The organism is Sphingobacterium sp. UBA7631, from assembly GCF_002483935.1.
GTDB lineage: Bacteria > Bacteroidota > Bacteroidia > Sphingobacteriales > Sphingobacteriaceae > Sphingobacterium > Sphingobacterium multivorum.
Genome location: NZ_DLIX01000005.1, coordinates 344114 through 394486 on the forward strand (window position 1 = coordinate 344114; position 50373 = coordinate 394486).

The 50373-nt window shown below is 38.8% G+C and carries 49 protein-coding genes and 1 riboswitch (1 of these 50 running past the window's edge); of the genes, 28 read left to right on the plus strand and 21 right to left on the minus strand.

The window, feature by feature from the left end; translation table 11 throughout:
• A protein-coding gene (locus B3P16_RS10010; protein ID WP_201639001.1) for a glycosyltransferase family 4 protein crosses the window boundary here: on the minus strand, positions 1-29 show its beginning. Its footprint begins 2185 nt before the window's first position; only the first 29 of its 2214 coding nucleotides appear in the window; it begins with the start codon at positions 27-29; the stop codon falls past the left edge of the window.
• A gap of 342 nt (positions 30-371) precedes the next feature.
• On the opposite strand from B3P16_RS10010, the gene B3P16_RS10015 reads away from it, so the two are divergent.
• On the plus strand, positions 372-962 hold the full coding sequence (locus B3P16_RS10015; RefSeq protein ID WP_201639000.1) for a sugar O-acetyltransferase: 591 nt from the start codon (positions 372-374) through the stop codon (positions 960-962).
• A 41-nt stretch (positions 963-1003) separates the two neighbouring features.
• Here the strand turns inward: B3P16_RS10015 and B3P16_RS10020 are convergent, their stop codons facing one another.
• The 3 genes from B3P16_RS10020 to B3P16_RS10030 all read right to left on the minus strand — a co-directional run bounded on the left by B3P16_RS10020 (position 1004) and on the right by B3P16_RS10030 (position 6500).
• Complete coding sequence (locus B3P16_RS10020; RefSeq protein ID WP_286842814.1) at positions 1004-1435, minus strand: GNAT family N-acetyltransferase; 432 nt, start codon at positions 1433-1435, stop codon at positions 1004-1006.
• Positions 1432-2940 (minus strand): NAD(P)H-hydrate dehydratase, encoded by a 1509-nt coding sequence (locus B3P16_RS10025; protein WP_201638998.1) that lies wholly within the window; start codon positions 2938-2940, stop codon positions 1432-1434. Before B3P16_RS10025 ends, B3P16_RS10020 begins: the two co-directional genes overlap by 4 nt.
• 137 nt (positions 2941-3077) lie before the next feature.
• On the minus strand, positions 3078-6500 hold the full coding sequence (locus B3P16_RS10030; RefSeq protein WP_201638997.1) for a glycosyltransferase: 3423 nt from the start codon (positions 6498-6500) through the stop codon (positions 3078-3080).
• 164 nt (positions 6501-6664) lie between these two features.
• Here B3P16_RS10030 and B3P16_RS10035 point away from each other — a divergent pair, with 164 nt between their 5' ends.
• The 4 genes from B3P16_RS10035 to B3P16_RS10050 all read left to right on the plus strand — a co-directional run bounded on the left by B3P16_RS10035 (position 6665) and on the right by B3P16_RS10050 (position 11545).
• A complete protein-coding gene (locus tag B3P16_RS10035) occupies positions 6665-7504 on the plus strand; it encodes a DUF4846 domain-containing protein (RefSeq protein ID WP_201638996.1) in 840 nt (279 codons plus the stop codon).
• 227 nt (positions 7505-7731) lie between these two features.
• On the plus strand, positions 7732-8934 hold the full coding sequence (gene hmpA, locus B3P16_RS10040; protein WP_236560227.1) for an NO-inducible flavohemoprotein: 1203 nt from the start codon (positions 7732-7734) through the stop codon (positions 8932-8934).
• A 99-nt stretch (positions 8935-9033) separates the two neighbouring features.
• Positions 9034-9513 (plus strand): RrF2 family transcriptional regulator, encoded by a 480-nt coding sequence (locus B3P16_RS10045; RefSeq protein ID WP_070565571.1) that lies wholly within the window; start codon positions 9034-9036, stop codon positions 9511-9513.
• A 1414-nt stretch (positions 9514-10927) separates the two neighbouring features.
• Positions 10928-11545 carry a hypothetical protein gene (locus tag B3P16_RS10050; RefSeq protein ID WP_115050734.1) on the plus strand — a complete coding sequence of 206 codons (618 nt, stop codon included), beginning with the start codon at positions 10928-10930 and terminating at the stop codon, positions 11543-11545.
• 188 nt (positions 11546-11733) lie between these two features.
• Here B3P16_RS10050 and B3P16_RS10055 read toward each other — a convergent pair whose 3' ends face one another.
• Complete coding sequence (locus B3P16_RS10055) at positions 11734-12243, minus strand: SRPBCC family protein (protein ID WP_201638995.1); 510 nt, start codon at positions 12241-12243, stop codon at positions 11734-11736.
• A gap of 119 nt (positions 12244-12362) precedes the next feature.
• On the opposite strand from B3P16_RS10055, the gene B3P16_RS10060 reads away from it, so the two are divergent.
• Positions 12363-12875: a GNAT family N-acetyltransferase gene (locus B3P16_RS10060; protein WP_201638994.1), complete on the plus strand. Its 513-nt coding sequence runs from the start codon at positions 12363-12365 to the stop codon at positions 12873-12875.
• Positions 12872-13735 carry a metallophosphoesterase gene (locus B3P16_RS10065; protein ID WP_201638993.1) on the plus strand — a complete coding sequence of 288 codons (864 nt, stop codon included), beginning with the start codon at positions 12872-12874 and terminating at the stop codon, positions 13733-13735. The genes B3P16_RS10060 and B3P16_RS10065 overlap by 4 nt, the downstream gene beginning before the upstream one ends.
• 305 nt (positions 13736-14040) lie before the next feature.
• Here B3P16_RS10065 and B3P16_RS10070 read toward each other — a convergent pair whose 3' ends face one another.
• A complete protein-coding gene (locus B3P16_RS10070; protein WP_070565580.1) occupies positions 14041-14466 on the minus strand; it encodes a cold-shock protein in 426 nt (141 codons plus the stop codon).
• 404 nt (positions 14467-14870) lie between these two features.
• Between B3P16_RS10070 and B3P16_RS10075 the strand changes: the two genes are divergently transcribed.
• Positions 14871-15152 (plus strand): GNAT family N-acetyltransferase, encoded by a 282-nt coding sequence (locus tag B3P16_RS10075; RefSeq protein WP_070565582.1) that lies wholly within the window; start codon positions 14871-14873, stop codon positions 15150-15152.
• A gap of 53 nt (positions 15153-15205) precedes the next feature.
• On the opposite strand, the gene leuS is transcribed toward B3P16_RS10075, so the two are convergent.
• Positions 15206-17989, minus strand: a complete 2784-nt coding sequence (gene leuS / locus B3P16_RS10080; RefSeq protein WP_201638992.1) for a leucine--tRNA ligase — start codon at positions 17987-17989, stop codon at positions 15206-15208.
• 217 nt (positions 17990-18206) lie between these two features.
• Between leuS and B3P16_RS10085 the strand changes: the two genes are divergently transcribed.
• The 5 genes from B3P16_RS10085 to B3P16_RS10105 are packed head-to-tail and all read left to right on the plus strand — an operon-like array spanning position 18207 to position 21906.
• Positions 18207-19085, plus strand: coding sequence for a cell division protein FtsX (locus B3P16_RS10085; RefSeq protein ID WP_046674489.1), 879 nt, complete (start codon positions 18207-18209; stop codon positions 19083-19085).
• A gap of 2 nt (positions 19086-19087) precedes the next feature.
• Complete coding sequence (locus B3P16_RS10090) at positions 19088-19327, plus strand: DUF3098 domain-containing protein (protein WP_046674488.1); 240 nt, start codon at positions 19088-19090, stop codon at positions 19325-19327.
• Positions 19328-19349: 22 nt separating this feature from the next.
• Positions 19350-20144 (plus strand): undecaprenyl-diphosphate phosphatase, encoded by a 795-nt coding sequence (locus B3P16_RS10095; RefSeq protein ID WP_201638991.1) that lies wholly within the window; start codon positions 19350-19352, stop codon positions 20142-20144.
• A gap of 9 nt (positions 20145-20153) precedes the next feature.
• Positions 20154-20876 (plus strand): tRNA pseudouridine(55) synthase TruB, encoded by a 723-nt coding sequence (gene truB, locus B3P16_RS10100; RefSeq protein WP_070565588.1) that lies wholly within the window; start codon positions 20154-20156, stop codon positions 20874-20876.
• Positions 20877-20931: 55 nt separating this feature from the next.
• Complete coding sequence (locus B3P16_RS10105; RefSeq protein WP_070565590.1) at positions 20932-21906, plus strand: bifunctional riboflavin kinase/FAD synthetase; 975 nt, start codon at positions 20932-20934, stop codon at positions 21904-21906.
• Between the two features lie 89 nt (positions 21907-21995).
• Here B3P16_RS10105 and aroQ read toward each other — a convergent pair whose 3' ends face one another.
• Together aroQ and B3P16_RS10115 are read right to left on the minus strand one after the other, a co-directional pair.
• Positions 21996-22415, minus strand: coding sequence for a type II 3-dehydroquinate dehydratase (aroQ, locus tag B3P16_RS10110; protein ID WP_286801246.1), 420 nt, complete (start codon positions 22413-22415; stop codon positions 21996-21998).
• Between the two features lie 266 nt (positions 22416-22681).
• Positions 22682-24355 carry a gliding motility protein RemB gene (locus B3P16_RS10115; RefSeq protein WP_286842819.1) on the minus strand — a complete coding sequence of 558 codons (1674 nt, stop codon included), beginning with the start codon at positions 24353-24355 and terminating at the stop codon, positions 22682-22684.
• 195 nt (positions 24356-24550) lie between these two features.
• Here B3P16_RS10115 and B3P16_RS10120 point away from each other — a divergent pair, with 195 nt between their 5' ends.
• From B3P16_RS10120 to B3P16_RS10135, 4 genes are all read left to right on the plus strand, one after another.
• Entirely contained in the window at positions 24551-25966 is a 1416-nt protein-coding gene (locus B3P16_RS10120) for a glycoside hydrolase family 125 protein (protein ID WP_070565595.1), read from the plus strand.
• A gap of 53 nt (positions 25967-26019) precedes the next feature.
• A complete protein-coding gene (murI, locus tag B3P16_RS10125) occupies positions 26020-26844 on the plus strand; it encodes a glutamate racemase (RefSeq protein ID WP_286842821.1) in 825 nt (274 codons plus the stop codon).
• 71 nt (positions 26845-26915) lie between these two features.
• Positions 26916-27161, plus strand: coding sequence for a hypothetical protein (locus B3P16_RS10130; protein WP_115050731.1), 246 nt, complete (start codon positions 26916-26918; stop codon positions 27159-27161).
• A gap of 154 nt (positions 27162-27315) precedes the next feature.
• Positions 27316-28569, plus strand: a complete 1254-nt coding sequence (locus B3P16_RS10135) for a PQQ-dependent sugar dehydrogenase (RefSeq protein WP_286842824.1) — start codon at positions 27316-27318, stop codon at positions 28567-28569.
• Between the two features lie 431 nt (positions 28570-29000).
• On the opposite strand, the gene B3P16_RS10140 is transcribed toward B3P16_RS10135, so the two are convergent.
• From B3P16_RS10140 to dnaB, 3 genes are all read right to left on the minus strand, one after another.
• The gene (locus B3P16_RS10140) at positions 29001-29147 is read right to left on the minus strand and encodes a hypothetical protein (protein ID WP_172462499.1); all 147 of its coding nucleotides are present in this window, start codon (positions 29145-29147) and stop codon (positions 29001-29003) included.
• A gap of 26 nt (positions 29148-29173) precedes the next feature.
• On the minus strand, positions 29174-29647 hold the full coding sequence (gene rlmH / locus B3P16_RS10145) for a 23S rRNA (pseudouridine(1915)-N(3))-methyltransferase RlmH (protein ID WP_070565601.1): 474 nt from the start codon (positions 29645-29647) through the stop codon (positions 29174-29176).
• 413 nt (positions 29648-30060) lie between these two features.
• A complete protein-coding gene (dnaB, locus tag B3P16_RS10150) occupies positions 30061-31671 on the minus strand; it encodes a replicative DNA helicase (protein WP_370445164.1) in 1611 nt (536 codons plus the stop codon).
• A gap of 384 nt (positions 31672-32055) precedes the next feature.
• Here dnaB and ubiE point away from each other — a divergent pair, with 384 nt between their 5' ends.
• The 6 genes from ubiE (at position 32056) to B3P16_RS10180 (ending at position 36354) form a co-directional block, all read left to right on the plus strand.
• Positions 32056-32796: a bifunctional demethylmenaquinone methyltransferase/2-methoxy-6-polyprenyl-1,4-benzoquinol methylase UbiE gene (ubiE, locus tag B3P16_RS10155; protein WP_112376154.1), complete on the plus strand. Its 741-nt coding sequence runs from the start codon at positions 32056-32058 to the stop codon at positions 32794-32796.
• A gap of 66 nt (positions 32797-32862) precedes the next feature.
• A complete protein-coding gene (locus B3P16_RS10160) occupies positions 32863-33624 on the plus strand; it encodes an SDR family oxidoreductase (protein ID WP_115050727.1) in 762 nt (253 codons plus the stop codon).
• Between the two features lie 10 nt (positions 33625-33634).
• A complete protein-coding gene (locus B3P16_RS10165; RefSeq protein WP_286842827.1) occupies positions 33635-34084 on the plus strand; it encodes a GatB/YqeY domain-containing protein in 450 nt (149 codons plus the stop codon).
• Between the two features lie 84 nt (positions 34085-34168).
• Complete coding sequence (locus tag B3P16_RS10170) at positions 34169-34624, plus strand: GNAT family N-acetyltransferase (RefSeq protein WP_070565631.1); 456 nt, start codon at positions 34169-34171, stop codon at positions 34622-34624.
• Positions 34625-34635: 11 nt separating this feature from the next.
• The gene (locus B3P16_RS10175) at positions 34636-35010 is read left to right on the plus strand and encodes a DUF423 domain-containing protein (protein ID WP_115050725.1); all 375 of its coding nucleotides are present in this window, start codon (positions 34636-34638) and stop codon (positions 35008-35010) included.
• A gap of 6 nt (positions 35011-35016) precedes the next feature.
• Positions 35017-35079, plus strand: a riboswitch (Fluoride riboswitch).
• 36 nt (positions 35080-35115) lie between these two features.
• The gene (locus B3P16_RS10180; RefSeq protein WP_286842831.1) at positions 35116-36354 is read left to right on the plus strand and encodes a voltage-gated chloride channel family protein; all 1239 of its coding nucleotides are present in this window, start codon (positions 35116-35118) and stop codon (positions 36352-36354) included.
• Between the two features lie 138 nt (positions 36355-36492).
• Here B3P16_RS10180 and mgtE read toward each other — a convergent pair whose 3' ends face one another.
• From mgtE to B3P16_RS10200, 4 genes are all read right to left on the minus strand, one after another.
• Complete coding sequence (gene mgtE / locus B3P16_RS10185; RefSeq protein WP_070565637.1) at positions 36493-37809, minus strand: magnesium transporter; 1317 nt, start codon at positions 37807-37809, stop codon at positions 36493-36495.
• Between the two features lie 171 nt (positions 37810-37980).
• Complete coding sequence (gene pepE / locus B3P16_RS10190; RefSeq protein WP_070565639.1) at positions 37981-38691, minus strand: dipeptidase PepE; 711 nt, start codon at positions 38689-38691, stop codon at positions 37981-37983.
• Positions 38692-38778: 87 nt separating this feature from the next.
• A complete protein-coding gene (locus B3P16_RS10195) occupies positions 38779-38955 on the minus strand; it encodes a ribbon-helix-helix domain-containing protein (protein ID WP_153848792.1) in 177 nt (58 codons plus the stop codon).
• A gap of 10 nt (positions 38956-38965) precedes the next feature.
• Entirely contained in the window at positions 38966-39829 is an 864-nt protein-coding gene (locus tag B3P16_RS10200) for an SPFH domain-containing protein (RefSeq protein WP_286753775.1), read from the minus strand.
• Positions 39830-39925: 96 nt separating this feature from the next.
• Here B3P16_RS10200 and B3P16_RS10205 point away from each other — a divergent pair, with 96 nt between their 5' ends.
• The 5 genes from B3P16_RS10205 (at position 39926) to B3P16_RS10225 (ending at position 46035) form a co-directional block, all read left to right on the plus strand.
• A complete protein-coding gene (locus B3P16_RS10205) occupies positions 39926-40408 on the plus strand; it encodes a DNA-deoxyinosine glycosylase (RefSeq protein WP_070565645.1) in 483 nt (160 codons plus the stop codon).
• A 53-nt stretch (positions 40409-40461) separates the two neighbouring features.
• Positions 40462-41640, plus strand: coding sequence for an AIR synthase related protein (locus tag B3P16_RS10210; protein WP_115050721.1), 1179 nt, complete (start codon positions 40462-40464; stop codon positions 41638-41640).
• Positions 41641-41703: 63 nt separating this feature from the next.
• Positions 41704-42141, plus strand: a complete 438-nt coding sequence (locus tag B3P16_RS10215; RefSeq protein WP_070565649.1) for an ATP-dependent zinc protease — start codon at positions 41704-41706, stop codon at positions 42139-42141.
• 57 nt (positions 42142-42198) lie between these two features.
• Positions 42199-43134, plus strand: a complete 936-nt coding sequence (rimK, locus tag B3P16_RS10220) for a 30S ribosomal protein S6--L-glutamate ligase (protein WP_070565651.1) — start codon at positions 42199-42201, stop codon at positions 43132-43134.
• A 159-nt stretch (positions 43135-43293) separates the two neighbouring features.
• On the plus strand, positions 43294-46035 hold the full coding sequence (locus tag B3P16_RS10225; protein WP_286842834.1) for a DUF3857 domain-containing protein: 2742 nt from the start codon (positions 43294-43296) through the stop codon (positions 46033-46035).
• A gap of 70 nt (positions 46036-46105) precedes the next feature.
• Here the strand turns inward: B3P16_RS10225 and B3P16_RS10230 are convergent, their stop codons facing one another.
• The 5 genes from B3P16_RS10230 to thrS all read right to left on the minus strand — a co-directional run bounded on the left by B3P16_RS10230 (position 46106) and on the right by thrS (position 49985).
• Positions 46106-46555 (minus strand): DUF3060 domain-containing protein, encoded by a 450-nt coding sequence (locus B3P16_RS10230; protein WP_286842836.1) that lies wholly within the window; start codon positions 46553-46555, stop codon positions 46106-46108.
• 250 nt (positions 46556-46805) lie between these two features.
• Positions 46806-47150 carry a 50S ribosomal protein L20 gene (gene rplT, locus B3P16_RS10235; protein ID WP_046674462.1) on the minus strand — a complete coding sequence of 115 codons (345 nt, stop codon included), beginning with the start codon at positions 47148-47150 and terminating at the stop codon, positions 46806-46808.
• Between the two features lie 97 nt (positions 47151-47247).
• The gene (gene rpmI / locus B3P16_RS10240) at positions 47248-47448 is read right to left on the minus strand and encodes a 50S ribosomal protein L35 (RefSeq protein ID WP_002993964.1); all 201 of its coding nucleotides are present in this window, start codon (positions 47446-47448) and stop codon (positions 47248-47250) included.
• Positions 47449-47487: 39 nt separating this feature from the next.
• The gene (gene infC, locus B3P16_RS10245; RefSeq protein WP_083295912.1) at positions 47488-48048 is read right to left on the minus strand and encodes a translation initiation factor IF-3; all 561 of its coding nucleotides are present in this window, start codon (positions 48046-48048) and stop codon (positions 47488-47490) included.
• 11 nt (positions 48049-48059) lie between these two features.
• On the minus strand, positions 48060-49985 hold the full coding sequence (thrS, locus tag B3P16_RS10250; protein WP_286842839.1) for a threonine--tRNA ligase: 1926 nt from the start codon (positions 49983-49985) through the stop codon (positions 48060-48062).
• Positions 49986-50373: the final 388 nt, after the last annotated feature.

Here is a 50373-nt window from a genome sequence, read left to right on the forward strand (position 1 = left end):
AAGTAAGTACTTATATAAGCGATCTTCATTGAAATAATAATTTTGAATACAGCTACGACGAAGGCAGTAGCATACGTGTGTCCATTATCTAAATGCTTTTCGAAGGAAAATTGTTTGTCACAACTGCAATGAATTAAATCGGAAGAAGGTGCTAAACCACCTTGTGTAGATAAGCTCCTGTTACAAAACTTGGCGCTGCAACGCAGCCCATTTGATGGAAACAGGGTATCCATTGGTTATGCTTAGTTGAAAACAAGGGCCATTGATTATGCAAAAAAAGAAAACTCAATAACCCAGATTCACAAGGCGTAGATTGCTATTGCATTTAAAAATCAATTTATCTAAGTTTGTTGCGGAAAAATGGGCATTGAATGAAATCAGCAAAGGAAAAAATGATTGCCGGCCTTCCCTATATCGATTCGGAGGGGCAATTATTTAAGGAAAGACAATACGCAAAAGAAGAACTTAAACGGTTTAACGATTCGGAGCCTAAACACCTGAAATTCAGAAAGCAGATTATTCAAAAACTTTTTAAATCGACGGGAACTCGATTCTTTCTCGAACCTCCTTTTCGTTGCGATTATGGTTACAATATTGCTATTGGTGAGAACTTTTACAGCAATTATAATTGTACAATATTAGACGGTGCACCAGTTACCATAGGTGATAATGTATTATTTGGTCCAAATGTAAGCCTCTTCACAGCCGGCCATCCCCTCCATTTTGAAGCAAGAAATCAAGGTTGGGAGTTTGCGTTGCCTATCGTAATCGAAGATAATGTATGGATCGGTGGACAGGTTGTCGTCAATCCCGGCGTGCGAATCGGAAGGAATTCGGTCATTGGTTCTGGATCAGTCGTCACAAAAGATATTCCAGCGGACGTCGTAGCTGCAGGTAATCCGTGCCGGGTTATACGTAACATTACCGAAGCGGATCGGATCACCTATGCTGAAAATCCGTAAGGATCACAAGGAGCAGCACCGGTGTGCAACCATAACCTACCTCATGGCTCATTCTCGGGCATGAGATCATTGGTTAGCGGTAATGAATACGTGATCATGAGCTCCTCCTTTTGTTTTATAGGAACAAAACCATTACTTTCCCAAAAATGCTGCTGTGCAGAGGGCGCTTCGGCTTGGAGCATTTTACCACCGAACGTATCGATAAATAGTCGCGCATGTTTCAATAATGCTGTGCCTACACCTTTCAGTCTTACATGTGGAGCAATAGCGAGGAAATGGATTGTATAAGTATCACCTGAACTAATCAGGCTCAGCACGCCTACTACTTCGTTTCCGTCGTAGGCGGCAAAATGCGTCGCTTCAAAATCGCCCTCCAACATCACCTCGGCCAACTTACCTTCCAGAGCGAAAACCTCTTTTCGAAGTTTCCAGGTCCGGGCGGCAAAAACTTGTTCAATGTACCAATCTATCATAATCCTTTTTCTAATGAGATAAATGCGTCGGAAAGATGATTAATGGTATCCGAAGGTAATAAGGAATAGGCACCAATCGTCTTAACTGCAATATCTGCCGCGCGCCCATGGATATATACCCCCATAATTAAAGCTTCTTTAGAAGAATAGCCCTGTCCAAGCAAGGAGGTAATAATCCCTGTCAGTATATCGCCACTGCCTCCTGTTGCCATGCCCACGTTGCCTGTACTATTGAAGTAAACGAGCCCATCAGGCATAACCATTGCACTATTTGCCCCTTTTATTAACAGGTACAACTGATGTTTACGCGCAAAAGCTTTCACTTTCTCAATCTTTTCGAAATCATCTTGCCAAGCACCCAATATCCGGCTAAGTTCTTTGGGATGGGGTGTTAATATACTGTGCGCTGGAACAGAGGCCCAAAGATCTGGTTCGCGGGCAAGAATATTTAAAGCATCAGCATCTAATACCAAAGGGGTATCATTAACCTGAGTTATAAATACCTTTAGCGCATCAATTGTATGGGATGCTGTTCCCATCCCGATTCCGATACCCACTGACTGATAACCTGTCAATAAGGGGAATTGACTAATGAAATCTTGTTGGGGATCAGTCATCACCATCGCTTCGGGCACGGCAGTCTGTAAAATGGTATTACCGCAGTTAGGTACATAAGCTGAAGCTAAACCGCAACCCGCTCGAAGAGCCGCTTTTAGCGCAAGCTGAACAGCCCCCATTTTACCTTTACTTCCGCCAATAATCAGGGTATGACCAAATGTTCCCTTATGATCAAATCTCCTTCGTTGTCGATAAAAGGACCTAAGGAAGGACTCGTCGACATAAAACAGATTGGTTTCTGCCAATTCAATTGCACGTTGGCTAAGACCGATATCCAATACCTTGAAGTCTTTTACATACCATTGGTTTTCGGGTATTAGCAAGGCTATCTTTGGAAACTGAAAGGTATATACCATATCTGCCTTTACAATGGGAACATCTGTAGCTGTCTTTTCATCAGCCAGCAGCCCAGAAGGCATATCGATCGAATAGATTGTTGCACCACATCCATTTATACTGGAAATTATACCATTCCAGTCAGCTGTAAGTGCCCGCTTTAATCCATATCCAAACAAGCAATCCAGTACGATTGCATCGGAAGGAATATCAATCTGGTCTTCCGCTGCAATTTTTTGAATCATATGATTGGGTAAACGCTTTTGATTGGTAAGATTATCTACGGAGTAATCCTTAACATCCACTAAATAAACCTTGACTTGGGCCTGTTGTTGACCCAACAGACGCGCCAGCACCAAACCATCGCCGCCGTTGTTTCCCTTACCACAAAAAATATAAAAGGTACTTTGCTCCAATCGTGAATGAAGCTTTTTAATTTCCTCAAAAACAACTGTTGCAGCTCGTTCCATTAGGTCAAGACTACTAATTTTCTGATCCTTTAAGGTTTCACTATCAATCCCGTTTATCTGCTGAGCGGAAAGTATCTTCATGTCGTTTCTATTTTTATTGAAAGTACCTATTCTCAAGCTCAATTAAAAATCTCTGTATACTTTTTGGTAGGCGATAGCAATCCTAAAGTAGGATTACAAGAAGGATCCTACCGCCTAACTCGTGTAAGTCACAATTTCTATGCACTTGTTGTTACCTCTTTCACCCCGCCTGTCCGTTTCAAGGTACCCCAAGTATTTAATTCACCTTTAATCGCTTTTCTGACAGACTTGAATAAAACGAAATACATCAGTTGACGCCAGAAAAAACGCTGCGGAAACAAATAAATTAAATTGCTAAGCTTCTCGCCTTCCATTTTAAAGGCAATGCCTGCAAAGAACATATCCACGAATACAAAAAGGAAGTAATAAAACATCACTTGACCAAAACCGTTATGCAGTGAAAATAATCCTGCAATTCCTGTCCAGCTGATACCATTTACCTCGCTTAGGGAGAAAAGACCGCTCACCAGAGAGAATAACATAAAAATATCGGCCAAGGGCGCAAATAAAGGAAGTATAATCTGAAAAATCAGAATATTAGGCATTCCGACCATACCAAAATAGCCATATTTGGGATTCAACAGGGTCTGTTTATTTTTCCAAAAACTCTGCAACACACCAAAGCTCCAACGGAAACGCTGCTTGAAGAGCATTTTTACCGTATCTGGTGCTTCCGTATAAGCGATTGCTTCAGATGAATTTCGCACGGTATAACCCGCTCTTAATATACGCATGGTTAGATCACAATCTTCCGCTAATGTATCCGTTGTAAATCCACCCACTTCCAAAATAACAGATCTACGAAAGGCGCCAATTGCCCCTGGTACGACCGATATCATGTTGAGCAAATCGAAAGCTCTCCTATCCATATTCTGTGAAGTAATATACTCGATCGATTGCCAATGTGTCAATATATTATGGACATTTCCTACTTTAACACTTCCTGCGACAGCAGCGACTTGAGATTGGTTAAAATATTTCATCAACTGCTTTAACGCATCTGTCTTCAGTTGAGTATCGGCATCGATACAGAGCACAAACTGAGCATCGGATTGCTCGATACCATAGTTAAGCGCAGATGCTTTCCCTCCATTTGGTTTTGTAAATAACCTTACTTTAGGATGATCGCCATACACCTTACTGACCATCTCAAAAGTTTTATCTTTCGATCCATCATCAACAAAAATCAACTCATAATTGGGATAATCCAAATTCAACAGGCTTTTTATAGTTGCCAACACGGTTATTTCCTCATTATAGGCAGGAATGATCACACTTACCTTCTCCCGAGGATCCAAAACCAATTGAGATTGCTCTTTTTTACTTTTTTGTTTTTGCCGGATTGCCAAATAAGCAATCATTGCTGTTCTAAAAATTGCCAATACAATGGCAATGGAAAAAACCAGATTCAAGAAGATGTTACCATAAAACAATGTTCCTAAGAACAAGCGGTTGGAAGATCCACTAAATCCCGAATCGGAAGCATTTTCAACAGGTGGCATCAATTCATCTCGTTTTTTGCCCATTAAATCACCAATCGTTGCAAATTTATATCCATGAGATTTAAAATAATGAATAATACGTGGCAAGGCGGCTATGGTCGCTTCTCGATTTCCTCCAGCATCATGTAATAGGATAATATTCCCGTTATCGCGTTGTTTGATCACTTCCTTATAGACTTCATCTGCTGTACGGCCAGGTAACCAATCGTTGGGATCGATGTATTCGCCAATATTGATATAGTTCTCTTTACGGCTCTGGGCCACGGGCAGAATTTCGGCCACTGTCTGTGGTTCGGCATCCGCATTAAAAGGAGCTCTGAAAAGAATTGTACTATGACCGGTTATACATTCAATGATCTTTCGGGTGGCGTTCAACTCGAACTTAACACGATTTGGCCCTATTGTGGACATATCGGGGTGAAAAAAAGTATGGTTACCGATTTCATGTCCCTCCTGGTATTCGCGACGGACCAGATCCATATTTTTCTCAGCCATCACACCCACAAGAAAGAAAGCTCCCGGAACACGTTCTTTTTTTAAGATGTCCAATACTTGTGGCGTATATGTCGGATCAGGCCCATCATCGAATGTGAGCACCACCGTCTTGTCTCTTTCTCCAAAGCGCTTAATAACGTAATTACTCGGTGTTTTTACATATACTTGGTCCTGAATCATTAGCGTCGATGGATCGTAAGTAAATTTAACTTCCCCAGGAGCCGGGCTATTGACCAAATCCAAAATTTCCCCATCGCCAATATATTGAATCCCTCCTACATTGATCTGACTTATTTTCCGAAAGTCAAAAGGCTCTTTTTTCAAATTTTCTTGATTCAATGATCTGGAAATAAACGACCATAAACGAGCGTCTTCACTTCCCAAACGCCAAAGAGCAATGCCTGCAAGGCCCCAGTCATCGGCTTTGCGGATGAGATTGAAATAAGTTGCGGCATCGGTAAAATAGACATCATGGCGCATCCCCGCACCATCTGTATAGCTGAAGTTGAGATTGGAAGATTGGGGATCAAAAGTAATCTTAGCATTGTAATTATGCGCCAAGATAACGGCGTTATCATACGTCAACGTTTTGCCCACCCGATCTTTCGGCCAGTCATATCCATAACATGCCAAAGCCAAAATCACTTTGTCTGCATCGATCTTATTGCAAAGTTCATCCAGGTTCTTTTCAACCCATGCCTGATGTGAAATGGCCCCAGCATTACTTTCAATGGAATGCTGATCATAAGCCATCAAAATAATATAATCGTTGTATTTTTGTAAGGAAATGGGATCGTAATCATCATTTTCAGGCGAGATATCTTGCGTGACAAGCAGGCCCTCTGTATGAAATACGGTATAGATATGCGCCATAAAATCGTTTAATGGCTGGTGGTCATCCAACTGTAAATTCTCAAAGTCGATATTTATGCCTGCAAAACCATTACGCTTCACTTTAAGAAGGATGTCGTCTATAAAACGTTGTTGTTTATCCGGATTAAGCAAAATAGCCTTTACAGTCTGCCCATCAAAATCGTTACCACTGAAATTGGAAATCTGCGCAATTGCTTTACGCTTATATTGATGGATCACCTTAAGCGCAGCAGTATCCGCTTTATCGACCACGGTATCTTGATTAGGTACCGTAAAAAAGGACTCCATGGCGACCATATCCAAATGACCTATATTTCGGCGTAAATCAGATAAAGACTGTTCACGAACTTCATTAGACCAAGAACTGACATAAAAGCCCATATTGATCCTGTCTTTGGTACCAATATGTTTCAAATGCTTCAGCTCACGGTCACGTTTAATCTTCTCCAATTCGGATTTTACAATGGTAAACTCCTTGAATTGTTTGGATTTTTTTAATCTGGCGGTGGACTTTTCGGTCAATGCTGTGTTGGTATTAATGGTTGGAAAAGGAGGAATCTGAATCTTTCCCAATGTATAAACCACACATATCACACCAATGATCAAACCTATCACCAATGCGCTGCTCATCCATGAAAAAGCGTACCAGCGCTTTTTGCTTGACGTCTGAAAAATCTGTTTTCCTGACATAATCGTATTCTTTTTAACTTCGGCTAAGCTACATCAGAAAATGATCCAAAAAGCGGATGAGTAGCTTAAAAATTTCTTAATTTTCTCAAATGATTTATGTTTCGAATTATATCTAGATTTAAGTATATTCGATAAACGCAATACACTAGCTCAGAAAATTTTATATGAGATCCATATATGTACTCATTCCACTCCTCTCGTGTCAGGTTTTCATTGGCTGTGGACAACCGAATGTGGCTGCACCAAAAGCCCAAGTGCTCGACTCGGTCGCTGCGGATCTAGCGCGAACGGACGGAAGCCAGTTTATTAACCCCACTGGGATGACGGTCAAATCACGCATTTTATTGCCGGAAGGCTTTAAAAGAGCAAACTACCGGACTGAAGAATTTGGAAATTTCCTTGAAAATCTTCCATTGTACCCCATCGACAGGGAGGTACATTATTACAATGGAAAAATTAAACCTAGAAATAACATCTACAACAGTGTTGTAAAGCTGGACATCGGAAAGCGCGATTTACACCAATGCGCGGATGCTGTCATGCGGCTCAGGGCAGATTACTTATACCAACAAAAGCGGTACAAGGATATCAAATTCAACTTCCTTTCAGACGGTAAACCCCGTACATTTACAAACTACGCAAAAGGAGATTACGCCTACCCAACCTATTGGAAATATTTGGAATATATTTTTGCCTATGCAAATACGGCTTCACTACATGATGAGCTGCCCCGTGTAAAAACGACTCAAGAAGTTAAGATTGGAGATACTTTTATCCAAAAAGGATCTCCTATTGGCCATGCAATCATTGTAGTTGATCTGGCCAAGGACAGCACTGGAAAAACAATTGTACTACTCGCACAAAGCTACATGCCAGCCCAAGAAATACAAATTTTAAACAATTGGAACAACAGCAAGCTTAGTCCTTGGTACGATATTGACCAAGATATTATAAAAACCCCTGAATGGACATTTTATCCTAAAAACCTTAAAACCTGGGAGTAGTCCACTGTGAACAAGACTGTCGTTAAAATCGACCGGATGATTGTCCGTACAAGCAGTAAAAAATAATAAAAGATATTTTTGTCTTTTATTATAATTCTCTATTTTTGTAAACGATAGTCATTTGCAAATGAACCCTATCAAGGTTATAAGATTCCTCACAGCGAGTGGATTTTTTCATTTTTTATTCTGATCAAATAAAAGATAAAAAGGTATTTAAATATTTTATTATGATTACTGAAGCACAAAAAGAGTTAATCAAAGGTACTGTACCGGTTTTAAACGAACATGGTGTAGCGCTGACCAGTTATTTTTATAAACGTATGTTTGACCACAATCCGGAGCTTAAACATGTCTTCAATATGGGAAACCAACAAAATGCGCGACAACAAACGGCTTTGGCTACAGCAGTATTAGCCTATGCGGAGCATATTGAGAATCCAGCAGTCCTTCTTTCGGCAGTGAAACATATCGGACAAAAACACAGTAGCCTCAATATTCGTCCGGAGCATTATCAGATTGTTGGGAAGCATTTATTGGCGTCCATTCAGGAAGTATTGGGGGCTGCTGCCACAGAAGAACTGATTGAAGCCTGGGAAGTTGCCTATTTTCAGCTAGCAGATCTGATGGTCGGAGTCGAAAAGGATATGTATAATCAGATGATCCAGAGCGACGGCGGATGGACGGGCTGGAAGCCATTCACCATTATAAAAGTGGTAGCCGAGACCGATGAGATTCAGTCTATTTATCTCAAGCCAACAGATCAAGGAAGACTTCCAAAACACGAGGCAGGCCAGTATGTAAGTGTACGTGTATTTCTTCCCGAATTACACCTTTATCAACCCAGACAATATAGTCTTTCCGATGCGAGTAACGGCGAATACCTCCGGATTTCGGTAAAAAGAGAAGCCGCGGAAGGAAAACCTGAGGGTATGGTGAGTAATTATATACATCAATACGTTGAGGTTGGAAAACAACTGGAACTCACAGCACCAACAGGCTCCTTTCAATTGGTCGAAAGTGACAAACCACATGTATTTATCAGTGGCGGCGTTGGTCAGACCCCATTGATGGCCATGTTAGAGCATCTAGCGGACAAGAAAGAAGACAAACCGATCACTTGGATCCATGGTTGCCGCAACCCTGATCTACATGCGTTTAAAGAAAGAGTAAAAACATTGGAGAGCCAACATCAAAACATGACTAGCTTTTCTTTCTATGACGAAGCGCAGGGTATGGACACTGACGCTCTTGAGGGTTGGGTTGATCTCGCTAAAATAGATGCTTCTTATCTTCCACAGGAGGCAAACTATTACCTGTGTGGCCCTGCAGGATTTATCAAAAAGCACTTCCAATATTTAACCCATCAGGGCATCAACGCTGAGAACATTCATTTTGAAGAATTTGGTCCGGCATCTTTGCAACTAAATTAATTGCACTGCCCTATTTCATGAAATAGTCATCCCTAATTTTTAATCGTTGCGGATGGCTATTTTTGATTTTGTACATTTGCAAAAAGCAAAAAAGAGATTATGGGTATTTTTTCTAAAACATGTGAATATGGACTAAGGGCAGTTTTTTTTATTGCACAAAGCTCCCAAGAAAATAAACGCGTGAGCATAAAAGAAATAGCAGAGAGTATCCATTCTCCAGAGGCTTTTCTAGGCAAGATACTACAGAATCTAAGCCGGGCAGGTATCATTCGATCCATGAAGGGACCTGGCGGGGGGTTTTACCTCGACAGCGGAGATATGTCCACACCACTATCCGAGGTCGTTAAAGCGATCGACGGTGAAAGTCTATTTGTCGGCTGCGGCATGGGGCTTGAATTCTGCTCCGAACAATATCCCTGTCCCTTGCATCATGAGTTCAAAAGCATACGCAATAACCTTTCAGAAATGCTTCAAAAAACAACAGTCGGCCAATTCAATGATGATCTTATCAAGGGAAAAATCCTATTAACGAAAAGCCATATCGAACCCGATAAAACCAGGACAAATTCCTCAGATTAATAGGCCAAATCTTCCGCTTCTTCCTGCTATTTTCCAGCTGTGCCCCTTTACAAAAAGTAAAGAAGTGCGCATAAATTCCATTTTTCAATATATAAATATTAAATCCATATAACACACAATAAACACCTGAAAAATAGGTTTATAAAAAAAAATAAAAGTGTAAAAAAAGAATTTTAGACATCTTAGCATTCGTTTCCACAGAAGACCTAAAATCGCCCTAAATTCGACCTTTTAGGGTGAAACTACGCTTATAGGAAAACCGATCTGGCAGAGGCTCGACCGCCTCGATATAACCTGTTGTAAATAATGCTCATTTCCTAATTAAACAGTCCTATTGAGCGCAGCAATCAGGCATCTATCTGACCGATCACTGGGCAATAATTGCCCTCTTTGCATAGCTTTCCTTTGGGTTAAACACAAAAAATGAGGATTATTCTCTGACTACAACACCATCTTTTCTTATTTTTACTGGAAGAATCATATTATTAAAAATAATAACAATTTAAACTCTAATTAACAATAAATTATGTAATTTATATAAACAAAAAAAATAGCATTAAATAACACCATTAACGAGCTATTTTAAATAAAAAAAGGTGTGGATAAAATTTTATCCACACCTTTTTCTTACTCAAGTACAGCCACAATGTGAAGAACCATACAGCCCCGATTTACGCAAAAGTCAAACAGGTAAATATCGTTGTATCTTCGCGCTTGATTTATGCAGGCTGAAAATAACATGTGCGACAAGACATATGTCAATGATAACCGCAGACAAAAAAGGCCTCGAAACAAATGGGCGCCAGAGCAGGTTCAATTGACCAGCGTAAGCTCCACTTGCGCCCCATCTCATAAACACAAGCAAACATGCGATTTAACAAGCCTTTTATGCGATATAGGACAAAATCTATCTATAACCACCCAAATGCATATAATCTTTACAAAATCGCTTAAAACGGCTAATAACAGCTTTCCCGCCTAACTATGGGTAAACCTTAAAAACACAGCTGTCGAAGTACCCATGAGGAGTACTTGACTTGCAATCAACGGGACACTCTATATCACCATTCTGAGTCATGCTATCCAATTCTACCCCCCTCTTAATCGATTTAAGATAACAACTTTCTGCAAAGCACCACATTCACCTCTACAAAAAAAGAAGAACACAGAGGGGCTCAAAACGACTCAGACAACATCTTATCTGCGCTAGAACTTTATGGACCCAGTAAAAAACTTCAGGAGTTGAAGGGTGGCAAATTCATAAAAAAAATGAGAATAAAAACCTTTAAAATAAATAAGTAAAATGGATTATATAAAGCTATACATCATAAAAAAACTACCCTAGACCGTTAAAATCAAATTCGGAAAGAACATAACAAACGCTTTTATTATCTTTAAATTTTTCAAAAAGACCATGAATAAAGACACCTTAGTGAGATCATTCTTAAAAGCAGAACGGATAAAGATGAAGAAAGCCCGTAATGTCATTATTGGAATTTTCTTGGTTATGTTTGCTTTTTGTTACGGTTTTTTCTTATTTGCCTTTTTTTCGAAATGGTCAGCCAGTGAAGATAAGCTCTCGTTTTTCTATAAATCACTCCCTACCCTATCTGTTCTTTTTATTTATTTAGGTTTTGCGTTCGGTATATTGTGCTGGATGGCTTACATTAAAAATCAAAAATTCATCAATGCGCTACAGCGACTAAACGATCATGATATAGCAGTCTACCAGGAGTACAATAGACGACTCATGCACTTTTTTGCCGTTGCCGCTCCTTATCTTTTTTGTGAAAATGAGATTTTATTCTTTCCGTTGATCGGAAATAAACGGATCGCTATTCATCAAATCCATCGTATTGAAACAAAAATTATCAGAAATTACCGGGGACCTAACAGCTATCGTATCTATTTCTACAATGAATTCAACAAAATTCATCAGGTTACCATGAATCAAAAAGGAGCTTTTGAGTTTTTACAGGAAGAGCTTTGGAAGAAAAAACCGGATTTGGTTATTTTAGCAAGAAATCATTAATAAAAAGGTTTTACGGATAATGTCGAAAAAAGCACAAAGACGCAATGCTACCTCACAGTCAATATCGGATTTTAATCCAGCCAACAGCGAATCGATGACCTTCTCACTAAACACACGATACGAACAAATCTATAACCTTCTAGCGAAGAACATTCATACGGTTGTTAAGGACGCCTAAGCTGAGCCGATCAATCCTTTATTCTTTTTCCAACAAAGCTACTTTTGTTAATATACGAGCCATATTTTCCTGATTCCGCAACTTCTTTGATCACTTGATTGCGCTCCTCGAGAAAGCATCGCATATAGCGCGTTAAAAAAAGCCATTCTGCAAATCTCCCCAAAACTCCGAGCGGCGCCTTGAAATTAAATATATCACGCATGACTACTTTTCCATTTTCAAGTTGCTTGAAAATGTGCTTGTGATCCATGGAATGAAATACCCCCTGGGTCATTTGATCTTCAAAAAAATGAGGCTTTTCCATCGCCGTTATCTGCACGGTCAATGTTTGCGTAATGCCGAGATGTCTTGCGTGCCACCGAACCCTTTGTCCTGCTTCGATCAAACCCGTCGTCACTCCATCAATCGCTTTCTCCCTTGTTTTCTTTGTCGAATACATATGCAAATCAATACTACGCGCCAGGTCAAAAACAACAGGCAAAGGAGCCTCTATAACTGTATCTAAAATAAGCTGCGGCATAATATACTCTTAAAAATTTTCACACGAATTTCGTAAAATTCGGTAACTTCTTTAGGATTCAGCATTAGAATTTTATAAATTGAGTGTATTCTATCCAAACAGCAACATAGACAATAAGCATGATAACACTCCTTCCATTCGAAAGATCAGATTTCCCCCTTTTTAAATCCTGGATTGGATCAGCAGAGGAACTATTGCAATTTGCAGGACCTTATTTTTCGTTTCCACTTAGCGATCAGCAACTTGAACAATATATACAAGACCCGAAGCGCCGCGCTTTTAAAATAACAGATACAACAACCACAGAAACTATTGGTCACTGTGAATTAAACTTCGAACGAGACATCCCAAGACTCTGCCGCATTTTAATTGCAAAAAGTTCCGAACGAAATAAAGGCTATGGCAAAAGCACCGTAAATGCACTGCTAAAACTACTTTTCACCGAAGGAAACTATGATATAGCTGATCTAAACGTTTATGACTGGAACTACAATGCAATTCGGTGCTATGAAACCGTAGGCTTCCGGATCAACGAAAATATTATTTCAACAGTAACAATTGGAGATGAAACCTGGAAAAGCCTCAATATGCAAATCAATAAATCAACATGGAAAGCTAATTTAGCGCGATGAAAAACAAGCGAAAATTAAAGCATATCACCCTATACTTACTTATTATGGGTACATTGATCGGTTTTTATAGCTGGAAAATCGAGCCGCATTGGGTAAAATATGAACAGATCGATCTACCTATAAAACATTTACCCGAGGTATTGAACGGAAAATCATTGGTCCAGATTTCTGACATCCACATCGGAAACTATGTGGATAAAGATTTTATAAAAAGAACCTTCCGAGAAATCGCAGCATTAAAACCGGATATCATTGTGTACACCGGCGATTTTGTACGGCTCGTTAATCATAAAATACCCTTAGCTGAGCTTGATAAAGTCATGCAAGTTGCACCAAAAGGCAAACTTCAGACATTGGCGATCCTAGGAAATCATGATTATGGAACGAATTTTAGGGACAGTGCTGCAGCAGATTCAATCGTGAGCCTACTCAAAGGATATAACATCAGCGTATTGAGAAATGAAAGTATAACAATCCATGGGTTAAGAATATTCGGCATAGATGACCTTTGGGGAACGAATTTTAACCCTATCAAAGCTATGAAGGAGTATAACCAATCGCAAGCCAGTTTGGTCTTATGCCATAATCCAGATGCCGCAGACCTCAATGTCTGGAATGGTTACACTGGCTGGATTCTGGCAGGACATACACACGCGGGTCAGGTACGAATTCCATTTTGGGGCTCCCCGATCATACCTGTACGAAACAAGAAATATGATCAAGGAATAAAAAAAATAAGCGGAAACAGAATATTATATATCAATCGAGGACTGGGACACAGTATTCCTATCAGATTCAACGCCAGACCCGAGGTTACAATTTTCACCTTGAAAAAGGAATCACAAAATGAAATCCATTAGGTTCGATCCGACCTTTTAAAGAAGGTATGGATAAAATGCGGTATAAATAGTTTGCCTATAATCGTCTAAAGGATCTATTCCTTGCGGTCTACCCAAAACAGCATAGCTTGAACTCCAAAAATCCGAAACGATGAAAAGCTGACGCACAAAGCTTTTTAAATTCGACAATGGAATATCTCGACGGAACATAAATCAAAAACCGTCAATTTAAAGCAAAAAAAAACCTTTGTTTGACGCCAATCACGATGATATCAAACAAAGGACCTTATTATTAACACCTGATTTTCCAAGTGTTCTCTTGCGTGCTAATATTCAATCAAAACCTCGGTTACTTGCGCACCTTGTTTTGCACTTTTGAATTTAAACTTCACCTTTTGGTTGAGGTTTAGTTTCTGACCGACGAGACGATCATTGAAATATATTGATTGCTGCGTTTCGTTGTCCCTAATAAAACCGTAATTGGACTCTGTATTATAATGAACAACCTTTCCAAAAGAATAGTCTTCTTGAGGAGAAGCGTTATATGTCGGAGTTTCACCTTCTTTCAATTTTACCGGCGGTTTGTCTGAGATATTTCCGTATTCATCAACATAGGCAAACAATTCTTCTAATGACTTTCCCTTGTCATTGTTTGTTTTGTTGAATTCTTTTTTCTCATTTTTTTGTTGCTTTTTAAGTAGCTTCTTTTTTTCTCGTTCTTTTTTGTTAAATGTAATTTGGCTTTTGCTCATTCAATATGGATTAAAATAAAATGTTCCCGAAGAGGTTACGGACCTTTAGAGCTTCATTGAAAAGATAAAAATGCGAGGTATACTAAGGAGATATTTGCAAAGATAAGAAAAATTCTTCAGAAAATGTCTATTAAGCGTTTGTATTCATGCTGATATCAACTTAGCATGAGTTCATCGTTATTGATTTTAAGCTCGATCTATAGGTAATAGTTTTATGCGTATTTTTTTTGTGAACGCCCCTAGAGCAAACGATAGTTTGACTAGCGGTGAGTTTAACCTTCAATTGTGAATAAGAGCCTATACTCTCGCATCCTTTCGCAAATAGATAAACCCAATTGCAATACTAAAATTGAGAAATTCCATAAAACAAAAAGATCATTTAGACGTTACTTTTAAAAAAAACTATGGAAATAAGAAACATCGAAAGGGACGAAAGAGGCAATTTTATTGCAGAAGTTGAAAATAATGAAGCCGGAATTTTAGAGTATACCTGGCAAAACGATCATGAGTTCTCCATTGATCATACAGAAGTCTACGACGAGTATCAGGGAATGAGTGTGGGAAAAAAATTGGTACTGGAGGCTGTTGACTACGCCCGAAAGAATGACGCCAAAATTATCCCAAATTGTCCCTATGCGAAAGCTATCTTCGATAAAACAATAGCTTTTCAAGATGTATTGGCATAAAAAAGCCGTTTTATCCTATCGATAAAACGGCTTTTTATACTGTATTGAGTGGATTAAATGACGATATTGATTATTTTTCCTTTGACAAAAATAATCTTTTTGATCGCCTTCCCATCTAAATGCCGTTGTACATCAGCATGGGCTTTAATCGTATCTTCAACTGCTTTTTGATCTAAATCAAGTGCCAATGACAGATTAAATTTCATCTTACCATTGAAAGACACCGGATAAGCAAATTCCGATTCAACTAAATATTCTGGTTTAAATACAGGATATGAAGCGTAAGATAGTGTACCAGCTTCATTACCCAACAGCGCCCACAATTCTTCCGTAATATGTGGTGCATATGGCTGAAGAATAATGACAAGCTGTTCCAATATTTGTCTTTTATTGCATTTCAACTCGGTCAATTCATTGACACAGATCATAAAGGCTGAAACTGAAGTATTGAATGAAAAACGCTCAATATCGTCTTCCACCTTTTTGATAATTTTATGTAAGGCTTTAAACTCTGCTTTGGATGGATCTTCATCGGAAACAGTGAAACTACCCTCAGCGTCGTGGAACAGTCGCCATACTTTACGTAAAAACTTATAAACTCCTTCAATCCCATTTGTATTCCAAGGCTTAGCTTGCTCCAAAGGCCCCAAAAACATTTCATATAGTCGTAATGTATCTGCTCCATAGGATTCGATAATATCGTCCGGATTGACCACATTGAATTTGGATTTTGACATTTTCTCCACTTCGCTGCCGCAGATATACTTACCATTTTCCAACACAAATTCGGCATTGGCAAAGTCAGGTCTGAAAGCTTTGAATTTTTCCAAATCCAACTGATCATTATAGACTATATTTACATCGACATGTAATGGAATTGTTTTATATTCGTTTCTCAACCCATAGGATACAAATTGATTTGTACCTCTACCCTCTTCATCCAACACACGATACACAAAATTAGAGCGCCCTTGAATCATGCCCTGATTAATCAATTTGCGGAATGGCTCTTCCTCATTTTGATAGCCCAAATCTTTCAAAAACTTGTTCCAAAAACGCGAATATAACAAGTGTCCAGTAGCATGCTCAGAGCCACCGATGTATAAATCTACGGCTTTCCAATAATCCACTGCTTCTTTAGACGCAAAATTACCTTCATTTTTTGGATCCATATATCTAAACCAATACCATGAAGAGCCCGCCCATCCTGGCATCGTACTCAATTCATACTCATATTGATCTTCATATTTCCAATCTTTTGCCCTTCCTAAAGGAGGTTCTCCTGATTCTGTCGGTAAATATTTATCAACTTCGGGCAATAAGAGCGGTAATTCTTCTTCTTTAATTAAATAAGGTAATCCATTTTTAAAGTAGACCGGTACGGGTTCTCCCCAATAACGCTGACGACCAAAAATAGCGTCACGCATACGGAAGTTTATTTTTGCTTTACCTAATTTTAATTCTTCCAATTTGGCAATCAACGCAGGGACCGCCTCTTGGTAAGTCATACCATTGATAAAATCGGAATTGATATATTTCCCGTCTTTATTAGGATCAGCTTCTTCTTCAATATGTTGGGTATCCGAAATAGGAATAATAGGAAGAGCAAAATGTTTAGCAAACACATAGTCACGTTGATCGCCACTCGGAACAGCCATTACAGCACCTGTACCATAACCGGCAAGTACATAATCTGCAATCCAAATTTGTACATCTTGTCCTGAAACAGGATGTTTAGCATAAGAACCTGTAAAAGCACCAGAAACTGTTTTCGTATCGGCCATACGATCCAATTCAGATTTTTTCGCCGTTTTCTCGATATAGGCATCCACTTCAGCTTGCTGCTCAGGAGTAGTCAATGCAGCCACCAATTCATGCTCTGGAGCCAATACGATAAACGAAACGCCAAATAGGGTATCTACACGTGTAGTGAATACCTCTATGTTTGTATTTAATTGTGGCACGGGAAATTTCACGGAGGCACCTACAGATTTCCCGATCCAGTTCCGTTGCATTTCAACCAAAGGCTCTGGCCAATCAATTGTATCTAAACCTTTCAACAAACGATCCGCATAGGCCGTAATACGCATAGACCACTGCATCATCTTCTTTTGCTCCACAGGATAACCGCCACGTTCAGAGACGCCGTTGATTACCTCGTCGTTCGCTAACACTGTACCTAAAGCGGCACACCAGTTTACTGTACTTTCACGCAAATAAGCAATCCGATATTTCAACAATTCCCGTTGTTGTTTTTCTTCGTCAAAAGATTTCCATTCATCAGCGCTGAATTCCAAGATATCTTCATCGGAAACTGCTAAAATGCCAGCAGAGCCACTTGCAACAAACCTAGCGATTAATGTTTCGATCGGTTCAGCTTTATCTGACTCTTTATTATACCAAGAATCAAACAATCTCATAAAAATCCACTGTGTCCATTTGTAGTATGACGGATCAGAAGTACGTACTTCTCTACTCCAGTCATAAGAGAACCCAATGTTATCCATTTGCTCACGATAACGATTGATATTTACCTCAGTCGTAACAGCAGGATGCTGACCAGTTTGAATGGCATATTGCTCTGCAGGAAGTCCAAAAGAATCATATCCCATCGGATGCAATACATTGAAACCTTTCAAACGTTTATATCTTGAAAAGATGTCCGAAGCAATATATCCCAGCGGGTGACCAACGTGCAGCCCCGCTCCGGAAGGATAAGGAAACATATCCAATACATAGTATTTTGGCTTTTGATGCGTATCGGACGTTTTATACGTTTGATGATCCGCCCAAAATTTTTGCCACTTTTTCTCTAATGATTTGTGATTATACTCCATTTTTATTCGTAAGGAATTTTTATGACTTGCGAAATTACGATTTTAATACTGAAATGTGATAAAAGTTTTGTAGTTTGAACAATAAATTATAGTATTGAAAAGTTAATTAAACATAGGAAGAAAACAGCGTTCGAATAGATTTTATCAAAGTAATTACAAGATTAATTCGAAATCTTCCACTCAAATAGTTACTTTCGCAAATAAATTTTTGCTTATTATGTCAGAATACGAATTAAGCACACAAAAAAGAAAAACAAAATCTGTATATGTATCTACGGTTATCAGTATCGCGCTCGTGTTGCTGGTAACAGGTATGTTAGGGTTACTCTTGGTGCACGCTAAAAATCTTTCGAAATACGTTAAGGAAAATATCGTCTTAAATGTCATCGTAAATGATGGCACAAGTGAAGGTGATGTCCTTTCACTACAAAAAGACCTTGAAAAAGATCCTTACGTACTTCGCACCGAATATATCAGTAAAGAATTGGCTGCAAAAAACTTGAAAGAAGATCTTGGTGAAGATTTCGTACAATATCTGGGGCATAACCCACTATTGCCTTCTTTAGATGTTTACATGAAAGAGAATTATGCCAATACAGATAGCATTAAAACTTTTATTGAAAAGATTTCCAAAAACAATAAAATTAAAGAAGTTGTATACCAAGAGTCATTAATTGACATGGTCAACAAAAACGTACGCATCATCGGAATGATTGTTCTTGCTTTTGCGGTTATCTTACTGATTATCGCCGTAGCTTTAATCAATAATACGATACGTCTTGCGATCTATTCGCAGCGTTTCTTAATTAAAAGTATGCAATTGATTGGGGCGACTAAAAACTTTATTCGTAAACCATTTATAACATATGGCATTATTCATGGTTTATTGGGATCTTTGATCGCGATTTTACTGCTCATTCTAACGCTGAAATTTGCACAACAGCAAATACCGGAACTGGTTTTTTTACGCAACTGGTTTGAATTTGCAGTGATCTTTTTAGGCGTAATCCTGATTGGAATTCTCATTTCGGGACTTAGCACCTATTTCGCAGTAACAAAATATTTAAAGGCACAATCTAACGATTTATACAGATAAAAATGGCTCAAATAAAGAAATCTACTGAATCAGTCAATAAAGGTTCATTTGTATTCTCCAAAGTAAATTACCAACTGTTTATAGCGAGCTTAGCTATTGTAGTCATTGGCTTTACATTGATGTCTGGTGAAACTGACATTTATAGCTTTACCAAGATCACCTTGGCCCCTATTGTTGTTGTTCTTGGATTTGCGATCGGATTCGCGGCAATCCTATATCGTCCCAAAAACAAATCAAATTAAAGCGTAATCTTACCTCAAACAGATGTCTATTATTGAAGCTATCATCCTTGCTATCATTGAAGGATTAACGGAGTTTTTGCCTGTGTCTTCGACAGGTCATATGATCATTGCTACTGCCCTAATGGGTATTCAACCATCGGCTTTTGTCAAATTATTTACAATTGTCATCCAGTTAGGAACGATATTATCCGTATTGGTGTTATACTACAAGCGTTTCTTTAAAACACTATCATTTTACTACAAATTGATCATTGCAGCTATTCCCGCCTCTGTGTTGGGCTTGTTATTCAACGATTATATTGATGCATTACTGGAGAGTCCATTAATGGTCGCCGTGATGTTGGTTGTCGGCGGTCTCGTTTTACTTTTTGTTGACAAGTGGTTCAACAAACCAACTGTTGAAGATTCGGACAAGGTTTCCTACAAACAAGCTTTTATGATCGGGGTATACCAATGTCTTGCATTAATTCCGGGTACCTCAAGATCTGCAAGCACAATTATTGGTGGTATGGCCGAGAAACTAACACGTAAAGCTGCTGCGGAATTCTCCTTTTTCCTTGCTTTGCCTATGATGTTTGGCGCTTCTGCCGTAAAGCTTTTAAAGTTCTATAAAGAAGGTAACACCTTCACGGGAGAAGAACTTAATTTGCTTATTATCGGAAATCTAATTGGTTTCGTTGTTGCAATCGTCGCCATTAAGTCTTTTATCGGCTTTTTAACCAAATATGGTTTTAAAGCATTTGGTTGGTACCGAATCATCGTTGGTGTAATTATTCTTGCCCTCCTACTTTCGGGTCATAGTTTACAAATTATCTAAAATCTTTGGATGGAAAATATAGAGGTTAGTGAAAACTCAGCAAAATTCAACTTTGCTGAAGGAGAAATGTTGTTGATCGATAAACCTTTAACATGGACAAGTTTTGACGTGGTTGGTAAAGTTAGAAACTCAATCAAGCCATTAAAATTAAAAGTCGGTCACGCAGGGACTTTAGATCCACTGGCAACGGGGCTACTCATTGTATGCACCGGAAAACTAACAAAAAAAATAGACAGCTACCAAGCTGAGGACAAAGAATACACGGGTTCGATCACCTTAGGAGCGACGACGCCTTCTTACGATCTGGAAACAGAAATTGACCAAACCTTTTCAATCGATCACATCACGGAGGACATGATCTTCGAAGCAGCAAAATCCTTTGAAGGCGATATTCAGCAATTTCCCCCCGCCCATTCAGCCATAAAAATTAATGGCGAACGTGTCTATGAAAAGGCCCGTCGTGGCGAGGAGGTTGAAATAAAGTCCCGCCAGGTACGTATCAATAGCTTTATCATTGAAAGAATCGAGCTCCCCAACGTATATTTTCGTATATCCTGTTCAAAAGGAACTTACATCAGATCGTTGGCCTACGATTTTGGAAAATTCTTACAGAGTGGATCACATCTGAGTTCCTTGCGACGCACCAAAAGTGGAGATTATCGCGTAGAAAATGCTTGGAACCTTGAACAACTTATCGCTGAAATAAAACGTCATAAAGAAATCATTAAATAACTTTACCGTCCCATTTTATTGATTCTTTATCTTATTTTTGCAAAAACTCCTATAAATGAAAATCTACAGAAGTTTAGATGATTTCTCACCAGTTGAAAATGCAGTTGTAACCATCGGTACTTTCGATGGAGTTCATATTGGCCATCAAAAAATATTGGCTCACCTAAAGGAAGCAGCTCATAAAATTAATGGTGAGACAATTTTGCTTACTTTTTTTCCACATCCACGATTGATTATCAATCCAGACGATGATAGTTTACGCCTGATCAACGATATCGAAGAAAAGGTCAGTCAATTAAGCAAAGTGGGAATTGACCACTTAATTATCATTCCTTTTTCCCGTGATTTTTCCAATCAGACTCCGGAAGAATATATTAGCAATGTTCTTGTTGGCAAATTGGGCACAAAAAAGATTGTGATAGGCTATGATCACCATTTTGGCAAAGATCGAAAGGGTTCGATGGGCGATTTGGAGCAGTTTGCATCTATATTTGACTACAGCGTTGACGAAATTCCGGAGCAAGACATCAATGATATTGCAGTGTCCTCCACGCGCGTACGTGAAGCGCTTATAAAAGGCGATATAAGAACGGCTAATCTCTATTTAGGTTATCCTTTTGAATTAACGGGAACGGTGATTAGAGGCGACCAAATTGGTCGTACCATCGGATTTCCAACAGCCAACCTTCAGGTTCACGAACCTCATAAACTAATACCAGCCTATGGTATTTATGCTGTTGAGGTATACATCTATAATCATATCCAAAACATCACTACGGGAGAGTATAAAGAGGAAAGTCCAGTATCCATTGCGAAAGGCATGGGCTATATAGGAACCAGGCCCACTGTCGATGGTATGAATCGGGCTATTGAAATCAGCCTATTCGATTTCGATCAGGATATTTATGGCAAGACACTCCGCGTAAAGTTCCTTCATTTTATCCGACACGATGAACGATTTGACTCACTTGAAGAAATGAAAGCTCAGATCAAAGCAGACGAAGTCGAAATCAGAAGTCTTATTGGTTAGAACAAGTGTGTTAGCTATAAAACAAAAAAGCGGGAATTCCCGCTTTTTTGTTTTATAGCTATTTTTTCTCTTCCTTGCAAAAGAAGATATTATTTAATAAACGCCTCTATACCCAATCTGTAGCTATCCAGGCCAAAACCACAGATCACCCCTTTACAATTCTTTGCGAGGAACGAATGATGACGAAATTCCTCTCTTTGATGGACATTGCTTATGTGAACTTCGATAACAGGTGTTGTGATTGCTGCGATTGCATCCCCGATCGCAACTGAAGTGTGAGTATACGCTCCGGCATTCAACACAATTCCATCAAATTCAAAACCGACTTCGTGTATCTTATCGATTAATCCTCCTTCAGAATTGCTTTGAAAATAGGCTAATTCCACTGTTTCAAATTGTTGTTTTAGTTCTTCAAAATAGCCCAGGAAGTCCTGGCTACCATAAATTGATTTCTCCCTTACACCCAACAAATTTAAATTTGGGCCATTCAGTACGAGGATTTTTTTCATTGGAATAACATTAGTTTTGTGCTGGTCCATTGGCTAACTAAGCGAACCCATGCCATTTTCTGTTTAAGCAAATCGTTTTTAAGCCCTAACACATCATAAGAAGGGATCGTCCACGATCGGATATTTATTCTAATTGTATCCAAGCGTCTCCCCTAATTGTCAATTTGTGCTAAAACTAAATTTAAAAATAAACTATATTGGTTTTACAGCATTTATCGCCAAAACAATATAGTTTATTTTAATTATAGATCGGTTTATAAAAATTTCTATAAATCGTTATAAATTGCCCGGAAACTCGAACGAAGTCCAAATGACACTACGCCAGATTTATTAACTACAGGTGTTTCATATTGTGCTTTTGCGTAACGTTGGGTATAACCAAGTTCTAAACGGAGGTTATACTTGGGATTAAGCACATAGGCAGCCTTAGCATCCGCATAATAGATATTATTCTTTATTCCTTGGGCAATATGATTTCCATATAGATTTGGTATTGTATTATAGGATTGGAAGATGTTACCGCCCATATTACTTCCATCAGGCAGATCAAGTCCATTTTGGGTAAACATACCCTGTAACGAAAAGTCCCATCTATCCCATGCATAATTCACAAGGCCAACAAGCTCTCTAAAGTTTGCCCCTTTCGGATGAGCCAATGGCTCGGCATTGTTACTATAGTTTGAATACGACTTAAAGTGTGCGTAAGTATATGGTCTGGCTGTATTATACTCGGCTAAAAAGTTCAGGTTTTTCACACCAAACATATCATATCCCCTGACACCAAGTTGTGCTCCCCATTTGTTATGCGCATATCCATTCCCGGCAAAAAACTCTTTCGCGGTAAACTCCCCCAATAAGAACTGACCATATGCCGTCAAATTATAGGGTAGTTTATATTTGGAAGTTAACCCCAAAAACATTTTGTCCGGCGAAGTACGATTATTATTTTCAACAGGTCGGATAAAGATAATAGGACTAATATAACTGAAATCAAAACCTCTTTTTCCAGCTTCATCCTGCGCAGCCCAAACAGCAGACTGAAAAAATCCTATCGATAATTTATTGGTCACATTCCAATCCAAATATTGAAAAGCCCCCCATTTTTTACCATCCCCCAAACGTGTATTATTCTGCCCTTCCATAGGAGTTGTACCAGTCAAATCCTGTCTCGGATGCGTCGGATCATTCATGTAGGCCCAGATCGACGTATATTGAACGTTTCCTATCGTGCCGGTCAATTTCAAATGTGCATAGTTTGAAGAAAAATCCGATAACAGCATGGATCTATACCCATCCCCAATAAAGTTCTTGTCATAGGCCAACGTCGCTTGAATATACTTATGTGCGTCATAGGTCATACTGGCTGTCGCATACATCCAGTCCATTTTATTTTTGGACTGAAATTTTGTATTCCCTTGACCAGGGATTACTTTATTGGCAACGATATAGTCATCCAAATATTTGGGAAATACCGCCTGACTTTCAAATGCGGAAGTATTGAATGTAAATTTATTACCCACGTTCAATCCCACCTGAAATCCTCTGCTATTCATCCATGTCCGACGCTTGTCGCCTAAAATATCCTTTCCACTATAAAGATCCGGTAAAAAATCAGCATAGAATGTATAATCTTCTTTCTCAACCTGCACCAGATGTTCATTAAAAATCTTACGCATAAACCAATTGGACGAAGAAACAGGCTTATTGGATTGGATTGAATCAAACTTGGCTAACAATAAAGAGTCTTTGATGACGAATGGTTTAGCAGCAGTGTGCATCCTCGTCTCAGTAGAATAAACCGCATCGTTCATTTTTTGATAAAAATGATACGAATAAGGCTGACTCTTGATCTGGGCAAAACCGCCGAAGGAAATACCTACCCCCATGCTTGCCAGCACAATTCGGAGTAAATTATTATTTTTTGTTATATTAAGCCTCATAAAATTATTTCAAAGATTATTTTTTCTAGCAAAATGCATTCCTAAACGCAAATTAACCGAATAAAAATGACTTTATTCCTATGTTCAGTCAATTTTATAATGCTAAATCGTATTTGCTATTCCTTTTATTCAAAAATATTTATATCTTGCATTTTAGTAAATAACCTTATAACATTAAAATCAGTCCTAGCAAGCATGAAACGCAGAACATTTATCCAAAACGCAAGCCTGTTAACCGCGGGTGCACTTACAAGCAAATTTTCATTTGCTCAAGAACATTCTTTTCCCACTGTACGAACAAGTAAAGAGAAAAGACTTTTCTCGAGCAAGGTCATCGAAGATGCAATTGTAGAATTTCAGAAAAATGTTAAAAATAAGGAACTGGCTTGGTTATTTAACAACTGCTTTCCTAACACCTTAGATACTACGGTATTTCCCTATGTTCAAAACGGAAGAAATTATACCTATGTAATTACAGGGGATATTGATGCCATGTGGTTGCGTGACAGCAGTGCACAGGTATGGCCATACCTTCCTTTTATGAAAAAGGACAAAAAACTACAGGATCTTATTGTTGGCTTAATCCAAAAGCAGAGTAAATGCATCAACATTGATCCCTATGCCAATGCATTTTATAACGATCCGACCAAAAAAGGCGAATGGTTCAGTGATCACACAAATATGAAACCTGGAATCCATGAACGAAAATGGGAAATCGATTCATTGTGTTATCCAATTCGATTAGCTTATCATTATTGGAAAGAAACGAATGACAATAGCCCGTTTAATGAAGAATGGTTAGAAGCGCAACATAAAATATATCAGACTTTTGTTGAGCAACAGCGTAAAGATAGTCTAGGCCCGTACAAATTTGAACGTACAACCTCCAGAGGCTCCGATACATTACAAGTAGATGGCTACGGATATCCTGTAAATCCAGTTGGTTTGATCTGCTCCAGTTTTCGACCGTCAGACGATTCTACCATTTTCTCCTTTCTTATTCCATCCAATTTATTTGCGATCGTTAGCCTTAGACAATCTGCCGAAATTTTGAAAAAGGTTAAAAATGAACATGAACTAGCTGTCAAAATGGAAGCTCTTGCGAATGAGGTCGAAACAGCAGTCAATACATATGGTATCATCGACCATCCGACGCTAGGCCGGATATATGCCTTTGAAGTAGACGGTTTTTCGAGCCATCTTATGATGGATGATGCAAATATTCCGAGTTTATTGGCTCTACCTTATTTAGGGGCTGTCGATCTAAATAACGAAGTTTATCAACGTACACGTAACTTTGTTTTGTCTGATAAAAATCCATTCTTTTTTAAGGGAACAGCAGCAGAAGGCATTGGCGGACCTCACATAGGAAGAGATATGATCTGGCCGATGTCCATTATTATGCGAGCGCAAACTTCGACAAATGATGACGAGATTCGCAATTGCATCAAAACGCTGGTCAATACGCATGGCGGAACTGGATTTATGCATGAGTCTTTTCATAAAAACGATCCTAAAAAATTCACAAGACATTGGTTTGCTTGGACAAATACATTATTTGGCGAATTAATTTGGAAAATATACAAAGAGAAACCATCTTTGCTTCAATAAAGCTGAAACTTGTAACACAATGTTATAAGTGGAAGAACTTATAACATTGTGTTATGGATAATTTATCAAAACCAGATCCGATTGGCATTTTTGATTCCGGTTACGGAGGACTCTCCGTATTTAAGGAAATTCAACATCTTTTACCTCAGTACGATTATATCTATTTAGGGGACAATGCTCGGGTCCCTTATGGTACACGGTCTTTTGAAACCGTTTATAACTATACCAAACAATGTGTTTTTAAACTTTTTGATCTAGGCTGTAACCTTGTTATTCTGGCATGTAATACAGCTTCAGCAAAAGCATTAAGAACCATACAACAACATGATCTACCGCCGGGAAAGAGAGTCCTCGGCGTCATCAGACCCACTACCGAAATTGTACACAATTTTACGAAAACTAATAAGATCGGGATTTTAGCTACTACGGGAACGGTAAAATCTGAATCCTATAAAATAGAAATACATAAATTTAATCCAGAAATAGAAGTTTTTCAACATGACTGTCCTTTTTGGGTCCCTTTAGTAGAAAATAACGAAATCAATACAGAAGGCGCTCATTACTTTGTAGAAAAAGATATACGGGAACTTTTACAACAGTCCGATCAGATCGACGCTATTGTGCTTGCCTGTACCCACTATCCATTATTGCTGCCCGTAATCAAAAAATATACACCAAGCAATATCAATATCATTTCTCAGGGTCCAATTGTTGCAAACAGCTTAAGGGACTATCTCCATCGTCATCAGGAGATTGAAACTATTTGTTCCCAAAATGGACAATTGGCCTTCTATACGACAGATGATCCAAGAGACTTTGAAAGTAAAGCAAAAATATTTTTTGGAAAGCCAATAGCCGCAAGCCACATTAGTGTTTAACAAATAAAAGGCAATGATTTTTAAAACTTTTACTTCCTGGTCTTCGTTATGTTGATAAAAAGGCTAGTACAATGAAAAAGAACTTTATAACCATTGCTTACAATCAGGATACACAACATTGTGAATCCAAAGGATTTTCAAGTATTCAGGAAAGTGCAGATTATTTTAAAACTTTCGAGACATCTGCCCAGCCTAACTATGTACCGGTGTGTATCTACAATTTAAACACAAATACGATTTTAGATATAAGTGATTATTATGTAAACAAGGAAACTGAACTCCACCGAATCGTAAAACACTGCCTGGCGGAAAAATAACTCTTTTAATATTTAAAATCTATTGGCTGGCTAGCATCCTCCCTTTCTCATTAATAGAGTTATATATTTATATTATTACATTCTGTAAAATAATATTTCATTAATTTTTAATATCTTCAAGCAGATAATCAGACCAAAAAACAAGTCACAGATAATGAAAACCAAACTGACAATAAGCCTCTTAACAGTATCTTTAGGATTAACCGCATGTAATTCCAACCATGCGAATTCAAATTCGAGTTCGGATAGCAGTTCAAATACTGCAACTGATACAACAAGTTACCCTCCGGTAGAAACACAGAAGGCAAACACAAGTTATAAACCAGCATTTGCCGGACAAACGAGAATTCAGGGTGCAAAGACAAGCACGCCGTTCGAAGGTAAAGTAATTGCTGAGGGATTAAAATCTCCGTGGGGCATAACTGCGCTGCCTGATGGCCGATTATTAATCTCAGAAAAAGAGGGGAATTTTCGCATTGCAACGGCGGACGGTAAATTAAGTGACCCAATAAAAGGTTTACCTCAAGTCAATAGCAGTGGGCAAGGTGGACTTCTGGGGTTACGTCTTGATCCAAAATTCGAATCAAACCGTATGATTTATTGGGTTTTCTCTGATAATACCGCTGTTGGGACGTTGACGGCTGTTGCAAAAGGAAAACTGTCTGCAGACGAGAAATCGATAGAAAGTGCTAAGGTGATCTATCAAGTTACTCCGGCTCATAAAGGGAATCTGCATTATGGTGGTCGTATTATCTTTGATAAAGAAGGAAATATTATTTTGAGTACGGGTGAAAGATCTGATTTGGTTACAAGACCATTGGCACAAGATCTGAATGCAGCATTGGGCAAGATCTTACGCATCACCACTGAGGGACAGCCTGCTCCAGGAAATCCATTTATAGGCAAGCCAAATGTCCGTCCGGAAATTTACAGTTATGGACACCGCAATCCTCAAGGGCTTGCCTTAAATCCGGAAACCGGCGATCTTTGGGAAACCGAATTTGGTCCACGGGGCGGCGACGAGCTGAACAGAATTGAAGCTGGTAAGAATTATGGATGGCCAACGATTACATATGGTATAGAATATAAAGGCGATAAAGTTGGTGCGGGTATACAACAAAAAGACGGTCTGGAACAACCTGTCTATTATTGGGATCCGGTCCTCTCTCCTAGTGGAATTACATTCTATACCGGACAGAATATTCCAGAATGGAAGAATAATCTCTTTATTTGCGGTTTGAGCAGCATGCACATTGCCAGAATTATACTGAAGGATAACAAGGTGGTTGGAGAAGAGCGTCTACTAGGTAGTGAAGGACAACGATTTAGAGATATCACGCAGGGAAAAGATGGCGCGCTGTACGCTATCACAGATATCGGAAAATTATATAAAATTGATAAAGAATAAATTCCTTGATTCGACGCAGCCCCTCTCAAATGGGCTGCGTTTTATTTTGACTTGGCCCTCAAAAACACACTTTCAACTACTTTTATTGACCTTATTTTCTATATTTCTTTTCGAACATGACAAATATCATAGTTTGGCTCGATTATTGATCATCTATTAGCGAATCAATAAATTATTATATGGTAAAAAAAGAAAAAATGAAAAAATTATTAGAAATTAATCCCTTGTCATTCTATATGACCAACTGGGGATTCGTAAACAACACCGCCCCAAAAGAACGCGCAAAACCTGCCAATCTTCTCCCAAAAATTAAGCGTTCTTGCTTAAACAATTCAATTAAAATTTATTAAAATCATCTGCTGATATCCTCCATACGGATATTAAGTAAGAGATTTATTTCTTTTACTAAATCCGTATGGAAAGACATTAAGCTATGCGAAAAAATAGGCCAATAAGATCACGATAATAATACAAGCAATCATAATGTATTTATTCAATTGGCTATTTTTCTCTCCTTCGTCACTTTTATAGTGATAATCTCGTTTGTTGGGCAAATTCATAAGCTTGTTTTTATTCATGATGAAGTTACGGACTTTTTTCCATATTATTCGTGATGATAAGGCTCCCCCTTCATGATGGAAAAAGCACGATAAAGCTGCTCTGTAAAAAACAAACGAATCATTTGGTGCGAAAACGTCATCTTCGATAAAGCGATTTTTGATTTTGCCCGATCGTAAATCTTTTGGTCAAACCCATAGGGGCCTCCTATAATAAATACCAAATGCTGAACACTTTGTACCATCATTTTTTCCAAATAAGCTGAAAACTCCAAGGAGCGAAATTCTTTTCCATGTTCGTCTAGCAGAACTACTAGATCTTGTGGTTGTAGCTGTTTCAAAATCAGCAAAGCCTCTTTATCTTTTTGCTGTTCAGCAGAAAGATTCTTGACATTCTTGATATCGGGAATAACGACAATACTGAAGTTCACATAAAACTTTAATCGCTTAATGTACTTTTCAATACCTTCAATTAGGTATTTGTCATCCGTCTTACCTATACAAAGTAATGTTATTTTCATCGAAATATATTATTTGTTTTTGCCATCAATAGCCAAATAAAAGCAAACTTGCTCGATCCAAAATAATGAATATCCATTAGCTTCCTGTCATTGTCGAAAAACTGTTCACCAACTTTTGTCTAAGACCTGTTATACTAAGTCTAAAAGCTACCATTCTAATAAACCCAAAGGCGCACAAAGTTCCGATTTTATTTAAAATAAAAACAATCAAAACGACAAAAAAACATTAACCCCATTTGTTCATTTAGTTTTAAAACATTTATTTTTGCGTACACCCTTAATACATCACGTTGAAAATGGATAATAACCTTGTTTTACTAGCGAAAACAAGCCGGACGCGGTAAACGAAAAAACCGAATTTAAATCATTCGGTTTTTTTCTGTTATTTAGGAATACTTATGTAAAATTAACCACTAAAATGGCGCATCATCAGGCATATCGTTCATTCGGGAGGGCATAGTAATACCTCCACTAAAACCTCCAGCACTAAAATCATCTGCAAAGTTTGGCGACGGATTCAAGGCCGAAGCAGAAAATGTAGCCGGCGCATCACCGAATCCATCTCCACCACCCATACCCGAAAACTCATCTTCTAAATCCACAAACTTCACAAATTTACCCACAAAGCGAAGTGGAACAATTCCGGTCTCACCATTACGGTGTTTTGCAATAATAACTTCACCGACACCGGCAGTAGGACGTCCCTCTTCATCTTCTGTCAAACCATAATATTCAGGTCGATATAAGAAAAGAACCATATCAGCATCCTGTTCAATAGAACCAGACTCCCGTAAATCGGACAACATAGGACGCTTACTATTGCCCGGTCTTGACTCTACTGCACGGCTCAATTGCGACAATGCAAGCACGGGGATATTTAATTCCTTAGCTACAGACTTCAACGCGCGCGAAATACTACCAATCTCTTGTTCCCGGTTACCCCCGCCTTTACCGTCTGCTTTACCGTGCATTAACTGCAAGTAATCGACGATCACCATTTGGATATCGTATTGTGCTTTTAGACGCCTACATTTTGCTCTAAATTCGAACACGTTCAACGCCGGCGTATCATCAATAATAATAGGCGCATCAGTTAATCGACCAATTCTCGAATGTAATTGTTGCCATTCATGATCAGCAAGATTTCCTTTTTTCAATTTCTCTTGCTCAATTTCGGTTTCACCAGCGATTAGACGATTGACGAGCTGAACAGATGACATCTCCAGCGAGAATACGGCGACTGCTTTACCGTGTTCCACAGCGGCATTACGCGCGACAGAAAGTACAAATGCAGTTTTTCCCATCGCTGGACGTGCTGCAATAATAACAAGATCAGAAGGCTGCCAACCTGAAGTCATACGATCCAAGGCTGTTAAACCCGAAGGCACACCTGTCAGACCATCTGTGCGATCCCGCAGCATTTCAAGATTAGAAATCGCCTCACGCATGATATCATCCATCTTTCTTGAATCTCGTCGCAAGTTATTTTGCGCGATATCAAACAAGCTTTTTTCGGCATGATCCAAAAGATCGAAGATATCTGATGTTTCATCATATGAACTATTGATAATTTCGGTAGAAACCTTAATAAGCTCACGCTGAATATATTTTTGAGAAATAATACGGGCATGATACTCAATATTAGCTGCAGAAACCACGCGGTCTGTCAATTGCGTAATATAGTAGGCACCGCCGACCATTTCAAGAGCCCCCATCCGTCGAAGTTCCGAGGTAACTGTCAATATATCAATTGGAGAAGTCTTTTGAAAAAGGCCAAAAATTGCTTCAAAGATCTTTTGATGCGATTCTTTGTAAAACGATTCTGGTTTTAGAATATCAATAATTTCACTCAGTGCATTTTTCTCCAGCATCAAAGCCCCCAAAACAGCTTCTTCAAGGTCCACTGCCTGCGGCGGAAGCTTACCCAAACCGCTCACCAAATTATTTAATTTGGTACGACGTTCGCCATAATTACCCCGTTTGTTATTATCCGTGTTATTCGCTTCAAAATTACTGTCGTTCATCATGATATTATATCAGAAATATAGCTTTGCTATCCTTATAAATTTTAGATAGGATAACAAATGTATAAAAAATAAAATTCACCACCATGAGGATTTACAAACAGGGAAATTCGACGATCAGATCCGAACCCCCAAAAAGCTTTGATGGACACAGATTTACAGGATTAGTTTTCAACACCTACTGTTGAAAAGATGTTGAAAATAAAAATTTACCACTCAAAATCAATACTTTAAAAAATGTTAATAACTTAAACTATTGTGAATAAGCAAAATGGTCAAAAACAAATCAATATCCTCCACTACCATCAAAATAAACTGACTTTGATATGAAAACAAATCCCTTTTTTAGCACCGAAAAATATTCATATATTGTATCTTTGTAAAATGACGCACGATTCCTCAACACTAAAGCCCTACAAAGACACCAACGATGGGAAGAAGAAACAGGTAGCAGATATGTTTGACAATATCTCGCATTCCTATGATTTTTTGAACCATTTCATGTCTTTGGGTATTGACATTATATGGCGTAAAAAAGCCATCAATTCCTTAAAGTCCATAAAACCGCAACTGATGTTGGATGTAGCGACAGGAACTGGTGATTTTGCACTGGAATCAATTAAAATCTTGAATCCAAAAAAGATTATTGGTGTCGATATCTCCCAAGGCATGCTTGAAGTCGCCAAGAAAAAGATTGCAAGCAAGGGATTAGCGAATCAATTTGAAGTTCAGTTAGGAGATTCTGAGCGGCTTCAATTCGAAGATAATACCTTCGACGCAGTTACTGTAGCATTTGGTGTCCGCAATTTTGAAAATCTGGAAAAGGGCTTATCGGATATATACCGCGTATTAAAGCCTGGTGGGAAAGCTGTTATTTTAGAATTTTCTAATCCGAAAAAGTTCCCCATTAAACAATTGTATAATTTTTATTTCAAGTTTATCACACCAACCATTGGAAAATTCTTTTCAAAAGATTCCAGTGCATATGAATATTTACCGGAATCCGTTGCTCAATTTCCGGACGGCCAAAAGTTCGTGGCCATAAACAAAAAAGCTGGTTTTAATGAAACTATTGTTAGACCACAGACGTTTGGCATCTGTACCATCTATATTGCTACAAAATAGGGTGACCGAGGCACTGTTTTTTAGGGAAAATCTGATTAAATTTTAAATACCAACTAGTTACAATATATGACTAAAACAGTTTTTATTACAGGAGCAAGTTCCGGCATCGGTCAGGCTTGTGCCGAAGTTTTAGCGAAAGAGGGGTATAATCTTTTACTTTGCGCGCGCAGGTTAAACCGTTTAGAAACATTAAGAGATACACTACTTGCGGCCTACCCGACTATTCAGATCCATATATTTGAGCTCGATGTCCGAGATGCTGAGCAAGTTGCAAACCAAATTGAAGGTTTGCCCCCCGAATGGAAAAAAATAAATGTTCTCATCAACAATGCTGGGTTGAGCCAGGGATTAGATCCTATTCAAGATGGTGATATCGGCGATTGGGACAGAATGATTGATACCAATATCAAAGGCTTATTGTATGTAAGTAAAGCTGTGATACCCCTTATGGATACCGACAACGGCGCTCATATTGTTAATTTAGGATCTATTGCAGGGAAAGAGGTGTATCCGAATGGAAATGTGTACTGTGCCACCAAACATGCTGTCGACGCGTTGACTAAAGCGATGCGTATTGATTTGCTAACGCAAGGCGTTAAGGTAACCTCTATTGACCCCGGAATGGTAGAGACTGAGTTTTCGGAAGTTCGTTTTCATGGAGATCGAGAAAGAGCTAAAAATGTTTACAATGGTGTACAACCTCTAACAGGTAAAGATATTGCCGAAACGATTCTTTTCGTCATTACCAGACCTGCACACGTCAATATAAACGATCTCTTAATCATGCCTACAGCGCAGGCTACAGGCACACTTGTCAATCGAAAATAATTTAAATATCATGTCATTAGAAATACAAATAAATCAAGACATTAAAGCGGCAATGATCGCAAAAAACACGGCAAAATTACGTGGTTTACGTGCGATTAAAGCAGCTATCCTCTTAGCGAAAACAGAAAAAGGTCATGCAGAAGATCTTAGCCAGGAGGCGGAGATTAAAGTGTTACAAAAACTTGTCAAACAACGTCGCGAATCTGCTGAAATTTATAAGACGCAAAACCGTGAAGATCTGTATGAAATTGAAGTTGAGGAAGAAAAAGTAATCGAGGCTTACCTACCTAAACAGTTAAGCAAAGAAGAAGTTGAAACCATTGTCAAAGCAATTATCGTAGAAACAGGAGCTTCTTCCATTAAAGATATGGGTAAAGTAATGGGTGCAACAAATCAAAAGCTTGCAGGACAAGCTGATGGCAAAACAATCTCTGAAGTCGTTAAAAGTCTTCTCGCATAAAAGTTTTCAAATCACTCGAGTCAAATTAAATCGGGTATGTCTTCCCTGATATATCGATTTAATTTGACTCTTTTTTTTATTTTAATGATGGATTTTCAGTGGAACCTCAAGAAGTTTGATGAACTCAACAATAAAGAACTGTATCGTATCTTAAAGCTTCGAATGGAAGTTTTTGTTTTGGAACAAGAATGCTTATATCCTGAATTGGACGATAAGGACTTTGCTTGTCTCCATCTTTGGGCGGAACACAATGATGATATCATTGCATACACGAGATTAGTTCCCCCTGGTCTCTCCTATCCGCAGGCTTCCATCGGTCGGGTCATTGTCGCTGAGCAAGCTCGCGGAACCGGTTTGAGTCAACAATTAATGATTCATTCCATCGAATCTCTCTATAAAGAATTTGGTGAAGGCGAGATACAAATAGGCGCACAATTTCATTTAAAATCCTTTTATGAAAAATTAGGGTTTAAACAAATCTCCGAGCCCTACCCTGATTACGGAATCCTTCATATTGATATGATTAAACCCACAATTTAGTAAATTCAGGCATGCAAAACGTTGTCATCATCACGGCCGCTCTATTTGGCGGCTTCGCTATTATCCTAGGTGCATTTGGAGCCCATGCGTTCAAAAAAATCCTATCCGCTGAAAAACTGGAATCCTTTGAGGTCGGCGTGCGATATCAAATGTATGCTGCACTAACCCTATTGATTCTAGGATTCAATTTTCGGTTTGAGCTTCAGTCTGAACGAGTGGCATTTTATCTGATCACACTAGGAACTATTTTATTCTCTGTAAGTATATATTTTCTATCGTTTGCTGAATACTGGAAAAAGAATCTAAAGTTTCTTGGCCCAATTACCCCGCTCGGCGGATTGCTTATGATCGCAGGCTGGGTTGCTGTTATCGTTCGTTTTTTGTAGATTTGAAATAAATATGGCAATGATGTCTGCCTTGAACCGCCCTGATAAGCTGATGACGTCTACTATTTTAGTATAAAACAACAATTTTATATAAAGTGTAGACTTATGGCTATAACACATTCAAATCAAAGCAATCTTCATTTTTTTCTTAAATGGCTTATCTCCTGTAGTGCGATAGGTTTCATTGTCGGATCTATTTGTGCGTTTTTTCTCTTTTCCCTCAATTGGGTAACGCAGTACCGCGAGGCTCATCCTTGTATAATTTATGGACTTCCCCTAGCAGGATTTGCCATAGCATTGTCCTATAAGTATTGGGGCGATCCATCAAGCAAAGGAAATAACCTGCTGATTGAAGAATACCTTCATCCCCAACGCCGCATTCCGCTTATCATGGCGCCGCTTGTCTTATTCGGAACTTTACTTACACATCTGTTTGGGGGCTCGGCAGGCCGTGAAGGAACTGCTGTACAGATCGGTGGAGCAGTTTCCGATCAGCTTAATCGCTGGTTTGACTTCGATAAAACTGAACGTCGCATCTTAATTTCGATCGGCATCACTGCAGGATTCGCCGCTGTGTTTGGCACCCCGCTCGCCGGAACGATATTCGGCCTGGAAGTACTATTGATTGGCAAAAAAAGATATTTCGGTATCCTGCCCTGTTTATTTACCGCCTTTTTTGCAAACTTCAGCTGTCAATTATGGAATATTCCACACACCCATTATCCACTTCATGATGTTATTCCAATGCTGTCCTTAACCAATATTGGATTTAGCCTTGCCGCAGGCATTCTATTTGGCGTTACAGCATGGCTTTTTACATTTGCCAGCGATTTCTTTAGCCTTCAATTCAAACGAATTAAATATCCTCTGCTTAGACCGGCGATTGGCGGTATTATTTTGGTACTTATCATTACGTTATTTCACAGCAACAGCTATATTGGACTTGGCATACCAATGATTCAGAATGCATTTGTCGATCAGTCGAATTATTATGACTTTATCATTAAATTGCTTTTAACGACTTTTACCCTTTCTGCCGGATTTAAAGGCGGAGAAGTCACCCCGCTATTTTTTATTGGGGCAACCTTGGGGAGTGCATTAAGCACCGTTATTCCACTTCCCATCAGCCTGCTGGCTGCCATGGGCTTTGTAGCCGTATTTTCAGGCGCTACAAACACCCCGCTCGCCTGTATTGTAATGGGTTATGAATTATTTGGGATTCAACCTATCTTATTTATAGCGATAGCGTGTATAGTCGCTTTTTTATTTTCCGGAAAAAAAGGAATTTATATTGCACAAAAAGGCGGTTTAAAGGAAAAATTATACCGCAGACTCAATTTATAAACAAGCAATACGCTTTCAGCTTCTTTGTCTATCTCCTTGTGTTCCATTATGGACTACTTCAAATAAACACAAGATCGGACAAAAAAACATGCTAAAAAGAAGAGTGCAGATTACAAGAATGGATAGATGACATCTGAACTACAGTAGTTTTCCGTGCAGAAAGAATGCTGCAACAGTAAAATAGATAATCAATCCGGAGACATCCACCAACGTTGCAACAAACGGCGCTGATGCTGTCGCTGGATCCAAACCGAACCGACGTAGGATAAATGGAATAAACGATCCCGACAAAGTTCCCCATAAAACAATAAACAATAAGGAAACCGCAACCGTAAAGCCAATTGAAATCCAATAAGGACCATAGTCATATAGACCAAGAAAATGCCAGGCCAATATCCGTAGAAATCCGATCGAACCTAATATCCCACCTAAAATTAAACCGGAAGAAACTTCGCGCTTCATCACATACCACCAATCTTTAAGCTTTAACTCTCCGAGCGCCATGGCACGAATAATTAAAGATGCCGCCTGCGACCCCGAATTACCTCCACTGGATATAATTAAAGGAACAAACAAAGCAAGCACAACCGCTTTTTCCAATTCCCCCTCAAAAAAGCCCATTGCTGAGGCTGTAAGCATTTCGCTAAAAAACAAAATGATTAACCAGCCAGCTCTTTTTTGAATCAATTGCAACAAGGGGGTTTTGGTATAAGCCAGATCCAATTCTTCCATCCCTCCAAATCGCTGGATATCTTCTGTATCGCGATCTTCAATTCGGTCCAACACATCATCAAATGTCACAATTCCAACCAACACCCCTGCTTCTGTAACGATAGGCAAAGCACTGCGGTCATATTTTTGAAAAATCTCGAAGGCCTCTTCCATGGGTGTAGAGGCTTTAATCGCGGCAAAATTGTAGTCAATTAAGTCGGAAATCTTAGTAGAAGAATCCGATAGTAGTAATTGACCAATTTTCAAGTCATCGATCAATACGTTTTTCTCATCAACTACATAAATAAAATTGAGCGTTTCAGCTTTCCTTCCAAAAACTTTAATATGCCGAAAGACATCATCAACAGTATAATAAGGACGAACTTGCACATACATTGGTGTCATAAGTCGGGCTATACTATCCTCTTTATATCCGATCAGCTCCAAAGCCATTTGCTTCTCGCGCTCATTCAATAGATTGATCAGATATTTAATCAGATCATCCGGCAATTCCGACAATAATTCATTCCGGGTATCCGGCTTCAAATTATTCAGCAATTCGGACAGCTCATGCTCCGTCATGGATTTGATCAACGTATATTGAACATCCATTTCAAAAAAAGAAAAGATCTCCAATCTATCCTCCAAAGGATAGTCCATAAACTCTTGATGTTGCTCCCCTTTACTTAAACGCGATATTTCTTCCGCGATATCGGCCGGGTGTAATGCTGAATTTTGTTCCATTGGAAGAAAATTTTAATGGATTTAGCGCAAAAGTAGCTTATTTTGTATTATTTTCAACAATCTGAAAAACTATTTTTTCCAATGGGAATTAGGGCCAGCTTTTCATAAAATCGTCTACCACTGCGCTGAACGGTCCATTTGACGTTCCTTGCCCATTAACTTTACAATAGCTTAAAAATTAATTAATCCAGGTGCTAGCTCTACAGGTTCAAGCCCCGCCTTAAACAACCGTGCTTTTAAACCACCTTGCAGTACAATGGTCCCGTCATTTACGTGTAGCCAGCTACCTTCACGCAAGCCTATAACAGGTTGGCTGTTCAATTGATGAAATTCCTGAATTCGCGTTTCCCTCGTCTCTCCTTTATGTGTAGAATTTGGATCTGGATCCAAATAATGTGGATTGATATTAAAAGGTAAGAAACCAAGTGCGTTAAAACTAGGCGGATAAACAATAGGCATATCATTCGTGGTTCCAATTGTTAATCCGGTCAAATTGGACCCCGCGGATGTGCCCACATATGGAATCCCCTTTGCTACTTGTACGCGCAGTTGCGGAACCAAATCCAGATCATACAGCGTTTTTAAGAGTAAAAATGTATTTCCTCCACCAATAAAAATAGCTTTAGCATCCTGAATAGCCTTCTTCATATTGTCAAACTCATGGAGCCCCCTAACCGTCACGCCCTCATCTTTCAGGGCATCTTGTACCTTAGCGGTATAAGCATCAAAGGAAATTCCTGAAGGTCTCGCAAAAGGGACAAACAGCAATTCGTCTGACTGAATAAATTCGACAAAATCGTGCTTAATATAAGCTAAAAACTCACTCCCATGGATCGTGCTTGTACTTACGACCAATAACTTGTACGCTGGATTAATCTTCATCTTCTATCGTTAAAACATTAAATAAAAAGTACCTTTGGCTTTATTAATTGCGAGGCCAAAGGTACAGTTTTCGTTCCTTACTATAGGCTATTTCTTATCAGCAGTCTTTTTTTCTGCACCCAATCTTTTATTTTCTTGCAGTGCCTTATGTAAAAGATATTCTATCTGCCCATTAACACTTCTAAACTCATCTGCAGCCCATTTTTCCAATGCTTTGTACATTTGGTCGTCTAAGCGTAGCATAAAGTTTTTCTTATCCGCCATTTCATTTCGTTTATTGGTACAACGTACCTGTATTTACAATTGGTGTCGCTGCTTTCTCTCCACAGAGTACCACCATTAAATTGCTGACCATTGCTGCTTTTTTCTCGTTATCCAGCTCTACAATATCTTTTTCGGACAGCTTTTTTAGTGCCATTTCAACCATACCTACAGCTCCATCTACAATCTTTGAGCGCGCAGCGACAATTGCAGCGGCTTGCTGTCTTTGAAGCATCGCACCAGCGATTTCTGACGCGTAGGCCAAATGGCTGATTCTTGCTTCCTTAATAATAACGCCAGCTGGCGCCAAACGATCCGACAATTCTTGTTCAAGAATATGATTTACGGTATCCCCACCTTCACGCAAGGTGATCTCCGCTCCTTCATCTTCCAAGTTATCGTAAGGAAAGCTTCCGGCCAAATGTCTTACTGCTGCTTCACTCTGCGTGCGTACATAAGATGTGTAGTTACTGACATCATAAGCAGCTTTATACGTGTCACCCACTTGCCACACGATCACTGCCCCAATCTCAATTGGGTTTCCCATCTTGTCATTTACTTTCAGTGTCTGTCCCTGTAAGTTATCCGAACGAAGACTTACTTTAATCGTTGAATACAACGGATTGACAAAAAACAATCCATTTTCCTTAACGGTACCTACATATTTTCCGAAGAAATTCAGCACACGTGAATGATTTGGATTAATAATCATCAATCCCTTTAAAATAAAAAAAGTAGCAATCATTAATACCACTCCCAATACAACATACAGCGAACTTTCTTCTACGCTCGCAAATGAAAATATAGCTGCCACAAACGAGACAACAGCTATCAATAAAGCTAAATAGCCTGACATTGGTTTAATTAGTTTTTCCATAATTGTTAATATATATTTGATATCATTTTAATATCATAAATATACTACAATAATTTTCATATTTCAAAGGAAAATTTAAAATTGCTATTTTTGATCATGCGCAAAAAATCCTTTCTACCCTTAGTCAATTCGACGACAGAAATACTCATCCTTGGCTCGTTGCCCGGAGATAAATCTCTGGCAGAAAATGAATATTATGCACATCCACAAAATCGCTTTTGGAAAGTAATCACCAATTTGTTCAATGCACCGGAACAAACAAATTATACGGAGAAGATAGATTTATTACTCAAAAACAACATTGGTCTTTGGGATGTTTGTGCAGAAGCCTCTCGTCCCGGCAGTATGGATTTAGCCATACAAAATGAAGTTCCGAATCCGATTGACGAGCTGCTGCAAACCTTTCCCACAATCACACAAATTATTTTTAACGGACAAAAAGCGTACAGTTTGTATTTAAAGCATTTCAACAAACGAGAAGACATTATGTACAGATGCTTACCCAGCACAAGTCCGGCCAATGCGAAAAGTAATCTCGAAAATCTAATTCAACATTGGCGCATAATAATAAGTGATTAAATTACACGAATTAGGTTCTTTAATTCAGTCCTATTGCTTATTTTTGCCCTAAGATGTCAGATTTAAAATACAATCAACGAGGCGTATCCGCAGGGAAAGAGGATGTGCACAATGCGATAAAAAATATAGATAAGGGTCTGTTTCCCAAAGCATTTTGCAAAATAATTCCAGATATTTTGGGTGGAGATCCAGACTGGTGTAATATTATGCATGCGGATGGTGCTGGTACCAAATCTTCATTGGCTTATGTATACTGGAAGGAAACCGGTGATATTTCAGTGTGGAAAGGTATAGCACAGGATGCAATTATCATGAATATTGACGACTTGCTTTGCGTGGGAGCCATCGATAACATTCTTTTATCCTCAACGATTGGCAGAAATAAAAATCTTATTCCTGGAGAGGTGATCGCAGAAATCATCAATGGCACAGAAGAGATTCTATCTGAACTTCGGGATTTGGGAATTGGCATCTATTCTACAGGAGGTGAAACGGCCGACGTTGGCGACCTTGTTCGCACCATCATTGTTGATAGTACGGTGACCTGTCGTATGAAACGTGAAGACGTCATTTCAAATCATCGCATCAAAGGTGGCAATGTAATTGTTGGATTGGCATCGAATGGAAAAGCAACCTATGAACAGACGTACAATGGCGGAATGGGTTCCAATGGACTAACTTCTGCACGTCATGATGTATTTAACAAAAAAGTAGCTGAAAAATATCCTGAAGCGTATGATCCAGCTGTTCCTTACGAACTAGTTTTCGCTGGAAGCCAGGACCTCACCAATGAAATCGAAGTTGAAACAGGAGAAAAAATAACTGCGGGTAAGCTTGTTCTTTCGGCGACGCGTACTTATGCGCCTGTTATCAAACAAATACTGGACAAGTATCGTTCACAAATCGACGGAATGGTGCATTGCTCAGGTGGAGCGCAAACAAAGGTTTTACACTTCGTTGATAATGTGCATGTCATCAAAGATAATCTTTTCCCGATCCCACCTCTTTTTGAATTAATACAGAAAGAATCCAATACAGACTGGAAAGAAATGTACAAAGTATTTAATATGGGACATCGTATGGAATTATATGTACCGGAATCAATTGCATCGGATATCATTGCTATTTCAGAGTCGTTTGGCATTCCGGCTCAAATCATAGGTCGCGTGGAAGAATCTACTGCTAAAAAAGTTACTATAACCTCTCCTTACGGAGAATTTATCTACGAATAAAAGATTTTCATCCCTGTCCCCTGCTTATACAGGCGACAGGGCTATTTTTTCAATTTGGTATAAATGAAAGAGAAACTTCTTGTGGGCTGGAAAGAGACCCTTGATTTACCTGAATTGGGAATATATGGTATAGAAGCAAAAGTCGATACCGGCGCTGCTTCATCGGTACTACATTGCAATTCGTACGAGATCGTTAAGGAAGATGGTCAGGATTGGATTATCTGTGAACTTATAACAAATTTTGGGACAAAAGAAACAAAAACACTGAAGTTAAAACTCTATAGGACAAAACTAGTGAAAAGTTCTTTTGGCCAAGAAGAAAAGCGTTACTATATCCGCACAACAGCAACATTATATAACCAGGTATTTAGCATTAAGATCTCCTTTAGAAATAGATCACAAATGACCTATCCTATGCTGTTGGGTAAAAATTTCTTAAACAAAAGATTTTTGGTCGATGTTTCCAAAGAAAATCTGTCGACGAAGACCCTGGTAAAATAAAACAATTAGCCAAGCTATTTTGTTATCTTAGCACAAAATATATTCAATATACAAATCGTGAAAATTGCCGTATTATCGACAGTAAAGAGTTTATACTCAACTCGTCGTCTCGTAGAAGCCGCACAACAAAGAGGACACGAATGTGTTGTCATCGATCACAGCAAATGTTATGTAGGCATTCAACAAGGTAAACCCAGTATTCATTATAAAGGACAGGATCTCAGTGATATTGATGCCATTATTCCCCGGATAGGAGCATCGGTAACATTCTATGGATCTGCTATCGTTAGACAATTTGAGGTGATGGATGTCATTTCCGCAAATCCCAGTCAAGCCATTACGCGTTCCCGAGACAAATTGAGATGCCTACAGATTTTATCCGGGGCAGGTATCGGACTCCCGATTACAGGATTTGCACGCACAGCCTCCGATGTGGACGATCTCATCAGTATGGTAGGTGGAGCTCCTTTAGTCATTAAACTACTCGAGGGAACCCAAGGTATCGGTGTTGTACTTGCCGAAACCAAAAAAGCGGCCTCTTCTGTTATAGAAGCGTTCTACGGCCTGGGCAATAATATCCTGATCCAAGAGTTCATCAAAGAGTCTAAAGGCTCTGATATTCGTGCATTCGTGGTTGACGGCAAAGTTGTTGGAGCGATGAAACGCACGGCGAAAGAGGGTGAGTTTAGATCAAATATCCATCGGGGTGGCACCGCTCAGATTATCCGGTTAAGTAAAGCTGAAAGAGAAACAGCAATTGCGGCTGCGGCACAGCTAGGACTTACGGTTTGTGGTGTAGATATGATTCCTTCTGACAGAGGCCCTTTAGTACTGGAAGTAAACTCATCTCCTGGTTTGGAAGGCATCGAGAAAGCGACAAAAAAAGATATTGCCTCAGAAATTATACAATATATTGAGAGACAATATGAAGCAAAGCAAGCTCAAATGCCTAAAGTCGTTAAGAAAAAGAAAAAAAGAGAAAGTAAATTATAAAATTACCGGATTAGCAACTAAAAGGGTTGTTCGTATATACGGACAACCCTTTTAGTTGCTAGATAACCTAGACTCAACTAAAGCCGAATTTCCAATACTCCTTAAATTCGCCTACCGTTGCTTCCAATTTTTACTTATCTTAGGCTAAATTATGAATTAATGAAAAGATTTAGCCATCTTCTATTTGCCTTTGTACTCGTACTAGCTGCATTTTCCTGGTCTTTTAGCCAAACAACTATCCAAAAGACGGCATCGCCAACTTGGCTCCGGCCCACTACAAAAAAGGCCATAAAGCCAAATTTGGATGATATTAGTGATGGATATTACTATGAGCTAATCGAACATCAAATAAACTTGGCTACCCAAACAAGATATTATAAGGACATAAAAGTTCTATTTGATCAGACTGGAATCGAAAATCTGGGGCAAATTCAGGTAACCTTTGACCCGCATTTTCAAAAACTTCAACTACATGAGCTAAAGGTTATTCGCAACGGCAAGGATATTAATCTACTACCGCAAGCAAAATTTAAGCTCCTTGCCTCCGAAACAGAGCTTTCGAGATCTATCTACAACGGAAGTCAAATGGCCCATTATGTTTTGGAGGATTTACGTAAAGACGACAAGATTGTATTTGCTTATTCAATAATAGGTGTAAACCCAGTATTTGAACAGAAATTTTTCGACAGCTACTACTTACAGGGATATGAACCTACAGGTCTGGTCCATCTCAACTATATTGTACCCAATGGTCGCAAACTTCAGTTTAAGAGTTTCAATGGCGCTCCTGAGGTGCAGCAACAGTCAACAGGAAATACAACAAATTTCTTCTGGGAGCTGACGGCGGACAAAACGGTTCAATACGAAGATTATAGCCCGTCATGGTACAACCCTTTAAAATATATCCAATGCACGGAATTTAATACCTGGCAGGAAGTTGATCAATGGAACCGTAAAATTAATCCCATCCCGCAAATAGCAACGACAAGTACACTGCAAACCTTCGTCAACCAACTTTGGAAAGAGTCCAAAGGACAGCCCTATACATACCTGAAAAAAGCCTGCGACTTTGTACAAAATGAGATACGTTATATGGGTATTGAGATGGGAGAATATTCGCACCGGGCAAATGTTCCAGAAAAAGTATTTTCCCAGCGCTACGGCGATTGCAAGGATAAATCAATGCTGCTGGCTACAATGCTCAAAAACAAGAATATTGATGTAGGACTCGTATTAGCCAATACCTATAAGAATAGAGGCCTGCAGGAAGAGCTCCCCTCGCCCTATGCTTTCAACCATATGGTTATTGAAGTTAATATTGGTGGACGTTCCCAATATATTGACCCCACCATAACTCAGCAGGGTGGAGATATCAAAAACAGGTATTTCCCAGCTTATGGGAAAGTACTCTCCACCATGGGTAGTGGAAAGCTTACAGACGTACCGCAGCATGTTACCGGCAATATTAAAGTCAAGGAAACCTTGACACTGGAAGGCAAATTTGAGGCTACCCTGGATGTCCACACAACTTATGTTGGAAATGAGGCGGACGATATGCGCAGTTATTTTCAAAGTAGCGCCAAAAATGACATACAGAAGCAATACTTAGAGTATTATACAAAGATCTACCCCAAGATCAATAAAACTGGTCATATACAATACAAAGATGATATGGAGAACAATATTGTGGAGGTCATCGAAAAGTATAAAATAAAGAACATTGGAAAGAAGGAAAGCGGATCTACAAAAAAATATATTCCTTTGTTGGGAACAAATATCAATGAAAAGCTTCCAGAGATTATGGAGGATCGTATAGCTCCCCTAAGCCTTTCTTTTCCAACAGATCTAACCTACGAAATGTATATTGTCAACAAAGGCAAAAAGGAATTTGGTAATTACAGGGACAATAGTTATTTTGACAGGACTGCGTATGTCTTCGGTAAAACACTGGAAGTAAATCAAGATAGTATTAAGCTCGCATACACGTTAAGTTTCCACGAACCCTTTGTTGAACAAAAAGACCTGAAACAGTATTATACAGATTTTGCAGATCGTGATGATATCTTTTATAATGGCTTTTATCTTGACAATGACGGATATGTAACAGATGGGATACCTCGCTTAGGAACCCCTTCTTCAGTCAATGAAATTAATTGGTTTATTCTAATACTATTCGTTCTTCTTGTGCCAGCCATCATCTGGTATATTGTTAAAAAGTATAATAAAACCAGAGCTTTTATCATCAAACCCTATGACGAGATCTATCACGATCAGATCGGCGGATGGATGATCGTGCTGCTTATTGTACTATTTATAAATATAGTGACCCTATCCGGTATATTTTTCTTCCAGCAGTCCTTCTTTAATTTAAATACTTGGCAGGCGGCAGATCAGCTGGAAGGTGTTTCCCCCTTTTTATACAGAACTTTACTATTATTAGAAATAATCGGTAATATATTGGTACTAGCGGGTTTGATTTATAGCTGCATCTTGCTGGTCAAGAAACGCGATATTTTCGCTCAGACCTTCTTTATGGTTGCACTATTTATGGCCGTATTCTGTACTATTGATGGAATTGTATCCCATCTTATGTTCAAAAGTTATTTTGATAAAACAGAAGACTTGTTCACACATTATAAAGATACTATAAAATCAATTTTTTTCTTCTGTATTTGGGGAACTTACGTCTATAAATCGGAACGTGTAAAAGGCACCTGTATTCGGACGTATCAGAACGATGAGATTATTCAGAAGGCTGCGACAGTTCATCCTTTTGATCAAGATTTTCTAAAGCCTTATTCAATTACAAAACAAAGAGAAAACGAAGCTGAGGCGGAATTTCAATCCCAGGGTGATAGAGCCAATAGCAGTCATCCCGAGGATCATCCAGATAAACCATAGTTGCCACCTCGCGTAAAAATGGTTTCGTAAATAATATACGAAACCATTTTTTATGAAAATATGATTTACATTATTTCATCTTCATCACCATATTATCCGCGCCTTCAGTAGACACTTTTACCTGACCAGATTTGTTCTTCGTAGACTTATAATGGACATGGTTTTTGACTCCCTCAATCTGAACGGTCTCTACTGAACCAATATTGACCATATTGTCTGCTCCTTCTATCGTTACCGTTGCGATGTCATTGCCTGTTACTGTATTCCCCTTCCCCTCAATAATCAATTTGCTCACATTGCCACGAATCACAACTTTATTGTCAGCTCCTTCTATTTGTACGATCTCTCCTCCTTTGGCCTCTATTGTACGGTTATTGTTTACCCCTTCAATCGAGATAACTTTTCCCTTTTGATTAACCACATCGTTCGTTAGAGCCTTGGAAAATGGCTCTTTGGCCGCTATAACCAAGCTTCCGATTAAAAGAAGCGAAAATCCAAATGTAATTGTTCTTAGTTTCATAATGCTCTATTTTCTACAGTTCAACAAAAATCAAACCTAATTTCAGATTTAAAAGGGATATGAGCTGTAATATACTACGTCAATGCCTCAAAAGTATAATTGTGGAATAAGAAATAAAATGAAATACAGCATGTATTGGTTTTACTTGGAACATAACGTCCCAAAAAAGATACAGCATCCGTTACAACAAAAAAAGGAGCCTAACAGGCTCCTTTAATATCTCTAACAAATTGACAGCGGATTAAAAACTCTATTTTACTGCGTCTACAACTGCTTTGAAAGCTTCTGGGTTATTTAAAGCTAAGTCAGCTAAAACCTTACGGTTCAAACCAATATTCTTAGCGTTTAATTTACCGATCAATTGGGAATAAGAAATTCCGTGTTGACGAGCTCCAGCGTTGATACGTTGAATCCATAAAGCTCTAAACTCGCGTTTTTTGGTTTTACGATCGCGGTAAGCGTATTGTAAACCTTTTTCTACTGTATTTTTAGCAATAGTATAAACTTTGCTACGTGATCCAAAGTAACCTTTTGCAAGGCCTAGGATTTTTTTGCGTCTTCTTCTAGAAGCTACTGCGTTAACCGAACGTGGCATATTTTTAAATTAGTTTGGTAGAAGGTGTCATGTATTTCAATGAACTTACAACCTTGTACCCGGTTAAAAAATTATTATTAATAAAATCGAATAAAACTTATTTACCGATAGCAAGCATACGTTTTACGTTGCCCATATCGCCATCAGATACATAACTTGTTTGTGTTAAGTTACGTTTACGTTTTGTGCTCTTTTTTGTCAAGATGTGGCTTTTGAAAGCGTTTTTTCTTGCAATTTTACCTGTTCCAGTCAATTTGAAACGTTTCTTTGCGCTGGAATTGGTTTTAACTTTTGGCATAATACTTATAAATTTTATATCAATCTGTTAGAATTCTTATTATTTTTTAGGAGCCTTTGGAGCTACTGTTAAAAACATGCGTTTACCTTCTAATTTCGGTAAAAGCTCTACCTTACCGTAATCCTCTAAAGCCTGAGCAAAGCGTAACAACAAGATCTCACCTTGATCCTTGTGTACAATAGCACGACCTTTGAAGTGTACATAAGCACGAACTTTCTCTCCACTTTCTAGAAACTTAATAGCATGTTTCAATTTGAACTCAAAATCATGCTCACCAGAGTTAGGTCCGAAACGGATTTCTTTAATAACAGTCTGTTTTGCATTAGCTTTGATTTCCTTTTGTTTCTTCTTCTGTTCGTAAACAAACTTACTGTAGTCGATAATCTTACAAACCGGCGGTACAGCATTTGGCGAAATCTCCACTAAATCAAGTTCCAACTCATCAGCCAACTCTAACGCTTTGCGCGTAGGGTAAACTCCTTGTTCCACATTATCTCCTACCAAGCGCACCTCCGGTACCTTGATTAACTCATTAATGCGGTGATCTGGTTCTTTCTTTCTCATTGGTGGTCTTGGACCACCGGGTCTTTTTAATGCCAAATGTTTAAAAATTAAACGGTTATTTCCTTAATTAATATATCTCTAAATGCCTCAGCAGTCATTGTTCCCAATTCCACTGAGCCATGTTTACGTACAGAAACTGTGCCATTTTCCACCTCTTTTTCCCCTACAATCAACATATAAGGAAGCTTTTTCACTTCGGCGTCTCTGATTTTTCTGCCCACTTTCTCGTCACGTAAGTCTATCAGTCCGCGAATATCGGAATTATTTAGCGAATTCAAAACATTTTGCGCATATTCTTCGTATTTTTCTGACACTGGCAAGACGATAAATTGCTCAGGTGCAAGCCATAACGGGAATTGTCCCGCACAATGTTCGATCAGTACAGCTACAAAACGCTCCAAAGATCCAAAAGGTGCACGGTGAATCATTACTGGACGATGTTTCATATTATCACTTCCAGTATATTCCAATTCAAAACGCTCAGGTAAATTATAATCGACCTGTATTGTACCCAATTGCCACTTCCGTCCTAAAGCATCCTTCACCATAAAGTCTAACTTAGGACCATAGAAAGCCGCCTCTCCATATTCCACGACTGTCGGTAAACCTTTCTCTTCAGCAGCCTCAATAATCGCAGACTCAGCCAAAGCCCAATTTTCGTCAGTACCAATATATTTTGTACGGTTTTCAGGATCACGTAATGACACTTGTGCTGTATATTCATTAAAGCCTAACGCTCCAAATACATAAAGAACCAAGTCTATTACCTTTTTGAATTCATCTTTAACCTGATCAGGACGGCAAAACAAATGTGCATCATCTTGCGTAAACCCACGAACCCTTGTCAAACCGTGAAGCTCACCAGATTGCTCGTAACGATATACAGTACCAAACTCAGCAAAGCGAACCGGTAAGTCCTTATACGAGCGTGGTTTTACTTTATAAATTTCACAATGATGCGGACAGTTCATTGGTTTTAACAAAAACTCTTCTCCTTCGATCGGAGTCTTTATTGGTTGAAATGAATCCGCGCCATATTTCTCATAGTGTCCAGAAGTCACATATAACTGCTTATGCCCGATATGCGGCGTAACAACAGGCTCATACCCAGAGTTTAACTGTGCTTTCTGCAAAAAGTCTATCAGCTTTTGACGTAATGCAGCTCCTTTAGGCAACCAAAGTGGCAAACCTGCACCAACTTTTTCAGAAAAAGCAAAAAGTTCCAACTCTTTCCCAAGTTTACGGTGATCGCGTTTTTTCGCCTCTTCTATAAATTTCAAATACTCTGTAAGCTCCGATGCCTTAGGGAACGTAACACCATAAATACGTGTCAACTGTTTGCGAGACTCATCACCCCTCCAGTAAGCGCCGGCAACATTAGTCAATTTAATCGCTTTGATAAACCCAGTATTTGGAATATGAGGGCCACGACATAAATCTGTAAATTCCCCTTGCGTGTAGAAAGTAATCTTTCCATCTTCCAAGTCTTTGATTAAATCTAGCTTATACTCATCTCCTTTTTCAGTAAAGTAAGCCAATGCATCCGATTTCGAAACAGCTTTACGTTCAAATGTTTCTTTCCGTTTAGCCAGCTCCAGCATCTTGTCTTCGATGGCTTTAAAGTCATCAGACGAGAATTCACGATCACCAAAATCAACATCGTAGTAAAATCCGGTTTCAATCGCGGGACCAATACCAAATTTAATCCCTGGATACAATGCCTCCAAAGCCTCAGCCAGTAAGTGGGCTGAAGAATGCCAAAAAGTGGATTTACCTTTGGTATCATTCCAGGTTAATAACTTAACAGTAGCATCATTTTCAATAGCACGGGCAGAATCCCACACTTCGCCATTTACTTCGGCAGCAAGAACGTTTCTTGCAAGCCCCTCTGAGATGGATAACGCAATCTCTGCAGCAGTGATTCCTTTTTGATACTCTCTTACGGAACCATCCGGTAGTGTAATTTTAATCATTTACAACTATGATCTTTAAATTGTTAAAAAATAGAAAACATAAAACAACATGTACAATTATGTTATTACACTTACGTTTTCAATAAATAAATTGTGACACAAATTTAGTAAAAATTCTGATAAAATAACAGGTTTTTTGCGCTATTCAACGCATTTTACAGGGCATTTACAGGCTCCCCACCTCTCCACTGTTCAAACACGCCGATTTCATTGGCATTACACACTTTACCCCCTCATCATTGCAGTTTAAAACGGATTGATAATCTGATCTTATTGACCAGCAATGTCGCTCTATGGTACCGAGGTACATCCCAACAATTAATGAAAATCAGGTTATATATTAACAGGGTAATTACAGGGGGTTAACAGGGGTATAACAGGGGGTTAG

Coding starts and splice junctions, on each gene's coding strand:
- B3P16_RS10200 (WP_286753775.1), bottom strand. CDS start 39,829: ATGGAAAAACTAATTAAACCAATGTCAGGCTATTTAGCTTTATTGATA.
- dnaB (WP_370445164.1), bottom strand. CDS start 31,671: ATGAACGACAGTAATTTTGAAGCGAATAACACGGATAATAACAAACGG.
- rplT (WP_046674462.1), bottom strand. CDS start 47,150: ATGCCACGTTCGGTTAACGCAGTAGCTTCTAGAAGAAGACGCAAAAAA.
- B3P16_RS10030 (WP_201638997.1), bottom strand. CDS start 6,500: ATGTCAGGAAAACAGATTTTTCAGACGTCAAGCAAAAAGCGCTGGTAC.
- B3P16_RS10160 (WP_115050727.1), top strand. CDS start 32,863: ATGACTAAAACAGTTTTTATTACAGGAGCAAGTTCCGGCATCGGTCAG.
- B3P16_RS10130 (WP_115050731.1), top strand. CDS start 26,916: ATGAAAAAGAACTTTATAACCATTGCTTACAATCAGGATACACAACAT.
- B3P16_RS10210 (WP_115050721.1), top strand. CDS start 40,462: ATGTCAGATTTAAAATACAATCAACGAGGCGTATCCGCAGGGAAAGAG.
- B3P16_RS10205 (WP_070565645.1), top strand. CDS start 39,926: ATGCGCAAAAAATCCTTTCTACCCTTAGTCAATTCGACGACAGAAATA.
- B3P16_RS10015 (WP_201639000.1), top strand. CDS start 372: ATGAAATCAGCAAAGGAAAAAATGATTGCCGGCCTTCCCTATATCGAT.
- B3P16_RS10215 (WP_070565649.1), top strand. CDS start 41,704: ATGAAAGAGAAACTTCTTGTGGGCTGGAAAGAGACCCTTGATTTACCT.
- B3P16_RS10165 (WP_286842827.1), top strand. CDS start 33,635: ATGTCATTAGAAATACAAATAAATCAAGACATTAAAGCGGCAATGATC.
- B3P16_RS10140 (WP_172462499.1), bottom strand. CDS start 29,147: ATGAATAAAAACAAGCTTATGAATTTGCCCAACAAACGAGATTATCAC.
- B3P16_RS10230 (WP_286842836.1), bottom strand. CDS start 46,555: ATGAAACTAAGAACAATTACATTTGGATTTTCGCTTCTTTTAATCGGA.
- rlmH (WP_070565601.1), bottom strand. CDS start 29,647: ATGAAAATAACATTACTTTGTATAGGTAAGACGGATGACAAATACCTA.
- ubiE (WP_112376154.1), top strand. CDS start 32,056: ATGACGCACGATTCCTCAACACTAAAGCCCTACAAAGACACCAACGAT.
- aroQ (WP_286801246.1), bottom strand. CDS start 22,415: ATGAAAAAAATCCTCGTACTGAATGGCCCAAATTTAAATTTGTTGGGT.
- B3P16_RS10085 (WP_046674489.1), top strand. CDS start 18,207: ATGTCAGAATACGAATTAAGCACACAAAAAAGAAAAACAAAATCTGTA.
- pepE (WP_070565639.1), bottom strand. CDS start 38,691: ATGAAGATTAATCCAGCGTACAAGTTATTGGTCGTAAGTACAAGCACG.
- mgtE (WP_070565637.1), bottom strand. CDS start 37,809: ATGGAACAAAATTCAGCATTACACCCGGCCGATATCGCGGAAGAAATA.
- B3P16_RS10060 (WP_201638994.1), top strand. CDS start 12,363: ATGATAACACTCCTTCCATTCGAAAGATCAGATTTCCCCCTTTTTAAA.
- B3P16_RS10170 (WP_070565631.1), top strand. CDS start 34,169: ATGATGGATTTTCAGTGGAACCTCAAGAAGTTTGATGAACTCAACAAT.
- thrS (WP_286842839.1), bottom strand. CDS start 49,985: ATGATTAAAATTACACTACCGGATGGTTCCGTAAGAGAGTATCAAAAA.
- B3P16_RS10095 (WP_201638991.1), top strand. CDS start 19,350: ATGTCTATTATTGAAGCTATCATCCTTGCTATCATTGAAGGATTAACG.
- B3P16_RS10175 (WP_115050725.1), top strand. CDS start 34,636: ATGCAAAACGTTGTCATCATCACGGCCGCTCTATTTGGCGGCTTCGCT.
- B3P16_RS10045 (WP_070565571.1), top strand. CDS start 9,034: ATGGGTATTTTTTCTAAAACATGTGAATATGGACTAAGGGCAGTTTTT.
- B3P16_RS10135 (WP_286842824.1), top strand. CDS start 27,316: ATGAAAACCAAACTGACAATAAGCCTCTTAACAGTATCTTTAGGATTA.
- B3P16_RS10055 (WP_201638995.1), bottom strand. CDS start 12,243: ATGCCGCAGCTTATTTTAGATACAGTTATAGAGGCTCCTTTGCCTGTT.
- B3P16_RS10070 (WP_070565580.1), bottom strand. CDS start 14,466: ATGAGCAAAAGCCAAATTACATTTAACAAAAAAGAACGAGAAAAAAAG.
- murI (WP_286842821.1), top strand. CDS start 26,020: ATGGATAATTTATCAAAACCAGATCCGATTGGCATTTTTGATTCCGGT.
- hmpA (WP_236560227.1), top strand. CDS start 7,732: ATGATTACTGAAGCACAAAAAGAGTTAATCAAAGGTACTGTACCGGTT.
- leuS (WP_201638992.1), bottom strand. CDS start 17,989: ATGGAGTATAATCACAAATCATTAGAGAAAAAGTGGCAAAAATTTTGG.
- B3P16_RS10195 (WP_153848792.1), bottom strand. CDS start 38,955: ATGGCGGATAAGAAAAACTTTATGCTACGCTTAGACGACCAAATGTAC.
- B3P16_RS10035 (WP_201638996.1), top strand. CDS start 6,665: ATGAGATCCATATATGTACTCATTCCACTCCTCTCGTGTCAGGTTTTC.
- B3P16_RS10025 (WP_201638998.1), bottom strand. CDS start 2,940: ATGAAGATACTTTCCGCTCAGCAGATAAACGGGATTGATAGTGAAACC.
- B3P16_RS10020 (WP_286842814.1), bottom strand. CDS start 1,435: ATGATAGATTGGTACATTGAACAAGTTTTTGCCGCCCGGACCTGGAAA.
- rpmI (WP_002993964.1), bottom strand. CDS start 47,448: ATGCCAAAAGTTAAAACCAATTCCAGCGCAAAGAAACGTTTCAAATTG.
- B3P16_RS10120 (WP_070565595.1), top strand. CDS start 24,551: ATGAAACGCAGAACATTTATCCAAAACGCAAGCCTGTTAACCGCGGGT.
- B3P16_RS10075 (WP_070565582.1), top strand. CDS start 14,871: ATGGAAATAAGAAACATCGAAAGGGACGAAAGAGGCAATTTTATTGCA.
- B3P16_RS10090 (WP_046674488.1), top strand. CDS start 19,088: ATGGCTCAAATAAAGAAATCTACTGAATCAGTCAATAAAGGTTCATTT.
- B3P16_RS10225 (WP_286842834.1), top strand. CDS start 43,294: ATGAAAAGATTTAGCCATCTTCTATTTGCCTTTGTACTCGTACTAGCT.
- B3P16_RS10050 (WP_115050734.1), top strand. CDS start 10,928: ATGAATAAAGACACCTTAGTGAGATCATTCTTAAAAGCAGAACGGATA.
- B3P16_RS10065 (WP_201638993.1), top strand. CDS start 12,872: ATGAAAAACAAGCGAAAATTAAAGCATATCACCCTATACTTACTTATT.
- B3P16_RS10105 (WP_070565590.1), top strand. CDS start 20,932: ATGAAAATCTACAGAAGTTTAGATGATTTCTCACCAGTTGAAAATGCA.
- truB (WP_070565588.1), top strand. CDS start 20,154: ATGGAAAATATAGAGGTTAGTGAAAACTCAGCAAAATTCAACTTTGCT.
- B3P16_RS10115 (WP_286842819.1), bottom strand. CDS start 24,355: ATGAGGCTTAATATAACAAAAAATAATAATTTACTCCGAATTGTGCTG.
- B3P16_RS10180 (WP_286842831.1), top strand. CDS start 35,116: ATGGCTATAACACATTCAAATCAAAGCAATCTTCATTTTTTTCTTAAA.